Genomic DNA, 57,671 nt, shown 5'->3' with positions numbered 1-57,671 from the left:
GACAAGCTCCTGTGTCCGAAGCCGATCGAGTTTCGCCCGGTCACCGAGTTCGACCCCTACAACCCCAACCCGACCGATCCGGTGAAGTACGTCTGGTTCCGCGCCGACGGCGCCCTGCCGGACATCCCCGCGTTGCACAAATACATGCTCGCGTACGCTTCGGACTTCAACCTGCTGCCCACCTCGCTGCTGCCCCACGGCAAAACCGTCTGGCAGAAAGACATGCAGATCGCCAGCCTCGACCACTCGCTGTGGTTCCACGGCGAACTGCGCGCCGATGACTGGCTGCTTTACGCGATGGACAGCCCATGGGCCGGCAACTCTCGCGGATTTTCCCGCGGCAGCGTCTACAACCGCGCCGGCAAGCTTGTGGCGTCGGTGAGTCAGGAAGGTTTGATCCGCCATCGCAAGGACTGGGAGTGAGCCTGTCGCAACTGCGCCACTGGGTGTTCGACATGGACGGCACCCTGACCATCGCCGTGCATGACTTTCCGGCCATCAAGCGTGCGCTGAGCATTCCTCAGGAAGACGATATTCTCAGCCACCTGGCCGCTCTGCCGACCGAGGTGGCGGCGGCTAAACACGCTTGGTTGCTGGAGCATGAGCGCGAACTGGCGGTGGCGTCGAAGCCTGCCGCGGGTGCGATTGAGCTGGTGCGCGAACTGGCCAGGCGTGGCTGTCGGTTGGGCATCCTCACGCGCAATGCCAGGGAATTGGCCCATGTGACGCTGGAAGCCATCGGCATTGCCGACTGCTTCGATGTGGAAGATGTGCTGGGTCGTGACGAAGCGCCGCCCAAGCCTGATCCGGGCGGTCTGCTGAAGCTGGCCCAGACCTGGGAGATCGAGCCTTCGCAGATGGTAATGGTGGGCGATTACCGATTTGACCTGGCGTGTGGAAAAGCGGCCGGGACGCATACCGTGCTGGTCAACCTGCCGGAAAATCCCTGGCCCGAGCTGACGGATTGGCATGCCGCCGATTGCGTGGCGTTGCGCAAGATGCTGCAGGACAGCGAATCAATCTGACTGGAACACCAAAGCCGTGACAGTGAGCTTGCCCACGAATGGGATGTGTCAGCCAGCACACTCGTGGCTGACACTACGTCTTCGTGAGCAAGCTCACTCCCACAGGCTTGTGCTTTGCGTCGCGGAAGCCGTTCTCAATCTCGCTTGAACAACGCCGCCTGCCCTTCTGGCGAGGTGAACATCGCGTCGCCGTTGTGACCTACGCCCTTGACCTCGACCAGACGCTGATTCAAGCCTTCCGGATGACGTTTGGTCAGGTAGTCGAAGAAATTATGCCCACGCGCCAGGCGATACGGCCCTTGCGCTTCGGCACCACAATCCTTATCCAGCGCCGGATGGTTCGGGTCGGTATCCTGCTCGCCCAGCAGGTAAGTGATGTCACGCTTCACATACCCCGCTTCCAGCTCCGCCGGTGTCTCCTTGCCCGCATACGCCGGCAGCTTGTTCATGCCGTACTTCCAGGTGTTGAAGCCCGGGCACGTTGCGGCGTCCACCGGTATGGGGCGGGTTGCGTCGAAGTATGCATACGACGACGGGTTGGCGATGACATACCGCAGCTTGATACCTTCCTTCTTCAGCAGCGCATCTTCCTTGCCGCCAATCATCGCGTAGCGCTGCACTACCTGCGCGCCGCCGGAGTGACCGGCAATCACGATTTCTTTCAGGTTCGGAAACAGCTTGCTGTCGCTCAGGCGCTTGAGAATATGGTCGATGACGACGAACGAACTGATCGGCTTGGCCCCCATCGATTTGTCCCCGGCCATCCAGTCATTGGCATGCCAGCGCAGAACCGTCTCCGGGAGATGGTGCGCGGCAATGTCCTTTTCATCGAGGAATTGCGGCGCGATCAGCAGGGTCTTGGGCCGTTGCTTGGACTGGTTGGTTGCGCGCTCGACACTGCGCAAATACGTCTGGGCATTGCGCAGGCGGCCATGGAAAACGATGACCACCCGCTGAATCTGCGGACTGGGGCGTACCCAACTCTGACTCAGGCCCAGCGTGGCCTGAGATGTTCCGTTGATCAGCAGCCGGTCGGGGCTGATGGATTTGACCGCCTGATCCGCAGCATGAGCCGTGACGCTCATCAGGGTGCCCAACAACAGGATCGAAAGCGGTTTCATCATGTGATCAGAGGCTCTTGGCGGCGAATGTATCGCATTGGTTGATTTGTCCCTGGGCAAAGCCTGTCTTGAACCAGCGAACCCGCTGGGCAGACGTCCCGTGAGTGAACGAGTCCGGCACTACACGCCCCTGGCCTTGTTGCTGCAAACGGTCGTCGCCAATGGCATTCGCCGCATTCAGCGCCTCTTCAATATCACCGGGCTCAAGCCAGTTCAAACGCTTTTGTGCATTGTTGGCCCAAACACCGGCAAGGCAGTCAGCCTGCAACTCCTGACGCACTAGCAAACCGTTGTCACCCTCCATGCGCATACCGCGCTGGCGGGCGGCGTCAACTTTAGCCGAAACCCCAAGCAAGGTCTGCACATGATGGCCAACTTCATGTGCGATCACATAAGCCTGAGCAAAATCCCCGGCCGCCTTGAAGCGCTGGCTCATCTCGCGGAAGAACTCCATGTCCAGATAAACCCGTTGATCCGCCGGGCAATAGAACGGGCCGCTGGCGGAGGAGGCAAAACCGCACGCCGACTGCACCTGGCCGCGGAACAGGATCAGCGTCGGGTTCTTGTACTGCCGACCGCCTTGCTGAAAAATCTGGCCCCACGTGTCTTCGGTATCCCCCAGAATCGCCCGCACGAAATCCGCCTGCTCGTCATTGGCTGGCGGCGCCTGGCGTGTTTGAGGATTGACTGCACTGGTTTGCTGCGTGTCCATCTGCCCCGCGATCTGCCCGAGGATCTGCATCGGGTCCTGCCCGGTCAGCAGACCGATAGCGACAATGATCACAATCCCGCCAATCCCCAGCCCCTTGCCCCCGATACGCATCCCACCCCCGCCACCGGTGTCGTCGCGCGCGTCGACTACGTTGTCACTGCGACGTCCTTTTTTCCAGAGCATGGAGGAATCCTCTTTTAGTCGTGTAGGAAGTGTAGACGGCGGGGGAGGTCCGTCTTCTGGCTGTTGGAACTAAGAGAGGCCATCACGAGAATGGTTCAGGGCATGCCGTTGCGCCGTACCTTAAAGGCGAGACGTCATGGAGCGGTCTTTATGAAGTAACACAAGACAGCCATGGCGCTCATATTCGTAAAAAGCCAAGCGTAGATCCCCCAGATTCGCCATTTCAAATGCCGAGGAATATGGAGATGAGCGTCTTTCGTGATGTGGCGTTGGCGGTACATGATTCCGGGCATGTAAGTCACCATGAATATCATGTTGAACCGCATGTGCCGACCTACGAACCCTCCTTGCCAAATACCTCTGGTGTCAGAAATACACCGGCACCCAGATAATCGATCTTCCAGGAAGTCGATATTTTTATAGGTGAACCACATCAACACGATGAGGTTGAGCCACGTCGAAATCCCCAGGATCAAGCCCCATTGTCCATAAGACCAAGTCTGCATCATGGGCTCCATTCGTAGATCACTTCGCCAACGGTCTCTCCATATATTTCCCCTCCCAGACCTCCTGCATATCCGCCTATTGCAGCGGCGACGATGCCGCATCCGATGGCCCCCACGCCACCGGTTGGAACCCCAAAAACGATCAGGCACAGGGGGATTAATGCTGCCGAACCGATCGTGCCACCTATCATGCCGCCGCCGCCCCCCAAAACCAGCTTCGTCCCGTCGACATACTTCGCCTTCCTGCACACCTCCTCTCGCCCAATCGAGCAGGCTTCCTTGATCTCCAGATAAGACGACCACGCATTCAACCCAACCCCAATCGGCGTCCCCGCTCTCAGCAACTTCGAAGCCTTGGCAATATGCGCCAGCCGTTGCGTATACCCGCGAATTTCCTGATTGTGCAGATAGCTCTTCGTCGATATCCCCAGCATTTTCCTGATAGAACCGTCGTTGCGCAGGCCGGTGCCCCAGTGGGCGATGCCTTTGAGTTGAGTGTCGAGTTTGGCGAAGAGCACGCGGCGTTGGTTGATGAACTCCTGCCGTGCGATGGGGGGTGCCGCGTTATGGCTATGTCTAATGCTGTTGTTGCGTTTGAATGGAGTTTTGGCTTGACGACCTTGAGGCGCGATTGCCCTGTATCAGCAATCGAGCAGTCTAACTCAGGTTTCTTGATGGGCGCTTGGTTGGCTCGCCAATGAAGCGATATCAATTCCTAAGAAAATAAAAACATGCCATTCCTAGGCAGTTTGCGAAAGTGAGGGAGTATAGAGCACGTATTTGTAGTTTGAGTGAGGTGGGTAATCTCAAATACGCTTCGCGTGAGATTTCGCCGCGCCTCTGCATAACGTTGGGCATCATGACAACCATTGAGATTGCGTTCAGTCTGGCTTGCCTGCCGAACAAACTTCCTCCGAAGAAGCTCTTGAGCCGGGAGACGAATTTTACATCGTGCAGAAGCGCCTCGCTCTTCTCGAGTGGAGCGTATAGACAATAGATTCCGAAGAACATGTTTATAAGCAAGCTCCCCATGTTGATGAATGCCCACCATATTTCAATTCGCATTGTTACCCCTCCATTCATAGAGGGTCGTGCCAATTAATTCCCCGAGCTTTTCACCGCCAAGGCCGCCGCCGTACCCTACAACTGCCGCCCCTACGATCATGCAAGCTAATGCGCCAGGCCCGGTTAAGGCGCCCAATACCAAGAAGCAGGCATACGTACCTGCAAAGCCTCCTGCATACCCCCCGCCAACACCGCCCACCAACATCGAGCCCTCTACAAAATTAGCCCGCGTACACGCGTCCTCCCGTCCCATCGAACAAGCCTCCTGTATCTCCAGATAAGAGGACCACGCATTCAACCCAATCCCAATCGGCGTTCCCGCTCTGAGCAACTTCGAAGCCCTGGCAATATGCGCCAGCCGCTGGGTATACCCGCGAATTTCCTGATTGTGCAGATAGCTCTTCGTCGATATCCCCAGCATTTTCTTGATCGAGCCGTCGTTGCGCAGGCCGGTGCCCCAGTGGGCGATGCCTTTGAGTTGGATGTCGAGTTTGGCGAAGTGCACGCGACGTTGGTTGATGAACTCTTGCCGTGCGATGGGGGTGCCGCGTTTGAGGGCGAGTTGATACAGCTGCTCGATGTCTTTCAGGGTGGCTTCCACGCCTTTGAGGTGTTTTTCCCAACTGCCGGTGGCAGCGCCGATCCCCAGCGAGCCGTAGCCGAGCATGTTCTGGAGGAGGTCGTAGTTCTTGATGATGTCGCCGTCGGCCCGGGCCTGGTTCTGGAACAGCGAGTGGTGAGTCCCGTAAGCGAGCCTCATCATTTCCGCTTCTTCGGGCGACACTCGCGGCACCGATTCGTCGCCAACCACCATGAGCTGGCCCGGCATGACCATGGTGTTGTACACATGGCGATTGAGGTGATCGAACTTCGCGCCGCCGCCTACCTGCGCCTTGATGATCGGATAGTGCCGAAACTGGTCGTTGATGAACACATACGGCTTGCCTGCGACTGCCATTTTCCTGTCCCTGAACATGCGTGAGGGCGCGAGGATAGGAAAAGGGCAGGAGGCTTTCGATGGGTTGGGGGAGGGTTACAGCGAATACAGAATGGCCCTACGTCGTGGGCGTTTGTTTCCTACAAAACTGGCGCATATAAGAAACCGGGAGAACCTGCCGAAAGTGCTGCCGCTGCTGGACTATCTGGCTGCCCGACTCACGTCCTCGGGCAACACAAGATCGGACGGCTCAGGGGATTGGTCATACCCGCACAGTCTGCTTCTCGGTCACTTCGGCAGGCGAGGCGTCAGCAAAGTGATTCACCTGCCGCAGTGGCTTGAAGCCCCACATCCAAGTACCGACCACGCCCAGCGTGCACAATCCGCCGAGAACCGCCGCTGGCACTGCGCCGAACAGTGCGGCGCTGCTGCCGGCGCGGAATTCGCCCAGCTCGTTGGAAGAGCCAATGAATAGCATGTTCACGGCGTTCACCCGACCGCGCATGTCGTCTGGCGTTGAGAATTGCACCAGCGTCGAGCGGATGTAGACGCTGACCATGTCCGCTGCGCCCGCGATCATCAATGCCAGCAGCGACAGCCAGAACAACGTGGACAAGGCGAACACCAAATTGGCCAGACCGAACACGGCAACGGCGATGAACATCACCAAGCCGACGTGACGATCGAACGGGCGCACGCTCAGGTACAACCCGGTGCCGACTTCCCCCAGACTCATCGCACTGCGCAACGCCCCCAGGCCTTGCGGTCCGAGGTGCAGTACTTCATGAGCGTAGATCGGCAGTAGTGCCACCACGCCACCCAGGAGCACCGCGAACAGGTCCAGCGAGATGGTGCCGAGAATGATCGGCCGCGAGCGGATGAAGGCGATGCCTGCGGTGAAGCGCTTCCAGGCAGTGGATTCGAGAATCTGCTTTTTGCCGACGTACAGCACCGGCACGCGGATCAGCAGCAAGACCCCGGCGATGAAGCTCGCCATGCACACCGAATAGGTCAGCCCGCCGCCGCCCGCCGCATAAAGACCGCCGCCGACCAGCGGCCCGGCGATGGTCGCGATGCGCATGATCATGCTGTTGGTGGCGATGGCCGAGGCGAGCTTTTCCCGTGGCACTACTTGGGGCAACAGGCTTTGCAGGGCAGGACCGGTAAAAGCGCGGGCGCAGCCGAACAGGGCCAGGGTCGCGTAGATCAGCCGAGTGTCCTGATGATGAGTGACGGAAAACAGCATCAGCATCAGGCTGCACAGGGCTTGCACGGTCCAGCTGATGGTGAGGATCAGTTTGCGGTCGTAGCGGTCGATCAGGTCGCCGGCAGGCATCAGCAACAGCAGCATCGGAATGAACTGCGCCAGCCCCACATACGCCAGCGAAATCGGGCTGCGGGTCATGTCATAGACTTGCCAGGCGACCACGACGGCCTGGATTTGCATGGCGAAGACGGCAGCGAGACGAGCGCTCAGAAAGGCAAAAAAACCGGGTTGCTTAAGGGCGCTTCCAGAGGCGGATTCGGAAGATGAGGCAGGCGTATCGGAACTCAAGTCAGGACATCCATCGAAGCGAAAGACGGCCGACTGTTATACACCTGTAAGCAGGTATATGCCTCTTGCTGTCAGAAATTTAATGATGGGCGGTGCAGGATATGACGGTTGTGCATGGTTGAAATGCAACGCAGAACTGTAGGAGCCGGCTTGCTGGCGAACGCGGTCAGCCATTCACCACATCGGTGTCTGAGCCAAAGCATTCGCCAGCAGGCTGGCTCCTACAAAGGGTATTGCGGGTGTCGGCTCAGCGCCGAACCAACAACACCCCGGATTCCATATGATGCGTATACGGAAACTGATCGAACAGCGCGCAACGCTCGACCCGATGGGTGTCGTGCAGCTGGGCGATGTTGGCGGCCAGGGTTTCCGGGTTGCAGGAGATATACAGGATGCGCTCGAAACGCCGGGTCAGCTCGCAGGTGTCCGGATCCATCCCGGCGCGGGGCGGATCGACGAACACGCTGCCGAAGTCATAGCTTTTCAGATCGACGCCGGCCAGACGCCGGAATGGACGAACGTCATTCAACGCCTCTGTCAGCTCTTCGGCCGACAGACGCACCAGCGAGACGTTATCCACAGCGTTGTCCGCCAGATTGCTCAGTGCCGCGTTCACCGAAGTCTTGCTGATCTCGGTCGCCAGCACTTTGCGCACGCGGGTCGCCAGCGGCAAGGTGAAGTTGCCGTTGCCGCAATACAATTCCAGCAGGTCATCTTCCCGCTCGCCCAACGCCTCGTAGGCCCAGCTCAACATCTTTTGGTTCACCGTGCCGTTGGGCTGGGTGAACGCGCCTTCCGGCTGGCGATAGCTGAAGATGCGCCCTGCGACTTCCAGCTCTTCAGTCACGTAGTCGCGGCCGATCACCAGACGCTGACCTTTGGAGCGACCGATAACGCTGACGTTGAGGTCGGCAGCCAATTGCTCGGCTTCCAGCTTCCAGGCGTCGTCCAGCGGGCGGTGATAGCACAGGGTAATCATGCCGTCGCCAGCCAGAGTAGTCAGAAAGTCCACCTGAAACAGCTTGTGATTGAGCGTCTTGCTGGCCTCCCAGCGATCACGCAATACCGGCATCAACGCGTTGATCTGCTGGCTGGCGATGGGGAAATCGTTGATCAGGATCGGCGTGTATTTGTCACCCGGTGTGAACATCGCGTAATGACGCTTGCCCTCGTCGCGCCACAGACGGAATTCGGCGCGCAGCCGGTAATGCTCCGGCGGCGAATCGAAAACTTCAGGCTCTGGCGCGTCGAACGGCTTGAGCAGCTCACGCAGACGATCGGCCTTTTCGTCGAGCTGCTGGCTGTAGTTTGCAGGGTCGAACGTAGAACTCATGGGTAAAAGCCCAACTTGATCACGAACAGGATCGACAGCACCACCAGCGCCGAATTCAGCTCACGGCCGCGGCCCGACAACAGCTTGATCACTGTCCAGGAAATGAAGCCAAAAGCGATACCGTTGGCAATGGAATAGGTGAACGGCATGGCCAGCGCGGTGATCACCACGGGGGCAGCTTCGGTGATGTCGTCCCAGTTGATTTCCGCCAGTCCCGAGGTCATCAGCACTGCCACGAACAGCAGTGCAGGCGCCGTGGCGAATGCCGGAACGCTGCCAGCCAGTGGCGCGAAGAACAGCGCCAGCAGGAACAGCACGGCCACCACGATAGCGGTGAGACCGGTGCGGCCGCCGGCGCTCACGCCCGCAGCCGACTCGATGTAGCTGGTGGTGGTCGAGGTGCCCAGCAGCGAACCGGCCATGGCTGCGGTGCTATCGGCGATCAGGGCGCGGCCCATTTTCGGCATGTGGCCGTCCTTGCCCATCAGGCCCGCGCGCTTGGCGACGCCGATCAGGGTGCCCGAATTATCAAACAGATCAACAAACAGAAAGGAGAAGATCACGCTCACCAGACCGATGTTCAGCGCGCCCGCGATGTCCAGCTGCAGAAAGGTCGGCGCCAGCGACGGCGGCATCGAGACCACGCCGCCGAATGGCGAAAAGCCCAGCACGATCGACACGATGGTCACCGCGAGGATGCCAATCAGCACCGCGCCCCGCACTTTCAGCGCTTCCAGCGCGACGATCAGGGCAAAACCCAGCGCGGCGAGGATTGGCGCCGGTTTTGCCAGATCACCCAGGCCAACCATGGTCGCCGGGTTGCTGACGACGATTTCGGCGTTATGCAGGGCAATCAGCGCCAGGAACAGGCCGATACCGGCAGCGATGGCCGAACGCAGCGGCAGCGGGATGCTATTGATGATCCACTCGCGAATGCGAAAGATCGACAGCAGAAAGAACATCACCGCCGAAATGAACACCGCACCCAGCGCCACTTGCCAGGTGTGGCCCATGTGCAAGACCACGGTGTAGGTAAAGAAGGCGTTCAGGCCCATGCCCGGTGCGAGCGCGATCGGGTAATTGGCGATCAGCCCCATGACCGTCGAGCCAATGGCGGCCGCAAGGCAGGTGGCGACAAAGATGGCGCCCTTGTCCATGCCGGTTTCGCCGAGGATGCTCGGGTTGACGAACAGGATGTAGGCCATGGCGAGGAACGTCGTGACCCCGGCCAGGATTTCGGTGCGCACATTGGTGTCATGTGCCTTGAGTTGAAACAGCCGCTCCAGCATGTGTGGCTCCCCGGTGACGCATCGCGCCATTAATGAAATCGACTAGTAACAGCAAAGCACAGTCGCCGAAACGACTCGCACAAATTCACTGCACAATTTCTGCCAGTCGCAAAAAGCCGCGCATCATACCAGCGTCCCGCCGCATTGGCTGCTTGCGCTTAAACCTGTGGGAGTGAGCTGGTCACGAAGACTGATTCTCGAGCGCTTGAACGTTGAGGACGCACCTTCCCGTTCGCAAGCAAGCTCACACCCACAGAGCAGCTATCGGGCGCCGGTATCATCGCCAGTGCACACGATGCTCGCTCATCACAATCCCTGAACGATTGCCAAAAGCCGCAAGTCGTAACCCCATAGACGCAGATCGACTGCGCTGATGAGTATCAACCGTGAGGCTTTCCCATGAGTGCGACGAACCCACAGGCTTTCGCAGAGCATTCCATTGCCCTGACGCTTAACGGCCAGCCCCGACAGCTGGATGTACAACCCTGGACCACGCTACTCGACCTGTTGCGTGAACAGCTGGATCTGGTCGGCACCAAAAAGGGCTGCGACCACGGCCAGTGCGGGGCTTGCACTGTATTGCGCGACGGCAAGCGCATCAACGCATGCCTGACACTGGCGATCATGTGCGACGGCGCCGAGCTGACCACCATCGAAGGGTTGGCAGACGGCGACGCGCTTCACCCGATGCAGCAGGCGTTCATCAAGCACGATGCGTTTCAATGCGGTTACTGCACGCCAGGGCAGATCTGCTCGGCGGTGGGGTTGGCCAACGAGGGACGTGCGAAGACTGACGACGAGATCAAGGAGCTGATGAGCGGAAACCTATGCCGTTGCGGCGCGTACAGCAACATTCGCGCAGCAGTGGAAGAGGTTCTGCCGCAACTGAATGCGGCGCCTGATCAGGGAGGGCGCCAGTCATGAACCCGTTCAGCTACAGCAAGCCAGCCGATGTCAGCCAGGCCGTCAATCTGGTTGGTCCGGCCAGTCGCTTCATTGCCGGCGGCACCAATCTTCTGGACTTGATGAAAGAAAACATCGCCCGGCCAGAACACCTGATCGACATCACCGGCTTGCCTCTCAAGGAAGTGCGGGAAACGGCAGGTGGCGGCCTGATGATCGGTGCGCTGGTGAGTAACGCCGATCTGGCCTGGCACCCGCTGGTGGAAAGTCGCTATCCGTTGTTATCTCAAGCCGTGCTTGCTGGCGCGTCGCCGCAGTTGCGCAACATGGCCAGCACCGGCGGCAATCTCTTGCAGCGTACCCGTTGCTACTACTTCTATGACTCGACGGTGCCTTGCAACAAACGCGAGCCTGGCTCCGGCTGCCCGGCAAAAGACGGGCTGAACCGGATCCATGCGATCCTCGGCGCCAGCAGCGAGTGCGTTGCGACCCATCCTTCAGATATGTGCGTGGCTTTGGCGGCCCTTGAAGCGATTGTCCATGTGGAAGGGCGAGCGGGCAAGCGCACCATCGAGTTCGCTGATTTTCATCGTCTGCCCGCCGATTCGCCGGAGCGTGACAACCAGTTGGCAGACGACGAGCTGATCACTGCCGTCGAGCTGCCGCCTGCGCGATTCCAGCAGCACAGCCATTACCTGAAGATTCGCGATCGCGCCTCTTACGCCTTTGCCCTGGTTTCAGTTGCCGCAGCGCTGGAGCTCGATGGCGATGTCATCAAGGATGTACGCCTGGCGCTGGGCGGCGTTGCGCACAAACCTTGGCGCGACAAGACAGTGGAGCAGTTACTCAAAGGCAAGCCCGTTTCACGGGAGAACTTCGTCGCCGCAGCCGATGCCATGCTCCGCGATGCTCAGCCGCTTGAACATAACGCCTTCAAGATCAAACTGGCGCGTCGCGCGATCGTTCGTGCCCTGAGCGACGCCGCTACGGGAGGGAATGCCTGATGAACGCGAAAATATTTCCGCCCGGCAAAACGTCACCGGTAGGCCAACCGCTGGATCGGGTGGACGGGCTGCTAAAAGTCACCGGGCAGGCCCGTTATGCGGGCGAATATCCGGAGACGGGTCTGCTTCATGGCAGCGTGGTTTCCAGCACCATCGCGTGCGGCCGCATCGTCAACATCGATACTTCGGCAGCGTTGCAGGTGCCGGGCGTGGTGGCGGTCATCGACCACACCAATCGTCCCCATGTCGCCAGCTACGACAAGAATTACGAGGACGCCGACTCAGCCGAAGGCTCGCCGTTCCGCCCTCTTTATAACGACCGCGTGCTGTACAGCGGGCAGCCGCTGGCGCTGGTGGTGGCCGATACCCTTGAACTGGCGCGCTATGCTGGCTCGCTGATACGCATCGAGTATCAGGCCGAGTCCCATGAAACCGATTTGATTGCCGCTCAGGGCAGCGCACACACGGCCCCGGCGGAAACTCCCAAGCCAAGAGGCAATTTTCAAGCAGGATTTGCCGATGCGACATTCAGCGTTGACACGCATTACAGCACGCCGAACGAGCATCACAACCCGATGGAGCCCCATGCATCGACTGTGATTTATCAAGACGATGGCAGTCTGCATATCCACGACAAGACTCAGGGACCGCAGAACTGCCAGGACTACCTGCACAAGGTGTTCGAACTGGACAAGGAAAAGATCCGCATCTTCGCCGCGTTCGTCGGCGGTGCATTCGGCTCCGGGCTGCGTCCGCAATATCAATTGCCACTGGCAGTAATGGCTGCGTTGCAATTGAAGCGCTCAGTGCGCGTTACCCTGACGCGTCAGCAGATGTTCACTTTCGGTTATCGGCCTAACACGTTGCAGCACCTGAGACTGGGTGCGACGGCTGAAGGCAAACTCGTCGCTGTCGGACACGACGTTATCGGCCAGACCTCGCGATTCGAGGATTTCACCGAGCACGTGGTCGAGTGGAGCGGCATGCTCTACCAATGTGACAACGTGCAGCTGACCTACAAGCTGGCGCCACTTGACGTCTACACCCCGCTTGACATGCGCGCACCTGGCGCGACGTCGGGCATGGTCGGGCTGGAATGTGCCATGGACGAACTGGCGTGTGCGGCAGGCATCGATCCGGTGCAGTTGCGGGTGATCAATTTCGCCGAGCGCAATGGCAACGAAGATAAGCCCTATTCCAGCAAGGAGTTGCGCGCGTGTTATGCACAAGGCGCCGAGCGTTTTGGCTGGAGCCAGCGCAACCCTGAGCCTCGTAGCATGCGCAACGGCCGGCAGTTGGTCGGTTGGGGTATGGCGGGCGGCGTGTGGGAGGCCATGCAGATGAAGGCCAGCGCCCGCGCGAGTATCGATGGCAATGGCAAGCTGACGGTGAGCAGCGCGACCACTGACATCGGCACCGGCACCTACACGGTTATGGTGCAGATCGCTGCCGAAGCGGCGGGCGTGAGGCCCGATGATGTGACCTTCGTGCTGGGCGACTCTTCGCTGCCTACCGCGCCGTTACAGGGCGGCTCATTCACTGTTTCGTCGGTCGGCACCGCGGTGCAGCAGGCTTGTCGAGCGTTGCGCGCCAAATTGCTGGATGCGGTGCGCATGGCTCATCCGCAGTTTGCGGTGGTGGATATGGAAGAGGTGGGTTTCGGCGACGGCTACTTGATCGTTCAGGACCAGCGCTTTTCCTATGCCGACATCGTCCGCGAGTCTTCTCATGAGGTGCTCGACGTGCAGATCGACGCCGAACCTGACGAGAAACGCAACGGCTATGCCACGGCAACGCACTCGGCGGTATTCGTCGAGGTATTGGTCGACGAGGATCTGGGCAGCATTCGGGTCAATCGCGTCGTCAGTGCGGTGGCAGCGGGCAGGGTGGTCAATCCCAAGACCGCTCGTAGTCAGATTCTCGGAGGTGTCGTGTGGGGGATCAGCCAGGCCATGCAGGAAGAAACCCAGACCGATCACAACCTGGGCCGCTTCATGAACCACAGCCTGGCGGAATACCACATTCCGGTGAACGCGGACATTGCCGACATCGATGTGGTGTTCGTCGAGGAAAACGATGAAATCGTTAATGAACTGGGCTCCAAGGGCGTTGGTGAGATTGGCATCGTCGGTGTTGCGTCGGCGATCGCCAATGCGATCTACCATGCTACCGGCAAGCGGGTGAGGGAGTTCCCGATTACCTTGGACAAGGTGCTTTGATTCACCGCAGCACCCTGCAGCAGTCTGGCTTGCGGGCGGCGGCGATCTAAAAGCCGCTGCTCAAAGCGTCAGACACGTCTTAAAAGCTGTTGGAGCGAATTGATTCGCGAAAGCTATTTCAGGCGACCAAGAAGTGTTGTTCGCGCCTGCCTCTCGCGGCTAAATTCGCTCCCACAGTAGGTCTCCATCAGTCCCGAGGTCGGGAACACTTTTTCAATGTCGCTCCAGTGCAACCATAGGTCGCGCTGGTGCGCTTCATGCTTTGTGTCGCTGCGTAATTTGCAGCAACGCGGCAGCATTCGAATTGCCGTGGGTCTTGAAGCCTTAGAAAAAACTGCCGAAAAGAGCTGATTAATAACAAGCCGACCCGAGGAGCACGCATGAAGAGATTTATTCGTCAGATCAGTTGCGGTGTATTGATGCTGAGCAGCACCGCCTTGATGGCAGCTGAACCTGCCAAATGTCAGAGCGTGCGGATGGGTGTGGTCAACTGGACTGACGTGATCGCCACCAGCGCAGTGGCCGAGGTCCTGTTGCAGAACATGGGCTATGACGTCAAGCAGACCAGTGCCGCGCAGCAAATCGTCTTCGGCGGTTTGCGCGATGATCGTCTGGACGTTTTCCTGGGCTACTGGAAGCCGGCGATGGACAAGAACATCGCCCCGTTCGTGGCGGCCAATCAGGTCAAGGTCTTCGACACACCGAGCATGAGCGACGCGCAGGCGACCCTGGCCGTGCCGCAGTTCGAGGCTGACGCCGGGCTGAAAACCTTCGCCGACATCGCCAAATTCAAGGACAAACTCGGTGGCAAGATCTATGGGATCGAGCCGGGTACCGGTGCCAACACCAATATCAAAGGCATGATCGAAAAAGATCAGTTCGGCCTCAAAGGCTTCCAGTTGGTGGAGTCGGGTGAGGCCGGGATGCTCGCCGCCGTGAAGCGTGCTGTTGATCGCAAGGAGTGGGTGGTATTCGTTGGCTGGACCCCGCATCCGATGAACATCAACATGAAGATCGCCTACCTGACCGGTAGCGAAGACGTGTTTGGTCCGGGTGAAGGCGCTGCGACCGTCTCCGTGGTCACCGCTCCGGATTACGCGACCCGCTGTCCCAACGTTAACAAGCTGCTGAGCAATCTGAAGTTCACCGCCGCTCAGGAAAGCCAGATGATGGTGCCAATCATGGACCGCAAGGCCCCAACCGACGTCGCCAAACAGTGGCTCAAGGATCATCCGGAAGACACCAAGCGCTGGCTTGAAGGCGTGACTACCTTTGATGGCAAGGATGCGGCGACGGCTGTGCAGGTGGCGGTGAATAAGTAAGGGGTTTAATCGATTTTGAGTATGTAGCTGTACGCTGTGGGAGGGAATTCATTCGCCAGAGGCCAGTACAGTCGACGCATCCGTGGCGACTGGAATACCGATTCGCGAATGAATTCGCTCCCACAGGCGTTTTGTCCGAACGAATAACTTGAACCTCTCGATCCCGGCGTTCAGGCGGGCTGGAGCCGTCGATGCCCACTCGTTATCCTTTGTCGCCAGCAATGGCTCATTTCGTCGAGAAGACCTTGAGTTTCAGTGTCGACTCGACAGAAATGGACGTCCAGCGACGTGCCTATTCGCGCATGTGCGAAGCCTTCACGCCGACCCGTTCGGCTAATCTTGAGATCAAAGACTTCAAGCTGGCAGGCGTGTCTGTGCGCAGCTACCGGCCTCATCTTCTTTCCGCCGAACATCCAGCGGCTTGTTTGGTGTACCTGCACGGTGGCGGTTGGGTGGTGGGTGATCTGGATTCCCATGATTTTCTAACGGCGGCGCTGGCGGTCGATCTGAATGCCGTGGTCATCGCCGTGGACTACCGATTGGCGCCAGAGCATCCGTTCCCAGCCGCCTTCGACGACAGTCTGGCGGTTTGGCACGCCCTGCAAATCCAGTCGCCGTGGCTGGACATCGACCCGCAACGGATTGCGATTGCCGGCGACAGTGCCGGCGGCAATCTGGCAGCCGCGGTATGCCTGGCCTTGCGCGATGCGGGCGAGCGACAGCCTGTGGGGCAGGCGCTGATCTATCCAGGACTGGGTGGCGTCGACGACCTGCCATCGCGCCGTGAGTGCTTCGATGCGCCCCTGCTCAGCACGGCGGAACTGGCTTTTTATCAGCAGCTGTATCTGTCACACAACGAGTGTTCTCCATACGCCATGCCGCTCAATGCCACAGACTTTCGAGGGCTGGCGCCCGCCTTCATCGCCGTTGCCCAATTCGATCCATTGCGCGATGACGGAGTCTGCTACGACCGCGCGTTGCGCGAAGCGGGCGTGGCGACGGAGTTTGATCCGGGCCTTGGGCTGGTGCACGGCAGCATCAGAGGCAAAGGGCAGGTGCCGGAAGTGGATGCGGTGTATTGCCGGTTGGTGAGCGCGTTGTTGGGGTTTTTCCAGACCTGCTGAAAGATCCCGAACAACGCCGCAATCCTGTAGCAGCACGGCTCGCCGGCGATGGCACCCGTGAGATCGCTGCCGCCGGCAGGCCGGACTGCTGCAGGCCAGCATCAAAAAATCGGTATACGCCATAGATATCCGACCACAATCAACGCTCTGATCCGCTTTTTCCCATCTGCACCGCATCCACGGGTGAGGCAACTCGTCACGCGACAAAAGACCACGCAGTTCATGTGCCGAAATGGGACTACTCTTTCAACGTCGGTTGATCTGCGTCAATCAAGCCATGAGCTTCGATTGACCGGGCGGCTTGACGCAACTCCCGCGTCCTGAAACTGAGCGCGAAACTAAAAAGAACAATTGCACACAGTCGTACTCAATACATCGTGGGGGCAGTCGCTGAAGGCCCCAGGTCTGCAGCCGGTATCACCTGATAGAGGAAGACCTATGTTCGGTTTAGAGGCACTCGATCTCGCCCGAATTCAGTTTGCGTTCACTGTTTCATTTCACATTCTTTTCCCTGCCATCACCATTGGTCTGGCCAGCTTTCTGGCTGTGCTCGAAGGCCTGTGGCTCAAGACCCACGACAACACCTACCGGGACCTCTACCACTTCTGGTCGAAGATCTTTGCCGTCAACTTCGGTATGGGTGTGGTTTCGGGGCTGGTCATGGCGTACGAGTTCGGCACCAACTGGAGTCGATTCTCCGACTTCGCCGGTGCAATCACCGGGCCGTTGCTGACGTACGAAGTTCTCACCGCATTCTTCCTTGAAGCAGGTTTCCTGGGCGTCATGCTCTTCGGCTGGAACCGCGTAGGCCGCGGCCTGCACTTCTTCTCGACAGCCATGGTGGCTGTTGGCACGCTGATTTCGACGTTCTGGATTCTCGCGTCCAACAGCTGGATGCATACCCCTCAGGGCTATGAAATCGTCGATGGCCGGGTGATCCCAGTGGACTGGCTGGCTGTCATTTTCAATCCGTCTTTTCCTTATCGCCTGACGCACATGGCGATTGCCGCATTCGTCGCCACTGCCTTCTTCGTGGGTGCTTCGGCGGCCTGGCATCTGCTGCGCGGCCGCGATAACCCGGCGATTCGCAGAATGCTTTCGATGGCAATGTGGATGGCGCTGATCGTCGCCCCCATCCAGGCAGTGGTCGGTGACGCACACGGTCTGAACACTCTTGAACACCAGCCGGCCAAGATCGCCGCGATCGAAGGCCACTGGGAAAACGTCGGTAATGAGCCGACACCCCTGATTCTGTTCGGCATCCCGGACATGAAAGAAGAAAGGACCAAATACGCGGTCGAGATTCCCTATCTGGGCAGCCTTATCCTGACCCACAGCCTGGAAAAACAGATTCCAGCGCTCAAATCGTTCCCGCCTGAGGACCGCCCGAATTCGCTGATCATCTTCTGGTCGTTCAGGATCATGGTGGCACTGGGCATGCTGATGATCGCTGTCGGCCTGTGGAGTGCCTGGCTGCGCTGGCGTGGCGAGCTGTATACCAATCGTCTGTTCCTGAGACTGGTCATGTGCATGGGCCCAGCTGGCCTGATTGCCATGTTGGCGGGGTGGTTCACCACGGAAATAGGGCGTCAGCCGTGGGTCGTCTATGGGCTGATGCGCACCGCCAATGCGTCATCCCGACACAGCGTCGAACAGCTGACACTGACGCTGGTGCTGTTCGTCGTGGTGTATTTCATGCTGTTCGGAACCGGCTTTGCCTACATGATGCGTTTGGTCCGCAAAGGGCCGAAAACCCACGAAGGCGATGATACGCCGCACGGTGGTCCTGGGCAGAAACGCACTCCTGCACGTCCTCTCTCGGCAGCCCGCGAGGGCAGCGAAGATGGCCAAAACGACAGCCTGCGCGAGGGGAACTAGTCATGGGTATCGATCTTCCACTGATCTGGGCCGTGATCATCATCTTCGGCATCATGATGTACGTCATCATGGACGGATTCGACCTGGGTATCGGGATTCTCTTCCCGTTCATGAAGGGCGAGACTGACCGCGACGTAATGATGAATACCGTCGCCCCTGTCTGGGACGGCAATGAAACCTGGCTGGTGCTTGGCGGCGCGGGGCTGTTTGGCGCTTTTCCGCTGGCCTACTCGGTCGTGCTGGAGGCCTTGTATCTGCCGCTGATCTTCATGCTCATCGGCCTGATTTTCCGGGGCGTGGCCTTTGAGTTTCGCTTCAAGGCGACCGATGCCAAGCGCCATCTCTGGGACAAGGCGTTCATCGGCGGATCGCTGGTGGCAACGTTCTTCCAGGGCGTGGCGCTGGGGGCTTTCATCGATGGCATACCGGTGGTCAACCGCCAATATGCCGGTGGCGGGCTGGACTGGCTGACGCCGTTCTCGCTGTTCTGCGGTCTGGCGCTGATCGTGGCCTACGCGTTGCTTGGCTGCACCTGGCTGATCATGAAAACCGAGGGCGGTCTGCAGAAGGCCATGCATGACCTGGCACGTCCGCTTGCGCTCGCCACCTTGGTAGTTATGGGCATCGTCAGCCTGTGGACGCCGCTCGCGCATCAGGATATCGCCGACCGCTGGTTCAGCGTGCCGAACCTGTTCTGGTTCATGCCGGTGCCGGCGTTGGTGCTGCTGACTATGTACGGATTGTTCAAGGCCGTGGCGCGCAACGCGCACTACACGCCGTTTCTGCTGACGCTAGTGCTGATTTTCCTCGGCTACAGCGGCCTGGGCATCAGCTTGTGGCCGAATATCGTGCCGCCGTCGATCTCGATCTGGGACGCCGCATCCCCGCCACAGAGCCAGGGCTTCATTCTGGTGGGCACGCTGTTCATCATTCCGTTCATCCTCGGGTACACCTTCTGGAGCTACTACGTGTTTCGCGGCAAGGTCACCCACGAAGACGGTTACCACTAGTTGGCGGCGGCCCCGGTTCGACATATCAAGGCGCGCCGGGGCCGGTGTTTAAGAAAAGAGGGTTTAGCGATGTCCGGCAAAGAATCTTTCCCCGACCGACCTGCGCGCGAAGAAGACCCGGCGCAGAACAAGCCACTCTGGCAGCGGCTGGGCTGGCTGGTGATCATCTGGACGGGTAGTGTGTTGGCGCTGTTCGTAGTCGCCAGTCTGCTGCGGATGTTCATGACCGCGGCGGGGATGAAAACGCATTGAGTAGCATCCCACGCGACGCACTGTAGGAGTCGGCCTGCTGGCGAAGGCGATGCGGCAGTCACAGTTTCCGTGTCTGAATCACCACGGTTCACCAGCAAGCTGGCTCTAAAAGTGGTTATTTGCGGGCCTTGAGAATGACGAATTTCGGCGTCGCCGCCACTTGTTCAACCCCGCGGAACAGCCGCGCCAGCTTGCTGTGATAACCCAGATGTCGGTTGCCCACAATGTACAACGCGCCCCCGGTCACCAGCGCCGAGCGCGCCTGCTGGAACATGCGCCAGGCCAGAAAATCCCCCACCACTTGCTGCTGATGGAATGGCGGATTGCACAGCACGACATCCAGCGAGTCAGGTTCCTGGCCCGCTAACCCGTCACCGGCACGAATCTCCACTTCCCGGTCACCCAACGCCAACTGCCAGTTCGCTTGCGCAGATTGCACCGCCATAAACGACTCATCCACCAGCGTGTACTGCGCGTCAGGGTTTGCCAAAGCGCTGGCAATCGCCAATACGCCGTTGCCGCAGCCCAGGTCCGCCACCCGCGCTGAACCGAGGTTTTTCGGCAGGTAGGGCAGAAACGCTCGAGTGCCGATGTCCAGGCCGTCACGGCAGAACACGTTGGCGTGGTTGATCAGCTCGATTTTCGGATCGTCCAGGGTGTAGCTGGTCGGAAAGGGTGAGGGTTGAGCATTCTTCGCCTCGGGGGTGCAGAACAGCAGCCGAGCCTTCTTGACCGCTAGCGAAGCCTGCACCGGGCCGATGTATTCTTCCATCAACTCACCTGCCGAACGCGGCAAATGCTTGATCATGGCGGCCGCGACCACCCTGGCTCCTGGCGCCAGCTGACCTTGCAGGCGAATCAGTTGCTCTTCCAGAAGCGCCAGGGTTTTCGGCACGCGGATCAGCACCCAGTCGAACGGCCCGTTGAGCGGCTCACTGGCCGGGATGACCGGCACGGCGTCATAGGTCTGCCCGTTGCGCACCAGATTCTTTTCCAGCGCCTGAACCCCCAGAAACGAATCGGTGCTGCTGAACACCGCAGCATGGGGCGCCAGGCTGGCGGCCAGCGCGCCGAAGTTGTCGTTGAGAATCAGCACGCGCGTCTGCAATGACAGGCCAATCTCGGCGACGTGATTGAGCAGGTACTCGTCGGCGGCATCGAATGCCTGCAACGGTTCATCCGACTGCTCCGGCTGGCGAATCAGGTCGAGCTGGGCGAAAGGCGTGGTGAGCAGGGGCATGAGTTGGGAGGTTCCATTCGTTGGCGACGCGGTCCGCAGCTCGGCGCCTGTGAGCGAGGCAGCCTTGCAACCGGAATCGCGAAACCGGCGATTTTACGTGGTTTCCTCGCTTCTTAGCACCCAGGGTTTGGTTGTCATCCATCACGAGCGGACCTCATGGCCGGAACACACCATGCAATGCCGCCTGCACCACGGCTGAGGTCTTGTTGCTGGCCCCCATCTTGCGAATGGCACTGCCGATATGGAAATTCACCGTGCGTATCTTCAAATCCAGAATGATCGCCACTTCAGCGGCGGTCTTGCCCTCGGCCGACCATTTGAGCACCTCGATTTCCCTGAAGGTCAGACCGCTGTGAACCAGGGGAACGGCTCTGCTCATCTGTAGCAAGTCCAGTCTCAAGTGTTCCATTCCGAGCCTCCATGGCTGATTCAGATTCAATACCGTTTTGACTGAAGTTTAGGAAAGGATTCCCTCGATGTTTTGATGGCAATATGCCGGTTGCTGATGAATGGGTAGGCGCGTCGGTTAGAGGCGAACCGCCAAGCTGCCTGTAATCAATTGGTTACGGATGCGCGGGCGTCATGGCTTTAATCGATCGCGATAGCGTCAATCGCGAAATGCTCTAAAAAAAGGCTCGCTCGCTTGCCGCCGCCCTTGACGGGATATCACTACAAACCCGCGGTGTTTATCGGTCTCGCTTTGCGGGAAACTGTGCGTACTTGAATGTGACAGGAGCCAGGAGCGCCCATGACTGCCAGTGCAGAGAAATTCACCCGGCAAACGCTGCTCGACGTGACCCCGTTGACCCCTAGCCTGTTCACCTTGCGCACGACCCGCGATCCGGGATTTCGTTTTACCGCCGGACAGTTCGCGCGGCTGGGTGTGACCAAGGCCGATGGCAGCACGGTGTGGCGCGCGTATTCGGTGGTGTCGTCGCCATTCGATGAGTTTCTCGAATTTTTCTCCATCGTGGTGCCTGGAGGGGAGTTCACCAGCGAGCTGAGCCGGTTGCGCGTGGGCGACACGTTGATGGTCGAGAAACAGGCGGTCGGCTACCTGACCCTTGACCGTTTCACCGATGGTCGCGATCTATGGATGTTATCGACGGGCACGGGTGTGGCGCCGTTTCTGTCGATCCTGCAGAACTTCGAAGTGTGGGAAAAATTCGAACGCATCATTCTGGTGTACAGCGTTCGTGAGGCGAAGGAACTGGCCTATCAAGATCTGATTGCCGAACTGACACAGCGCGATTATCTGGCCGAGTACGCCCATAAGTTTCAGTTCATTGCCACCGTAACCCGTGAAGTGCACCCAGGAGCGTTGCATGGCCGGATCACTACGCTGATCGAAAACGGCGAACTGGAAAAAGCGGCAGGGGTTGAGCTTACGCCTGAGCATTCACGGGTGATGCTCTGTGGTAACCCCGAGATGATCGACGATACTCGCGCGCTGCTGAAGAGTCGCGACATGCGCCTGGCCCTGACCCGCAAGCCGGGGCAGGTGGCGGTGGAGAACTATTGGTAGTAATGAGTGCACGGGTTCTGATGTAAACGACGAACCCGTGGGAGCGAATTCATTCGCGATGCGGTGTATCAATAGATTTCCATCGTTTGTAGCCGTGTCTCGCGAACGAACTCACTCCCACAGTTATTCAGCAGGCCGTGCTATTGGCGTGAGGAAGCGACGGGTGCTTCACACCAACCGATCTGGATTCACCGGCAGCGGCGCAGCCGGTTTGCTGTTCTGCTCTTTGAGCAGGTCACGAATCTCGCTTAGCAGGGTTTCCTCCGGGCTGGGAGCAGGCGGAGCCGATGGCGCCTTGGCTTCTTCGCGCTTGAGACGGTTGATCGCCTTGACGCCCATGAAGATCGCAAACGCCACGATGACGAAGTCGATAACGGTTTGAATGAACTTGCCGTATGCCAGAACCACGGCTGGCGCGTCTCCAACGGCTCCGCGAAGGGTGATTGCCAGGTCGCTGAAATCCACGCCGCCAATCAACAGCCCCAATGGCGGCATGATTACATCGCCGACGAACGACGAAACGATCTTGCCGAATGCCGCGCCAATGATGATACCGACGGCCATGTCGACGACGTTTCCTTTGACGGCAAAGGCTTTGAACTCGCTTAGTACGCTCATGGTGTATTCCTTTGTTACAGATGAGGGTGGTAGATGCAGTGTATGTCAGCTACATGCATCCCGCGTAATCCATGCAATCGACCGGGTTTACCCCGGTTAGTTTTATTAAATCGTCCAGAAAGGTGTCTGCGCAGGCGGTTGCACGCCTGCTTTTGAGCCATGAGGTATGATTGCCCCTTTTTTGCGGCGGGGGTTTCATGGCCAAGGCCAAACGCATGTATGGCTGCACCCAGTGCGGCGCGACCTTTCCCAAGTGGGCCGGGCAATGCGGCGAATGCGGCGCCTGGAACACCCTGGTCGAGACGGTCATTGAAAGCGGCGGCGCGGCGGCACCCAGCGGACGTGCCGGCTGGACCGGTCAGCAGGCGCAGATCAAAACCCTGGCTGAGGTCAGTGTTGAAGAAATCCCGCGCTTCTCCACCAATTCCGCAGAGTTGGACCGCGTGCTCGGCGGCGGTCTGGTCGATGGCTCCGTGGTGTTGATCGGCGGCGATCCGGGTATCGGTAAATCGACCGTCCTTTTGCAGACACTGTGCGCCATCGCCGAACGCATGCCCGCGCTATACGTCACCGGTGAGGAATCGCAGCAACAGGTCGCCATGCGCGCCCGCCGTCTGGGGCTGCCGCAGGACAAGCTGCGGGTGATGACCGAAACCTGCATTGAAAGCATCATCGCGACGGCTCGGGTCGAGCAGCCTAAAGTCATGGTAATCGACTCGATTCAGACCATCTTCACCGAGCAACTGCAATCGGCTCCCGGCGGCGTGTCGCAGGTGCGTGAGAGTGCCGCGCTGTTGGTGCGCTATGCCAAACAGAGCGGCACCGCGATCTTCCTGGTGGGCCACGTGACCAAGGAAGGTGCGCTGGCCGGTCCCCGCGTACTCGAACACATGGTCGATACCGTGCTGTATTTCGAGGGCGAGTCGGACGGGCGTCTGCGTTTGCTGCGCGCGGTGAAAAACCGTTTCGGTGCCGTTAACGAACTGGGTGTGTTCGGCATGACCGACAAGGGCCTGAAAGAGGTCTCAAACCCATCGGCGATTTTTCTCACCCGCGCGCAGGAAGCTGTCGCAGGAAGCGTGGTCATGGCCACGTGGGAAGGCACTCGGCCCATGTTGGTCGAAGTGCAGGCGCTGGTGGACGACAGCCATTTGTCCAATCCGCGTCGCGTGACCTTGGGCCTGGATCAGAACCGGCTGGCGATGCTGTTGGCGGTCCTGCATCGTCATGGCGGGATTCCTACCCATGATCAGGATGTGTTCCTCAACGTGGTCGGCGGGGTCAAGGTGCTGGAAACCGCATCCGACCTGGCCTTGATGGCGGCTGTCATGTCGAGTCTGCGTAATCGGGCGTTGCCGGGAGATTTGCTGGTGTTCGGGGAAGTGGGCCTGTCCGGTGAGGTGCGCCCGGTGCCGAGCGGCCAGGAGCGTTTGAAGGAGGCGGCCAAGCACGGTTTCAAACGCGCCATCGTGCCCAAGGGCAACGCGCCGAAAGAGTCGCCACCGGGACTGACCGTGATAGCCGTGACCCGGCTGGATCAGGCACTGGATGCGTTGTTTGAGGAGTAGGCGCGACCAACTTTCACGCCGATATGGCAGATGTATGCCATACCTGCGGGCGCGAATTCATTCGTGAAAAATAGATCAGCCGATAGAGATGCATCGACTGAACTGGCCTCTCGCGAATAAATTCGCTCCCACAGGGGGATCGTGTTTGTCTGGTGACAGCGCGGCGCGTTTAGCGGTGGTGTGACTACCACAGGGGGCTGTTTCTTCACGAAATCCAATTAGGTCGCTTCACACCTCAACCAACGCCGCCAACTCGCGCTCCAGCTCGTCGTGGTCAGCCAGATTCAGTTCGACCAGCCTGCGCAGGTGCGTTACCGAATCCAGCCCGATGTGCTCGCAGACAAACCCCAGATGATTGTGATCATCGTGGGTCAACCGCACCTCCATGCGTACATCGATATCGACATTCAAATGAATATCGACGATGAAAGGCTCGTCAGGATTGCCTCGCCACGGATCAGGTCGCTCGATCAGCAGCCCTTTGAGCGACAGATCGATCAGGTGCACCGGCCAGCTTTTCGCACCCTGGGTCAGCTCGGTCTTGGCATCGAATGAAATACGTTTAAAGCGACGACGGTCTTCGTGGGAATCTGTCATGACGCGACTTCTCCTCGGCTTCCGGAGCCAGGGCCTGGTTAACCGGAACCCTGAATTGGCTACGGCTGCTCTGACTATAGGCCAAATCCCGGGCTAGACCATTGTGGGGGTGGCCTTTCGCTCCAGCAGCGCTAAACTCTGTGAGCTGCTCAATACACGTCCACTCTGCTGGAAATAAAAAATGAAAAATAATAATAGTCTGCTGCGCCATGTGCCCTGGCTGATAGTTGCGATTCTTGGGGCCTGGGCCCTGGGAGTGGTTGCATTGCGTCGGGGAGAAGCAATCAACGCACTCTGGATCGTGGTTGCCGCGGTCGCTATCTATCTGGTCGCTTATCGATACTACAGTCTGTTCATCGCCAGTCGCGTCATGCAACTGGACCCCACCCGGGCCACCCCTGCGGTGCTGAACAACGACGGTCTGGATTATGTTCCGACCAACAAACACATCCTTTTCGGTCACCACTTCGCGGCTATCGCAGGCGCCGGCCCGTTGGTCGGCCCAGTCCTGGCTGCGCAGATGGGCTACCTGCCGGGCACCCTCTGGCTGATCGCCGGGGTGGTGCTGGCGGGGGCCGTGCAGGATTTCATGATCCTGTTCCTGTCCACTCGCCGTAACGGCAGGTCGCTGGGTGACATGGTCCGCGAAGAAATGGGCCGCGTCCCTGGCACCATCGCCCTGTTTGGCTGCTTCCTGATCATGATCATCATCCTCGCGGTGCTGGCGCTGATCGTGGTCAAGGCCCTGGCTGAGAGCCCTTGGGGCATGTTCACGGTCATGGCGACGATCCCGATCGCGATGTTCATGGGCATCTACATGCGCTTCGTTCGTCCCGGCCGTATCGGCGAGATCTCGGTGGTGGGCGTTGTGCTGTTGCTGCTGTCGATCTGGATCGGCGGTCAAGTAGCGGCCAGTCCCGAGTGGGCGCCGCTGTTCACCTTCACTGGCGTGCAGATCACCTGGATGCTGGTGGGCTATGGGTTCGTCGCTGCCATGCTGCCGGTGTGGCTGGTGCTGGCACCGCGTGACTATCTGTCGACCTTCCTGAAAATCGGTACCATCATCGCGCTGGCGATCGGCATCCTGATTCTGGCGCCTGAGCTGAAAATGCCGGCCCTGACCCAGTTCACCGATGGCACCGGCCCGGTCTGGAAAGGCACGCTGTTCCCGTTCCTGTTCATCACCATCGCCTGCGGTGCGGTGTCCGGCTTCCATGCGCTGATTTCGTCGGGCACCACGCCCAAGCTGCTGGATAACGAAGTCAACGCCCGTTACATCGGTTACGGCGGCATGCTGATGGAATCCTTCGTGGCGATCATGGCCATGGTCGCCGCTTCGGTGATCGAGCCAGGCGTGTACTTCGCCATGAACAGCCCGGCGGCGATCGTCGGTGCTGACGTTACGTCGGTCGCACAGATGGTCAGCAGCTGGGGCTTCGTGATTACCCCGGATCAACTGACGGCGGTGGCCAAGGACATCGGCGAAAACACCGTACTGGCTCGCGCCGGTGGTGCACCGACTCTGGCAGTGGGCATCGCGCAGATCCTGCATCAGGCGTTCCCCGGTCAGAACACCATGGCGTTCTGGTACCACTTCGCCATTCTGTTCGAAGCGCTGTTCATCCTGACCGCCGTTGATGCCGGTACCCGTGCCGGACGCTTCATGCTGCAGGACTTGCTGGGCAGTTTCGTGCCTTCGCTCAAACGCACCGAATCCTGGACCGCCAACGCCATCGGTACTGGTGGTTGCGTAGCACTCTGGGGCTATCTGCTGTATCAAGGCGTGATCGATCCACTGGGCGGCATCAACACCTTGTGGCCGTTGTTCGGTATCTCCAACCAGATGCTGGCAGGCATCGCGCTGATGCTGGCGACGGTAGTACTGATCAAAATGAAACGCCAACAGTACGCCTGGGTCACCATTCTCCCGGCGTCCTGGCTGTTGATCTGCACCGTGACCGCAGGCTTTATCAAGCTGTTCGACCCGAGCCCGGCGGTAGGCTTCCTGGCGCTGGCCAAGAAATACAGTGCGGCGGCGGATGCAGGTCAGGTGCTGGCGCCGGCCAAGTCCATGGATCAGATGCAGCACGTGATCTTCAACGCGTACACCAACGCCGCGTTGACCGCGCTGTTCCTGTTCGTGGTGCTGAGCATTCTGTTCTATGCGATCAAGGTCGGTCGCGCAGCCTGGGTCAAGAAAGAGCGTACCGACAAGGAAGCGCCATTCCAGGCCTTCCCGAAAACCCACTGAGTGCGCTGTGAGGCGAGGAGCTGCATATGTTCAATGACCTGAGTCGTCTGGGTAAGTATCTGGGGCAGGCTGCGCGTCTGATGGTCGGCATGCCGGACTACGACAACTATGTCGAGCATATGCAGAACACCCACCCGGACAAGCCGGTGATGTCGTATGAGGCGTTCTTTCGCGAGCGCCAGGATGCACGTTACGGCGGCAAGGCTGGGCCCAAGTGCTGTTGATGGCCTAAGCTGTCGACCCGTCTGACTGACGCGCCACGCTTGTCGTGGCGCGTTTTTATTTGGATCTTTCAGTGTTTGTGCCGACGCCTCGTCCGGATGCGGCCCAGAATGAATTCGCTCCTACAGTGGCAAGCGGCGCAAGCACCCGAAAAGCAGGAGTACGCATGACCGTTTCGCAACCCATCCCCGTCACCGTTCTGAGTGGCTTTCTCGGCGCGGGCAAAACCACGTTGCTGCGTCACCTGCTCAAGGCAGAGCACGGCCTGAAAATCGCCGTGATCGAAAATGAATTCAGCGATGCCGGTGTCGACACGCAGTTGCTTGGCGACGAGCCAGTGCAGGTGATGACCCTGTCCAACGGCTGTGTGTGCTGCACCATTCACACCGACCTGACCAAAGCCCTGGTTCTGCTGCTGGAGCGGCTGGATAGCGGCGAGATCGCCTTTGATCGCCTGGTGATTGAGTGCACCGGCCTTGCCGATCCGGCGCCCGTGGCGCAGACCTTCTTCATCGACGAAGAACTGCGCGAGCGCTATATCCTCGACGGCATCATCACCTTGGTCGACGCCGCGCATGCCGATACCCACTTGCAACAGACCATCGCCCAAGCGCAGATTGGCTTTGCCGATCGCCTGCTGGTGAGCAAGACCGATCTGGTGGACGAGGCTACATTCAAGGCCTTGAGCGAGCGTCTGAGCCGGATCAACCGTCGTGCGCCGATTTGTGTGGTCGAGCACGGCAAGATCGATCTGGCCGAACTGCTGGACGTGCGAGGCTTCAACCTCAACGCCGATGTCGGCGGCATGACCCTGCGCCCGGCGGCACCCACGGGCCACTCCATCGATCGCATCAGCAGCCTGGTTCTGCGCAGCGACAAGGCGCTGGATATCGACAGACTCAGCACGTTCATGAACGACCTGCTTGAAGAGCACGGCAAGCAACTGCTGCGCTACAAAGGCGTGCTGAACATCGCCGGCGAAGACCGCAAGCTGGTGTTTCAGGGGGTATTGAAGTTGTACGGCTTCGATTTCGATGTGGAGTGGGGCGCAGATGAACAGCGTGAAAGCGTGATCGTGTTTATTGCTGATGACTTGCCGGAAGAGAAGATTCGGGCGGGATTTGCAGGCGTCGCAGCGGATTGACTAGTCCGGGTTATACCTAATCACTGTTGGAACGAGATCCCCCTGTGGGAGCGAATTCATTCGCGAGAGGCCGCGACAATTGAGACCTTGATGTTGTCTGGAAGCTTTTTCGTGAGTGAATTCGCTCCCGCAGGTTGATCGTCGTCCGTGAGATACAAAAAAGCCCGGCTCAAAGGCCGGGCTTTTTCACATCAGACGATCGCTATCAGGCGCCGTAAACCGGCAGCTTGGCGCAGATGGCTTTGACTTTCTCGCGAACGGCATCGATCACCGCTTCGTTGTTCAGGTCGGCCAGGATGTCGCAGATCCAGCCAGCCAGTTCCTTGCACTCTGCTTCCTTGAAGCCGCGAGTGGTTACGGCCGGCGTACCGAAGCGCAGACCGGAGGTGACGAACGGGGAGCGTGGATCGTTCGGCACCGAATTCTTGTTCACGGTGATGAAAGCCTTGCCCAGCGCGGCATCGGCGTCTTTACCGGAAATGTCCTGTTTGATCAGGGACAGCAGGAACAAGTGGTTCTCCGTACCGCCGGAAACCACATCGAAACCGCGCTCGATGAATACACCGGCCATGGCCTTGGCGTTCTTCACTACTTGTTGCTGGTAGGTCTTGAACTCAGGCTGCAGTGCTTCCTTGAAGCAGATCGCCTTGGCCGCGATGACGTGCTCCAGCGGGCCACCCTGGCCACCCGGAAACACCGCGGAGTTCAGCTTTTTCTCGATGTCGGCGTTGGCGCGAGCCAGGATCAGGCCGCCACGTGGACCGCGCAGGGTCTTGTGGGTGGTGGTGGTCACCACGTCAGCGAATGGAACCGGGTTCGGGTAGACGCCAGCGGCAACCAGACCGGCTACGTGAGCCATGTCGACGAACAGATAAGCGCCGACCTTGTCAGCGATTGCGCGGAAGCGTGGGAAATCGAGGATCTGCGAGTAAGCCGAGAAACCGGCAACGATCATTTTTGGCTTGTGCTCGACAGCCAGGCGCTCGACTTCGTCGTAGTCGATCAGGCCGTTGCCATCGATGCCGTATTGCACTGCGTTGTACAGCTTGCCGGAGGAGGAAACGCTGGCACCGTGGGTCAGGTGACCGCCGTGGGCCAGGCTCATGCCCAGGATGGTATCGCCAGCGTTGAGCAGGGCCAGGTAGACGGCGCTGTTGGCTTGGGAACCGGCGTGTGGCTGGACGTTCGCGTAATCGGCGCCGAACAGCTCTTTGGCGCGGTCGATGGCCAGCTGCTCGACGATGTCGACGTATTCGCAGCCGCCGTAGTAACGCTTGCCTGGGTAGCCTTCAGCGTACTTGTTGGTCAGCACCGAACCCTGAGCTTCCATGACTGCCGGGCTTGTGTAGTTCTCCGAGGCGATCAGCTCGATGTGCTCTTCCTGGCGCTTGGCTTCTTGTTCCATAGCGGCATACAGGTCGGAGTCGTACTTGGCGATAGTCAAATTACGGCTGAACATGGCGGTCCTCGGGGATCGGGCAGTAGAAAAGGGGGGCATTCTACAACATCGGCTTTTATCTGGCATATGAAAGGCGGTCATGTCGTGGACAAGCGGTTTTCATCTGGACGGACGCAATACCTGCAAGAGCCGGCTTGCTGGCGAACCGCGGGGTGTCGGTCGATGTTTTCGTTCTCACCCAGCGCATTCGCCAGAGGCCGGCTCCTACAGGTTTGGCGCTTCAATCGAGCATAAACAGCGCATCATTGCTGAACTGCGCTTCAAACCGCGAAGGCGTCATCGGGCGGCCGAACAGGTAGCCCTGCACCTCGTCGCAGCCGTGTTCACGCAGAAATTCCAACTGTTCGTAGTTTTCCACGCCCTCGGCGATCACTGCCAGATTGAGGCTGTGGGCCATCGCGATAATGGCTCGGGCGATCTGCGCGTCCTGCTCGCCTGAAGGCAGGCCATCGACAAAGGTGCGGTCGATTTTCAACACGTCGATGGGGAACTGCTTGAGGTAGTTCAGCGACGAATAACCGGTCCCGAAGTCGTCTACGGCGATGCTCAGGCCCAGACGCTTGAGACCGTCGAGGATTTGCATCGCTTCGCTGACCTCGCGCATCAGGATACTTTCAGTCAGCTCCAGTTCCAGACAGGCCGGCGGCAGGCCGGTTTCCTGAAGGATGTTGGCGATGCGCATGCCCAGTTGCCCGTCTGAGAACTGCCGCGCCGAAATGTTGACCGAGACTTTCGGCACGCGGACCTTGACCTTGTGCCATTCGCGCAGCTGGTGACATGCTTCCTTGAGCACCCATTCACCGACTTCGACCACCAACCCCAGCTCTTCGAGCACCGGAATGAAATCGCCAGGCGGCACCAGTCCCCGACGCGGATGACGCCAGCGCAGCAGTGCTTCGGTGCCGGTCAGGCGCTTGCCGTCGCCGCTGAACTGCGGCTGGTAATACAGCGTGAATTCTTTCTGCTCCAATGCGTGACGCAGATCGCTCTCCAGTTCCAGACGCTCCAGGGCGCTGGCGTTCATGTCCGTCTGATAGAACTGGAAGTTGTTCTTGCCGCGCTCCTTGGCGTGGTACATCGCGGTGTCGGCGTTCTTCATCAACTGGCTCAGCTCATTGCCATCCTGCGGGCTCAGCGCGATACCGATACTGGCAGTGACGAAGAACTCCCGGCCTTCGAGCACGAAGGGTTTCACAAGACTTGCAAGAATCTGCTCGGCGACATGAATGGCACGCGTCAGCGCGGCCTGTTGCGTAGCCGTAGGCTGCAGCAGCAGGGTGAATTCGTCGCCACCCATGCGCGCCACGGTGTCGTCCTCGGCGACGCATTCCAACAGCCGCCCCGCCATGTCCTTGAGCATGCGGTCGCCTGCGGCATGGCCCAGGGAGTCATTGATCGGCTTGAAACGGTCCAGGTCGAGGAACATCAACACCACCCAGGTCTGCTGGCGCTCGGCATGCTGCAGCGCGGTGTGCAGACGATCCTGGAACAGCGTGCGGTTGGGCAGATGAGTCAGCGCGTCGTAATACGCCAGCCGGTGAATGCGCTGTTCGCTGGCCTTGCGCTCGCTGATGTCACTGAAGAAACACACGTAGCTGGCCAGGTCGCCTTCATCATCGAACACCGCCGTGATGCCGACCCACGCCGGGTAATGTTCGCCATCGCGCCGTTTGAGCCACAGTTCGCCTTCCCAACTGCTGCGCTGATGCAGTTGTTTGAGGATGTAACCCACGTGAGCTTGTTGCTGATCTTCGACGGTGAGCATCATCGGCAACTGATCGAGCACTTGCGAGACGGCATAACCGCTGACGCGACTGAACGCGTCGTTGGCCTGCACAATGTAGCCGGCAGGGTCGGTAATCAGGATCGCCGATGTCGAGTGCTCGAATACCGTCGCTGCCATGCGCAGGTCTTTTTCTGCGCGACGTTGCTGACTGATGTCACGACCAACACCGAGAATGCCTTCGAAGGCGCCAGAATCGTCCCACACCAGCACTAGACGCAACTCGACGGGAATCTTGCGGCCATCGGCGCGCAGGCAGTCGAGAAGGTACAACTGGGTAGTGACTTCAGTGCGCAGCGCCGCCAGCGTTTCAGGCGTGTTCAAGGCTTTGCGGATGCGACCCAACAGTCCCTGCAGATTCGTCAGCTGTTGTGGGTTGGCGATGATCGAATTCCAGCCGTTCTGCAGGATCCACCCGGCGCTGTAACCCAGCGCGGTGGTCACCGACGGGCTGACGTAGTTGGGGCGCAACTTCTGGTTGGTGAAGAAGATCACGTCGCTGATGCTTTCAGCCAGCATGCGATAGCGTTGCTCGCTGTCGCGCAGCGACTGGCTGGCCTCGACCTGCTCGGTGATGTCCTTGGCCACGCCGATGATGCGCGTCACCCGCCCGTTCTTGTCGGGCGCCAGTGCCTGCTCGCGTATATCGAAGCGTCGCCAGCGACCTTGCCAATCCCGAAAACGCAACTGGCATTGCGTGAGGTCGCTGCGGCCTTCTTCGGTGCGAGTGCGGCGCAATTGTTCGTAAGGCTCGGCGTCTTCCGGGTGCAGCAGGATTTCCCAGAAATGATCGCCCATCCGCAGCAGTTCTTGCTTGCCGTAACCCAGCGTCCGGCCCAGATGGTGGTTGCTGTAGATCATGCGTCGGCTGATGACATCCTGCACATACAGATGATCGGGCACGGTACGCACCACGTCCGACCAGAAACTTTCTCGTTCCTGTAGCGCAAGTTCAGCCTGCTTGCGATTGGTAATGTCGTTGATGCTGAGAATCACGGCGTTGAAGTCTTGCGGCTGCTCGGGCAACCGGACCACCAGCCAAAGGTGTTGATCATGCCCATCGGCATTGGGCAGCAGTATTTCCAGCTCCATCTGAGGCTGGCAGTCGAGCACGGCGCTGATCAGTTGCACGCCGATGCCTTGGCGGGAGCGTGGGCAACCTTCGATCAACTGCTGCCATACCTGAGCGGCGGAATCGACGCGAAGCAGATGCGCCGCGACCTGATTGACCTCGGTGATGCGCAGCTGATGGAGCAAGCCCGCGAGCTGGTCCGGGTGGTTGACCAGATACCGGTGCAGCGCCTCGCTGGTGTTCAGCTGCAGCTTCTGCAGATACTCGGGCAAACCGGACAGATCCAGTACGCACAATGCGACACCCGTGCCTTCGAAGATGTCCTTGTAACGGCGACGGCTCTCATGCAATTGCAGCTGCCGGCGACGCAGACTACGCAACGCGAGCAGCGGCACGATGGAGCAGAGCAGGGCGATCAGGCACTTCCCGACCAGCGGTGCGATCAGTGTCTGGCGTACCTTGCCGGCGTCGAACAGGCCGCGCAGCCGCCAGTCGCTGTTGGTCAATGGCTCAAGCAGAACCGTCTGTGCCTTGTCGGCGGCGTCGTCGTTGTCCGCTTCCCCCCGGTGGATCAGGCGTTGCGTGACACCGTTTTCCAGCTGCCATGCCGCCTTGAAGTCCTTATTGCTTTGCCGCGTCAGGGATTTCAACGCCTTCGGTTGCAGACGTACGGCCCAATAACGCTCGCCATCATTGCCGGGCTGGCGGACGAACAGATAGAACAGTGAACCGTCCGGCGCGTCGGTGTAATAGTAAGTGCGACCGTCGATGCGCCCGCGCTGCTGAGTCAAAAAGCCGGCATCCGCGCTGCCTTGGCCGCTGTCGGCGACAATATTGCCGTCATCGTCAAGCCAGGCGACGCTGAGCAGCTCCGGCATTGCCTGGCGCAGGCGCTCGAGGGTTGCGACATGTTGATCGGCGGTCGTCGTCTTGCCCTTGGCGTCGTCCAGAATATTCAGCGCCACTTGCGCGTTGAGCGCCATGTTCAGGCTCATCCGGTCGGCAAGCTGAATGCTGTAATCGATGCTGCGCTGGCGTTGCCGTTCCTGCGTCTGCTGAAACTGTTCGAACAGCTGCCACAACAAAAGCACCAGCATCAGAAGGACCAGCACTGCCAACGCGCCTTTCAGCGAGCCTCGCAAAGGCACGGCGGTCCCGCTTTTCGGAGCGCGCGAGGGAGACATGGGGGTTGGTGTGGACAAACTGTGATCCTGACTGCTGGACTGAATCAGCGTGTGCGGAATGCACTATATGCTTGGCGCCCAAATGGCGGCTAGCATGCCTTTACTTGTGGCTAACTGCCAGCCTAAAGGGCTGGACGGTTTGCCCTGTCGACTGCATTCGGGTAGCTTTGCGCCACGCGCGATGTGCCCGATTTCTGCACGATTACCGCGATGCTTGCAAACATTGCTCCAGCTGCATGACCGACACTCTGAAGCTTGTCGCGGCTACTCTGGTTCTCGCCTTAACCCATTCAAGGCCCGGATGCGCCACGCGGCAAGTTGCGACGATAAATAAAAAGCAATTTTTGCGACGCGGTACTAAGCTCGCGCCCTTATTCACAGCGCCAAAACAGGTTTTCAATTCATGGCTCAATACGTCTTCACCATGCATCGGCTGAGCAAGGTTGTTCCGCCGAAGCGGGAAATCCTGAAAAACATCTCCCTTTCCTTCTTTCCGGGCGCCAAAATTGGTGTCCTCGGCCTCAACGGCTCGGGTAAATCCACGCTGCTGAAGATCATGGCCGGCGTCGATACCGAGTTCGACGGCGAAGCGCGCCCGATGCCGGAGCTGAACATCGGCTACCTGCCTCAGGAGCCGCAGCTGGACCCGAGCAAGACCGTGCGTGAAGTGGTCGAGGAAGCGGTCAGCGTGATCAAGGACGCCCAGGCGCGTCTGGACGAGGTTTATGCGGCCTACGCCGAGCCGGATGCCGATTTCGACAAGCTCGCTGCCGAGCAGGCCAAGCTCGAAGCCATCTTGCAGGCCAGCGATGGCCATAACCTTGAGCGCCAGCTTGAGGTTGCGGCCGATGCGCTGCGCCTGCCGGCCTGGGACGCCAAGGTCGAACATCTCTCAGGTGGTGAAAAGCGTCGTGTGGCCCTGTGCCGCCTGCTGCTGTCCGCGCCGGACATGCTGCTGCTCGACGAACCAACCAACCACCTGGATGCCGATTCGGTCGCCTGGCTCGAACACTTCCTGCACGACTTCCCGGGCACCGTGGTTGCGATCACGCACGACCGTTACTTCCTGGATAACGTCGCGGGCTGGATTCTGGAACTCGACCGCGGCGCCGGTATTCCTTACGAGGGCAACTATTCTGGCTGGCTCGAAGCCAAGTCCGATCGTCTGGCTCAGGAATCCAAGCAGCAGTCGGCTCACGAAAAAGCCATGAAGGAAGAGCTGGAGTGGGTGCGTAAAGGCGCCAAGGCTCGTCAGTCGAAATCCAAGGCCCGTCTGCAACGCTTCGAAGAAATGCAATCGCAGGAATTCCAGAAGCGCAGTGAAACCAACGAGATCTACATTCCGGCCGGCCCGCGCCTGGGTGACAAGGTCATCGAATTCAAGAATGTCTCCAAGGGTTACGGCGACCGCGTGCTGATCGACAACCTGTCGTTCGCCATGCCCAAGGGCGCCATTGTCGGCGTGATCGGTGGTAACGGTGCCGGTAAGTCGACCCTGTTCCGCATGCTGATGGGCAAGGAGCAACCGGATTCAGGCTCCATCGAGATCGGTGAAACCGTGCAACTGGCCTGCGTCGATCAGAGCCGTGACGACCTGGACGGCAGCAAGACCGTGTTCGCGCAGATTTCCGACGGCTCCGATCAGATCAAGATCGGCAACTACGAGATCCCTTCGCGTACCTACGTCGGCCGTTTCAACTTCAAGGGCGGCGATCAGCAGAAGTTCGTGAAGGATTTGTCCGGTGGTGAGCGCGGCCGTCTTCATCTGGCGCTGACGTTGAAGGAGGGCGGTAACGTCCTGCTGCTCGACGAACCGTCAAACGACCTCGACGTCGAAACCCTGCGTTCCCTGGAAGAAGCCCTGCTGGACTTCCCTGGCGCCGCCATTGTGATCTCTCACGATCGGTGGTTCCTGGACCGTGTGGCGACTCATATCCTGGCGTACGAAGACGATTCGCAGGCCGTGTTCTTCGAAGGCAATTACACCGAGTACGAAGCCGATCGCAAGAAGCGCCTTGGCGATGCCGCTGCCCAGCCGCACCGCGTGCGTCATAAGAAACTGGCCTGATTCAGGTCGGCGTCACGAGAAACGGAGCCTTCGGGCTCCGTTTCTATGAGCGTTGAAAGATGAGGGTTGTCAGAAGCCTGCCTCGGTTCTATGGGAGCGAATTCATTCGCGATACGGTTAGCCAGGCGGCGAGTCTTCATCGTCTGTACGGGCTTTTCGCGAATGAATGCGCTCCCACTGGGACGTCATCCGCCTTTAAACATGCGGTGTACTTTATCCAGCGTGCCGCGCCGTTCAAACATCCGCCTCAATCTGCACAACCTCGATCATCTGATCCCCCGCCGGGCGTTTCCAGATCACTTCATCGCCCACTTGCGTGCCCAACAGCGCCTTGCCCAATGGCGATGCCCAGTTGATCAACTGGCTCGCCGCATCTGCCTGATCTTCTCCCACCAACTGCACGCGCTGCTGGTGATCCTCTTCATCGGCGAAGGTCACCCAACTGCCGATCTGCACTTTTTCGGTGGAAATGGCTGGCGTCACCACCTGCGCGCTTTGCAGGCGCTGATTGAAGTAACGCAGGTCGCGCTCGATATCGGCCAGCCGTTGTTTATCCTGGCCTTCGCCGAGTGCGGACTGTTCACTGTGCTGCGCCTGCAACGCGGCGACGTGCGCTTGCAATTGAGCAAGGCCACTGGCAGTGACGTAATTGGGTTGTGCGCTGACCTGCCGCTCCACCGGCTGGCTGGCCTGCGCGGCGGCGCTGTCTTCGTTGACGAAGGCCCGACTCATGGCGTGCTCCTGTTCATGACGTATAAAAGTTGGGCCATGTGGGCATTCCATAAGTTTCCGCGAATGCTGACAGCGACTCAGGTCTCAGTGTGAGCGATAGGCTTTCGCTGCATCCTGGGTCTTGCGTTGTTCCCACGCCCGGTCACGATCATTCCAGATGCTGTCTCTGCCCTGATCCTGAACATTGCGGTTTGCCAGTTGACCCTGGCATTGCCGGAACCCGTCGCTCCAGCCCTGCGCATAAATCGTGTCGCGCAGGTAACGCTGCACATCTTTCTTGTATTGCCCCTTCATGACATCGATGGACTGTCGGCCGCTGCCGCAACCATCCTGAAATCCATCCGCGAATGCCGGTGGGTAACCTTCGGCCAACAACTGGTCGTGGGTAGACTGACATCCGGCGACGACTAAACAACACCACAGCACCGCCCAACGTGCGTTCATTTCCGTTTCCCTCGACTTATGTAAAAAGTCTAGAAGCGGATACGTGAGTTATTTGTAAAAGCGGCGTAAGAAATCCATTAACCGATGCCCGGTCGCGTGTAATTAGTTCCCGATTTCCGCTTGCCGGCGGCCTTCCCTGAAAAATCTTTTAGTAATTTTTATCTAGACGGCCTGAGAAGATTCAAGGTTGGTAAACTGCCCGGGTGCGCAAATAGCCGCGCTGCGCGAAACAGCATAGGAAGATTAATGAACCTTAGAACGATCCTGATTCTTGGCGCCCTCAGCGCATTCGGCCCCATGGCCATCGACTTTTATCTACCCGGCTTTCCTGCAATGGCGCTGGCATTCGGCACCGACGAGAAACACGTGCAGATGACCCTGGCTTCCTATTTTCTCGGGCTGAGCATCGGACAGCTTGTGTACGGCCCGATTGCAGACAGGTTTGGCCGGCGCGGCCCACTGTTGTTCGGTGTAGGACTATTCACTCTCGCATCCCTGGCCTGCGCATTTGTGCCAAGTCTGGAATGGCTGATCGTGGCGCGCTTCGTTCAGGCATTGGGTGGTTGTGCAGGGATGGTCCTGTCCCGGGCGATCGTCAGCGACAAGTGCTCGCCTGTGGATTCGGCAAAAGTGTTCTCGCAATTGATGCTGGTCATGGGCCTGGCGCCCATCCTTGCACCGATGCTTGGCGGGCTGCTGGTGAATGTGTACGGCTGGCAGGCGATTTTCATGACACTGACCCTGTTCAGCGCGCTCACGGCAATGGCTGTCGCTCTAGGGTTGCCCGAAAGCATGCCAGCCGGACATCCGCGGCTGCCGCTCTCCGGCGCCCTGGGTTCGTACTGGGCATTGCTCCGCGACAGGATTTTCCTCGGCCATGCGTTAACGGGCGGCATCGCCATTGCCGGGATGTTCGCCTACATCGCCGGTTCGCCGTTCGTATTCATCAAGCTCTACGGTGTGCCTGCCGAACACTACGGTTGGCTGTTCGGTACCAACGCGGCGGGCTTCATCCTGGCGGCGCAGATCAATGCTCGGCTGGTCGGCCGCTTTGGTCCGGCGTGGATATTGTCCCGCACCGTGTGGTTGTATCTGAGTGCCGCGGTCGTGCTCCTCGCGATTGCCTCCCTGCACACTGAAAAGTTATGGCCGCTGCTGATTCCGCTGTTCATCTACATCGCGAGTCTGGGCTGCATCATTCCCAACGCTTCGGCCTGTGCGATGGCCGGGCAGGGCAAACGGGCCGGCAGTGCGTCGGCGTTGCTGGGCTGCCTGCAATTTAGCGTGGCTGCGGGCGCTGCCGCTCTGGTCGGCGTACTCCACGACGGCACGGCGGTGCCCATGGCCACTGTCATCACCCTCTGCGGCGTGCTGACGGCGGCATTGGCGACGGTTACCCGACGTGCGCAGAACAAACGTGATGCTTTGATTCCGCATACAGACGTGCGTATCTGATTGGTTCGGCGGCGCACTTTGCGTCGCCGTATTTTCCCGTCGAGAAGTTGATCGCTGTCATTGTCTTGTATTCAAACCTGTCTGGGCTTGTTCAATATGCGGAAGAATCAAACATAGGTGTTGTTGTTTACTACCTAAAATAGAGAAATTTCTTACATCTGTTTTTTGAGCGCTGAAACCGACAGTTTTTTTCTTGCTATAAGCCTCTCGTCAAGGAGAGTGCGGGGGATGTTTTTCTTGAGAGTTTTTGGAGTATTTGCTGTAGGCATTTACTCTGTTGATTTCGCGCGAAGCGCAGGTTTAACCGCGTCCGGGCCTTGTTGTTGGCGTGGTTCGGATCATATTCAGTTATTACTCGACAAAAAAAGCAGGAGAACCTTTGCTCGAAGTTTTGTCGGCGAGGCTGACAAACTTCCTCATCAGCTACTGTCAGGTCAATTCTCGATAGTGATGCAGCGCTTATACTATGCCACCACTATGGATCCGATTTAATGACAAGACGTTGAAACTGTCTTGCCGCGCAAGCGAGTCTGTATTGCCTCGCGACTTCAGTTACCTGGAGTAACCAGGAAGTGATGTAGATCAAGACCAGCATTTGCTCATGGCAACAATGTTGGCTGCACCGTATGTGGCGACCTGCTCATCGTTAGACGAATGTTTCAACAGGGAGTGAAAACATGGAACACGCACCTTGCATCAGTCAGATTGCCGCACTGCTGGCGGATCCTAAACGCAGCGCGATGATGTGGGCCTTGATGGATGGGGCCTCTCGGGCGGCGGATGAACTGGCCCTGCTGGTGGGGTTGTCCACCTCTTCGGCGGGCTCGCATCTGGCGCGGCTGGCTTCCGGGGGATTGCTCAGACTGGGAACCCGCGGCAAGAAGCGTTTTTTCAGACTGGCGGCGCCGGAGGTCGGCACGGCGGTGCAGGCACTGGCCAGTGCTTCGATGATCAGCGCGGAAGTCATCAGCCGCAGCCTCGCACAGCCTTTGCCGCCGCTGCCATTACGCCGCGCAAGCGTCTGTTCCGATCACCTGGGCGGGGAGTTGGCGACGGAGCTGTATCAGCGGATGTTGGGCGCTGGCTGGATCGAACAATGCGATCAGCGCCTGGAAGTCACCAGCGTCGGTATTTCCCGGTTTGCCGAGCGCGGCATTTTCGTCCCGGCGCTGGCCCACCGGCAGCGTGAAACCGTTTGCGCCTGTGTCGACTGTAGCGACGTCAATCCACATCTGGGCGGGGCACTGGGGGCAGGACTGCTGCAATTGTTCATGCAACTGGGATGGCTGCGGGCCACGGAAGAGGCTAGCACCCTGCAGGTGTCTTCCAATGGGCAGCGGGAGATCAACAAGATCGCGTCGGCGGCGTGAGGCTGATTGGAGAGTGACGCGCGGCGGGATTATCTGATGATCCAGGGGCATGAGCCTGACCTGTGGAAGCGGGCTTGCTCGCTCCCACAGGGATCAACACGAAAACCGGAATCCTGGACTTATGGCTTCACCAATCGCGCATCCAGGCTGTTCTGGGCCAGACGTTTTGCCTGATCCTGAGTCATCCCCAGATGCTCATGCAACGCATGGAAATTCTCGGTCACATAGCCGCCGAAATACGCCGGGTCGTCGGAATTGACAGTGACCTTCACCCCACGTTCGAGCATGTCGAGGATGTTGTGTTGGCCCATGTGATCGAACACGCAGAGTTTGGTGTTGGACAGCGGGCAAACGGTCAACGGGATCTGTTCGTCGATGATGCGCTGCATCAGCCGCTCGTCTTCGATGGCACGAACCCCGTGGTCGATGCGTTGAATCTTCAGCAGGTCCAGCGCTTCCCAGATGTACTCGGGTGGGCCTTCTTCGCCTGCATGGGCCACCGTCAGGAAGCCTTCGGCCCGGGCTCGATCAAACACGCGCTGGAACTTGCTCGGCGGGTGCCCCATCTCCGAACTGTCCAGACCGACTGCGACGAAGGTGTCACGGTATGGCAGGGCCATGTCCAGTGTCTTTTGCGCTTCCTCTTCGCTCAGATGACGCAGGAAACTGAGGATCAGGCCGCTACCGATACCCAACTGTTCCTTGCCATCCTTCAAGGCTTTGGAGATGCCATTGAGGACGACTTCGAACGCAATGCCGCGATCGGTATGGGTCTGGGGATCGAAGAACGGCTCGGTGTGAATCACGTTTTGCGCCTTGCAGCGCTGCAGGTAGGCCCAGGTCAGGTCGTAGAAGTCCTGCTCGGTGCGCAACACGTCGGCACCTTGGTAATAGAGGTCGAGAAATTCCTGCAGATTGTTGAAGGCGTAGGCCTTGCGCAAGCTTTCGACGTCCGTCCATGGCAGGGCGATCTTGTTGCGTTCGGCCAGGGCGAACAGCAATTCAGGCTCCAGCGAGCCCTCCAGATGCAGGTGCAGTTCGGCCTTGGGCAGGGCGTTCAACCAGTCGTACATGTGCTTTTCTCATCAGATGCAATGGCGGGCATTCTACAGAGTCATGCGCGTCGGCTGTTTAAAAACCTGACCGAAAGGTTCAGACCCCGGTTTCCTGTTCTGTATGCACACTGTCTGTGCAGGGACGCGCTTTCCCACAATAGCGTTGTGTCAGGTCTGATGCTTTTTCGGCATCACAACCGGGGCAAGCGCGCTCCTGCAATATTCCGAGACCGTGAAAATGCTTACTTCGGCAAATCCGCTTTCACACCCTCGACGTAATAATTCATCGAAGCCAGTTCTGCGTTGCTCGCCACGCTGCCAGCCGGAATCTTCAACGCGCCGGTCTGATCCTTGATCGGGCCCGTGAACGGGTGCAACGTGCCGCTTTCGATATCCGCGATGATCTTCTGCGCTTCACCCTTCACGTCCGCAGGCACCAGATCGCTGATTGGCAACTGAACCGTGCCTTCCTTCAGGCCGCCCCAGTAATCCTGGGATTTCCAGGTGCCGTCGATGACCGACTGAGTCGCCTCGATGTAATGCGGCCCCCAGTTGTTGACGATGGAAGTCAGCACCGCTTTGGGACCGAAATGCGCCATGTCCGAGGCGTAGCCGACGGCATAGACGCCACGGCGCTCAGCCGCTTGAATCGGCGCGGGGCTGTCAGTGTGCTGGAAGATGACGTCGACACCCTGGTCGATCAGCGCATTGGCAGCGTCCGATTCCTTGCCCGGGTCAAACCAGGAATTGACCCAGACCACCTTGATCTCGGTGCCTGGGTTGTATTTGTTCAGGGCCAGCTGGATCGCGTTGATGTCGCGCAATACTTCTGGAATGGGAAACGAGGCGACATAGCCGATCTTCTTGGTTTTGGTCATCTTCGCCGCGAGGAATCCGCCCACGTAGCGGCCTTCATAGGTGCGGGCCATGTAGGTGCCCATGTTCTTGTCCTGCTTGTAGCCGGTCGCGTGTTCGAAGGTCACTTTCGGGAATTGCTTGGCGACCTTCAGCGTCGGGTTCATATAGCCAAACGAGGTGGTGAACACCAGATCGTAGCCGCTCTTGGCCATATTGCGGACGACCCGCTCGGCATCAGCGCCTTCCGGTACGTTTTCGACAAAACTGGTGGTGACCTTGTCGCCTAGGGCCTTGGCCATGGCTTGACGGCCTAACTCGTGTTGATAGGTCCATCCGTGATCGCCAATCGGGCCGATGTAGACAAAGCCGACTTTCAATGGATCAGCGGCAACAGCCATCAGACTTGAACTCAGGCCAACGACAGCGGCCATGGCGCACAGCAGTTTTTTCAGCGGACGACGTGAGTGAAGGGTGGAAAGCATGCAGGTCGAGCTCCTTTGGTCTTGTGGGCCGGGCCGTCTGGGCGGGGCGTTCGACTCAATGCAAAAAGCTGACCAATAAGACAGGTCTTGGGTCGAGGCCGGATTTAGCGCTCGAACGGATGCAGGAAGCGTTTTGCATGATCACAGAAGGTGCTCAGTCCGTAGCGAACGCCGTGTACTGGTGCAGGGTGTCGCCATCTTCAGTCGACTCATGACCCTGTGGCAGCGAATTCATTCGCGATGCGGTAATACAGCCGATGGATACGTGTCGGATGTACCGCTGCATTGCGAATGAACTCGCTCCATTTGGGGCGCGTGGCAATACATCGCAGGCTTGTCTTGAAACCTTTATTTACAACAAGCACTCTCAACGCCTTGAGTAGTTATCACTTCATGGACGTGCGGCATCGGTCGCAAGGATAAAAGGCAGCGATGGGCACGATTCTCAAGCAAGAAAAATTTCTCCTGTTGGCGGTGATCGCGACTTGCTTCGCCTACCCGTTCGAGCATCAGTTGCTCAGCCACGGCCATACCGTCGCGTTGATCGCCGGAGTCGTCCTGGTGGCGTTCATCGTTTGCGCCTCGATGCGCGTTGCGCACCACGCCGAACTGCTCGCCGAAAAGGTCGGCGATCCCTACGGCACCATGATCTTGACCCTGTCGGCGGTGCTGGTCGAAGTCGTGATCCTGGCAATCATGATGAGTAACGAGCCGTCACCCACCCTGGTGCGCGACACCATTTATTCGGCGGTCATGCTGGATATCAACGGCATTCTCGGACTGGCCGCGTTAATGGGCGGCCTCAAGCATGGCGAGCAGTCCTATAACGATGATTCTGCGCGCTCCTATAGCGTGATGATTCTGACAGCGATGGCCGTGTCGATGGTCGTGCCCGAGTTCATTCCCGAATCGAACTGGAAGCTTTACTCGGCGTTCACCATTGGCGCGATGATCTTGCTGTATGGGCTGTTTTTGCGCATGCAGGTGGGGCCGCACAGTTACTTTTTCAGCTACAGCTACCCCGACAAGAAACGGCGCAAGGACCAGCCCGAGCACGCAGCGAAAGAGGTGAGACTGTCGCTGTCCATCGGCATCCTGGTATTCGGCGTAGTGATCATCGGCGCGCTGGCCGAAGTCATGTCCAAGACCGTGGACCTCGGGCTGGAAGGCAGCGGCGCTCCGCCGGTGATGACTGCGATTCTGGTCGCCGCGATTTCCGCTGCGCCTGAAATTCTCACGGCATTGCGCGCTGCGCTTGCCAACCGTATGCAGTCGGTGGTGAACATCGCGTTGGGCGCCTCGTTGTCCACCGTGATTCTGACCGTCCCGGTGATGGAAGCAATGGCGTTGTACACCGGCCAGCCCTTCCAGATGGCAATGACGCCGGTGCAAACGGTGATGATCTTCGTCACCCTGCTGGTCAGCGCCATCAATCTCAACGACGGCGAGACCAATGCCATTGAAGGCATGACCCACTTCGTACTGTTCGCGACATTCGTGATGTTGTCGTTGATGGGGCTGTGACCTGTAGCCTTGCTGTTACCGCGAGCAGGGCTTTCAACCTCTGATCAACTCCGCCGCCGCGTGCCGGTGATCAGCAATCAGGCCCTTCAGATCCAGCCCCTCCACTTGACCATCAACCACCCGCCATTTGCCGCCAATCATCACGCGATCGGCCCGATCGGCCCCGCACAGCAGCAGCGCCGACAAAGGATCGTGACTGCCTGAAAAGCGCAGCTCGTCGAGTTTGAACAGCGCCAGATCCGCCTGTTTACCCACGGCCAACTCACCGATGTCGCTTCTGCCCAACAACCTCGCCGAGCCGCGTGTCGCCCAGCCCAGCACCAATTCCGGAGTGATTTTCTCGGCGCCATAACGCAGCCGCTGTAGATACAGCGCCTGTTTGGCCTCCAGGATCATGTTCGACGCATCGTTGGATGCCGAACCGTCCACGCCCAGTCCAATCGGCGCACCGACTGCGGTCAGATCCAGTGTCGGGCAGATGCCCGATGCCAGACGCATGTTCGAACTCGGGCAATGACAGATCCCCGTTGCCGCTTCGCCCAATCGCGCGATTTCCTGTTCATTGAAATGAATGCCATGGGCCAGCCAGGTGCGCGGTCCGAGCCAGCCAACACTGTCCAGATAATCCACTGTGCGCAGACCGAATCGTTGCAAGCAGAAGTCTTCTTCATCCAGTGTTTCAGCCAGATGCGTATGCAGCCGAACATCGAGCTTTTCTGCCAGCGCCGCGCTTTCGGCCATGATCTCGGTGGTCACCGAAAATGGCGAGCAGGGCGCCAGCGCAATCTGAATCTGCGCGCCATCGCCACGTTCGTGATAACGCTCGATCAAACGCTGACTGTCTTCCAGAATCACCTGCCCCTGCTGAACCGTCTGCTGCGGCGGAAGCCCGCCATCGGCCTCACCCAGACTCATCGAACCGCGCGTCAACATCGCGCGCATGCCCAGTGCGCGAACACTCTCGACTTGAACATCGATGGCGTTTTCCAGCCCATCTGGAAATAGATAATGATGATCCGCCGCGGTTGTGCAACCGGACAACAGCAGCTCGGTCAGCGCGACCTTGGTCGCCAGCGCCAGCTTTGCCGGAGTCAGACGCGCCCATACCGGATAGAGCGTCTTCAGCCACGGAAACAGCGGTTGATTGACCACCGGCGCCCAAGCTCGGGTCAGGGTTTGATAGAAGTGGTGATGGGTGTTGATCAGGCCCGGCAGCAGCACGTGCTCGCGGGCATCGAAGACCTGGTCGCAGGGTTGCGCGGGCGACTGACCTGCAGCGAGCAGTTCGACGATCACGCCATTTTCGACCACCAGTCCGCCTCGGGCATCAAGATCGTTGGCAGTGAACACAGCAAGGGGGTTTTTCAACCAGATACGGATCGCAGGCATTGGCCGGCTCCTCTGAAAGTGGGTTCAGGTAGCCAGCTCAGTTTTGCCCTGTCTGCTGATCCAGGGTCGCCGCGAGCATGAAGGTGTCGCGAGGCGAGGGAGGGGAGTTTAGGGGCGGGGCGGCACTCGGATCAAGTGTCGCCTCGAAACCTGTGGGAGTGAGCTTGCTCACCAAGGGGCCGTACTCGCACATCAGATGTGCTGCTGAAGGTCATTCTTCGTGAGCCAGCTCATCCCGCAGTAACAGGGTTCTTACCAAGGGATCGTTTCGCCCTTGTAGTTCACAAAATGATGCCCACCCTCACCGGCGAATCGCTCGAGCTGTTCGACGATACCGCGCACGCTGGTCTCGACATCGATGTCGGCGCCTTCCCCGCCCATTGCCGTGCGAACCCAGCCCGGGTGCATCGACAGCACGGTGGGTTTGTTGTCGGTCAATTGGCTGACGAAGGTATTGGTCATCGAATTGAGGGCTGCCTTGCTGGCCTTGTACAACGCCATTTCCGGCGCGTCGGGCATGGTGACGCTGCCGAGAACCGAACTCATGAAGGCAATGATGCCGGTGCTGGGCCGAATCTGGCCGACGAAACGTTTAGCCAGGCGAACGGGTGCAACGGCGTTGGTCAGGAATAATTGGCCAAGCTCGCCAGCCGTGGCGTCGGTTGGGTTGTCGTGCAGGGGGCCCATGATCCCCGCGTTGACGAACAGCAGGTCATACACCTGACCCTTGAGGTTGAGCGCCAGGACTTCCAGGGAGGATTGCTCGTCCATGTCCAGCGTTTGAACATGCACACCGGGAATGGCTTTCAATTCATCGGCCTTGTGCGCATCGCGAACGGTGGCGGTGACTTCCCAGCCTTGTTCGGTCAGGCGTTTTACCAGCCCGAGACCCAGGCCGCGGGAGGCGCCGATGATCAGCGCGGTTTTGTTGGCAGGCATGAATGTCACTCCTCGAAGAACGAAATGAAGCAGCGTTAGCAGGGTTGACCGCGCTTGATCCCAGGAATTTGTTTTTCCGGCGCAACGGTCATCCGCTGCCGACCATCAGTGCCCCGACTGCCAGGGTTGCCCGAGCGAAACCGGTGCATACAGTCGAGTGCGCAATGCATTGCGCGACAGTAACACCAGCACCACGATTGTCGCGACGTAAGGCAGCATTGCCAACAAGCTCGAAGGGACCGCAAGACCGACGCCCTGTGCGACCAGATACAAAATGCTGGCGAAGCCGAAAAGATAAGCGCCCAGCAGCAGTCGCCATACCCGCCAGCTGGCGAAAACCACAAGGGCCAAAGCGATCCAGCCTCTGCCCGCGCTCATGTTCTCCGCCCACATCGGCGTATACGCCAGCGATAGATAAGCGCCGGCGAGTCCGGCCATCGCCCCTCCGAACAGCACGGCCAAAGTGCGCACGAACAACACTGGAAGCCCCATCGCACTCGCTGCGTTGGGGTTTTCTCCTACAGCCTGAACGACCAATCCCACACGGGTTTTCAGAAGAGTCCATGCCACCACGGCGAACAGGACGAATGAGAGATAGACCAGGATGTCTTGTGCGAAGAGCATCCGGCCTATCAGTGGAATCTCGCTCAGCCAGGGGATCGCGATCGCTTCAAACCCGGTCAGCGGTTTACCTACCCAGGCAGCGCCGACGAAGCTCGACAGACCGACCCCGAAAATCGTCAGCGCCAGTCCGGTCGCCACCTGATTGGCATTGAATACCAGTGCCACCAAAGCGAACAACGACGACAGCAGCATGCCCGCCAGTATCGCCAGCAACACGCCCAGCCAGAGACTGCCGGTGCTGAGGGCGACGATGAAACCGATTACCGCGCCGAATAGCATCATGCCTTCCTGCCCGAGATTCAGAACGCCGCTTTTCTCACAGACCAATTCACCCAGCGCCACCAGCAACAGCGGTGTGCCGCAACGTACGGTGGCGAAAAGAATGTTGCTCAACAGATCGATATCCATCACACGGCTCCTGGCACAGCGGGCATCTGGCGGCGAGCCCAGCGCATTTTCAGGCGCGGGCGGTAAAGAATCAGTACATCGCAGGCCAACAGGAAGAACAGCATCATCCCCTGAAACAATTGCGTGATGGCTTGAGGCAAATTGAGGGTCATCTGCGCGCTTTCGCCGCCGAGATACAGCAAGGCCATCAGCAGGCTCGAGAACAGAATGCCCAATGGATTCAGCCGTCCCAGAAACGCCACGGTAATTGCCGCATAGCCATAACCGGGCGAAACCTGCGGCACCAGTTGGCCAAGCGGGCCGGTCACCTCACAGACGCCAGCCAACCCCGCCAGCCCACCGCTGATCAACAGCGCCAACCAAATCAGACCTTTCTCACGAAAGCCAACGAATCCGGCTGCACGTTTGTCCAAGCCGAGGACCTTGATCTGAAAGCCGACGAAGCTGCGTTGCAACAAGACCCAAACCGCTACCAAGGCCAGCAACGCGAAATACACCCCGGCATGCACGCGGCCGTCTTCGGTCAGCAATGGCAGTCGGCTGGCATCGCCGAACATAGCGGACTCAGGAAAGTTCATGCCTGCGGGATCTTTCAGCGGACCGTGTACGAAATACAGCAACAGATTCAGGGCGATGTAATTGAGCATGATGCTGGTGAGGATTTCATTGGCATTGAAATGCGTGCGCAGCCAGGCGGTCAGACCTGCCCACCCGGCCCCGGCCACCACCCCGACCAACAGGATCAGCGCCAGTACCCAGCGGCTCTCGATGTCGATGACATTGACCGCGACCGCACCGCCTGCCAACGCGCCAATCAGCAATTGGCCTTCGGCTCCGATGTTCCAGATCCGTGCCTGAAAGGCCACGGCCAGACCCAGCGCGCATAGCAGAATTGGCAGCGTCTTGATCATCAATTCCGACACGCCGTACATATCGCTCACCGGCGCGATTAGCAGCGTATGCAAGGTCAGCAACGGATCGAGCCCCAGCCCGATAAACAGCAGCGAGCCCGACACCAGAGTCAGCACGGCTGCGAGCAGCGGGGAAAACCACAACATGGCGCGCGATTCCTGCCCGCGCGGTTCCAGTGAAAGCAACATCGCCATCTCCGTTATTTGAGTCGTTGAGTCCGGCCGTCAGATCAGCGTGGCGTCGGATTGAGAGGAAGTGGTATCGAACTGACCGGCCATCCAGCCACCGACCTGCACCTGGCTGGTCTGCGCGGTTGGTACCAGCGCTGAAAGGCGACCACCAGACAAGGCCGCCACGCGATCACTGATCTGAAACAGCTCGTCAAGGTCTTCGGAAATCACCAGAATCCCCGCGCCTGCGTCACGCAGGGCAATCAGCGCGCGATGAATGGCAGCCGCAGCACCGACGTCCACGCCCCAGGTTGGGTGGGCGGCGACCAGCAGCTTGGGGTTTTGCAGGATTTCGCGACCAAGTATGAATTTCTGCAGATTACCGCCCGACAGGCTGCGGGCTGCGGTCTGGGCGTTCGGGGTTTTCACGGCGAACCGCTGGATGATGGTTTCGGCCAGCGCTTGAACCTTGCTGCGCTGGATCAGCCCCTTGCTCACCAGCCCATGCTGAAATGCCGTCAACAGCGCGTTATCCGCCAGGCTCATTTCCGGCACCGCGCCATGACCCAGGCGCTCGGCTGGCACAAAGGCCAAACCTAGCCGGCGTCTGGCGTCCGGGCGCAGATGGGCGACGGCCTGATCGGCAAAACGGATACGTTGGGCGTCGGATCTGCGCAGGGTTTGTTCGCCGCTGAGCAGGGCCAGCAATTCGTCCTGGCCATTGCCCGCGACCCCGGCGATACCGACGATCTCGCCGCTGCGCACCTCAAGCTCCAGATCGATCAGCGAGCAACCGAATGGATCGGGGTTGCGCCATGACAGCTTGTCAACCTGCAGAAAAGGCGCCGCGCCGGTCGCCTTGGGGTATTGCGCGACCAGCCCTTCAGCATCCCCGACCATCAGGCGTGCCAGTTGCAGATCGCTGCATTGGGCCGGAATGCAATGTCCCGAAACCTTGCCACCGCGAAGCACCGTGGCGCTGTGACAAAGCGCGCGTACCTCGCCCAATTTGTGGCTGATGAATAGAATGCTGCAGCCTTCATCCGCCAGGCGGCGCAGGGTGACGAACAGATCATCGGCCTCTTGTGGCGTCAGCACTGACGTTGGCTCGTCGAGAATCAGCAGGCGAATGTCCTGCATCAGGCAGCGAATGATCTCGACCTTCTGCCGCTCGCCGATGGACAGGCTGTGCACCAACCGCTGGGGTTCAAGCGCCATCCCATAGCGTTGCGATACTTCGCGAATCTTCGGTTCCAGCCGTTTCGGGGTACCCGCGGCTGCTCCCATGGCCAATGCGATGTTTTGCGCGACGGTCAGGGTTTCAAACAGCGAAAAGTGCTGAAACACCATGCCGATACCCAGTTCCCGCGCCTGGGCCGGGTTGCGCATGGCCAGTGGCTTGCCCTGCCAGATGATCTGACCTGCATCGGGCTGCACCACGCCATAAATGATCTTCATCAGTGTGCTCTTGCCCGCGCCGTTCTCGCCGAGCAAGGCATGAATTTCGCCCGGCTCGATGCTCAGATCGATGGCATCGTTGGCAAGACACCCTGGGTATCGCTTGGTGATGTGGCGTAGTTGCAGGCGGGCTTGCTTCGTTGAATGGTGCATGACGGGCTCGGTGAAAAATGGATCGCCCTTGCACATAGCAATTTCTTGGCCAGCTGGTCAGGTTTTTCGTTGCATCCGAGGTTAGCTGTCACAGCGGCCGTGTCAGCGCGGCTTGCCGACGATGGCGCTGTTGAGATCGTCCGTCACAAAACCGCGTTGATGCTTCGAAAACGCTCAACACCGGTGAAGGCCAAGCCTCAACGGCACTGATTAAGTGCGGTTATTTTTTGCGCGTTTCAATTTGGTTCAATTTTTTTGGATGAAAAATGACCAAAAGCCGGCGGGCGCGATATCCCCGGCGCTTTGGACAGCCTTGCACGTGTTATCCACAGGTTGCTCCACAGTTAATGTGCGCAAGCCCGAATTCACGACATAAGCACCTTCGGGCTAGGAGCAACTTGCGATAAGCCGGCCTAAGCCGCTGTTTTTCGTCGCCTTTATGCAGTGGATAAGTAAATTGATCAAAAAACGATCAGACGGCTCAAGCCCATACGGTTCAAGGCCTGCAGGCGAATATGCTCAGCTTGTCCACAGGCAGGTGCACAGTAGGTGTGGGCAACCTGTCCTAGCAGGTGGGGCCACACGGCCGCTCATCAAATGGTCTTTCGGGATTGCAGCACGATACGACCGCGACTGATATCGGAGAGCTGGCGCTGGAAGGTTTCGATCTGGTCCGGCGCCAGAGCGACTAACAGCTCTACGCCAACGGCAGTGAACGTCTCGTCTTGAACCAGACCGTTCAACTCGCCTAGACGCAGCTTCACCAGTGCCAACTCGTTGAAGCTGCACTCGAAATTCAGCGAAACGCGGTTAACCAGCAGCAAGCGTTCAGCCTGTTGCAGGCATTTGTTCGCACCACCGCCATAGGCTCGGGCCAAGCCACCCGTGCCCAGCTGGATGCCGCCATACCAACGAATCACCAGCACCACGACCTGATCGCAATCCTGTGCCTCGATGGCGGCGAGAATCGGGCGGCCCGCGGTGCCACCCGGTTCGCCATCGTCGGTGCTGCGGTATTGCGCGCCCAGCTTCCAGGCCCAGCAGTTGTGCGTGGCGTTGAGATCGCTGTTCCGCTCGATGAACGCCTGGGCGTCGGCGGGGTTGCTGATGGGGGCGGCGAGGGTGATGAAGCGACTCTTGCGAATCTCTTCACGAAATTCACAAGGGCCGACGAGAGTAAAAGGCATGACGATTCCAGCTGAAAATCAGATTTTTCGTACGTTCAGATCGGAGGCGTCAGCCCGCAACCCTTGAGAATAATGCGAATCAGATTATCGCCCGCTTCCTCCATGTCCTGCTTGGTGAGGCGTGTGCGGCCGGTTACTTGGCAGATTTGCGTGGCGAAGTCGGCGTAATGCTGAGTGCTGCCCCACAGCAGGAAGATCAGGTGCACAGGGTCGACCGGGTCCATCTTTCCTGCATTGATCCAGCCCTGGAATACCGAGGCACGTCCCTGAAACCACGTCCGGTAATCCTGGCTGAAATACTCGTTCAGGCATTCGCCGCCGCTGATGATTTCCATCGCGAAAATACGCGAGGCCTGCGGCTGGCGCCGGGAGAATTCCATTTTTGCGCGGATATACTGGGTCAGCGCCTGGGCCGGATCATCTTCGACCTTCAGGTTATTGAACGTGCTGTCCCACAGCTGAATGATGTTGCTCAAGACTGCAATGTACAGCCCGAGTTTATTGGTGAAGTAATAGTGCAGGTTGGCTTTGGGCAGTCCGGCATTCTGCGCGATGGTGTTCATGCTGGTGCCTTTGAACCCGTGACGAGCGAATTCGTCCTCGGCAGCCTTCATGATCGTTTCTTCATTCTTCTGGCGAATACGGCTTGGCGGTTTGGTAGCGCTGACGCTGTGAGCAGGGACTTCAAGGGTCATGTGCGGTTCCGGACGGATCATTGGCTGCGACGGGGTGAACAGATAACGCACCCGCGACGATCCGACAAGCGTTGGCAGCGCAATTAGTGCTCAAGGGCCTGTCTTTCATGCTTCTTTCCAGCAATGGCCTCGTTGCCTTCCGGCAGGAGCAGGCTCATCAAGATCGCCGTCAAGCCACCGCTGGTAATTGCCGAGTCGAACAGGTTCTGCACCAGTTGCGGCAAATGGTGCAACAAGGTGGGTTGCGCGGCGATGCCCAGTCCCACCCCGAAGGACGTGGCGATGATCAACATGCTGCGGCGATCCAGCGGCGACTGAGCCAGGATGCGAACCCCCGCTGCGGCGACGCTGCCGAACATCACCAGAGTCGCGCCACCGAGAACCGGTTTGGGAATCTGCTGAAGAATCGCACCGATCACCGGGAAAAGTCCGAGCAAAAACAGGATCGCTCCGATGTAGAGCCCAACGTATCGACTGGCCACTCCGGTCAGTTGAATCACGCCATTGTTTTGCGCGAACGTGGTGTTGGGGAAGGCGCTGAACGTGGCGGCAATCATGCAGCTGACACCATCGCCCAGCACGCCGCCCTTGAGGCGCGCGATGTAGCTGGGGCCTTTGATCGGCTCACGGGACAACATGCAATTGGCGGTCAGATCGCCAACAGTTTCGATGCTGCTGATCAGATAAATCAGCGCGACCGGCAGGAAAGCCGCCCAATCGAAGTTGAAACCAAAGCGGAAGGGCACAGGAACGCTGATCAATGCGACATCGCTGATTGAGTGCGGAACAAGCTTGCCGCTGAACCATGCTGCAATACTGCCGACGGCCAGGCCGATGATGATGGCTGAAAGGCGCACCGAGGGAGTGTTCGAGCGGTTCAGCAGGATGATCACGAGCAGCACGAATATGCCGAGCGCCAGATTGATCGGCTCGCCGAAGTCAGGGGCATTGAAGCCGCCACCCAGGTCGGTGACGCCCACCTTAATCAGACTGACGCCGATCAGGATGATGACGATACCCGTCACCAGCGGCGTAATCACGCGGCGCAATTGACCGATGAAACGACTGAGGACGATCTGCACGATGGCGCCAAAAAAGCACACGCCAAAGACCATCGCCATGATGTCCTCGGGGCTGCCGCCACGCTGCTTGACCATGAAACCGGCCGAGAGCACTGCGCCCAGAAACGCGAAGCTGGTGCCTTGCAGGCAGATCATTCCCGCACCTATGCCAAATGGACGACGAGCCTGGATGAAAGTACCTACACCAGAAACCATCAATGCCATGCTGATCAGGTACGGCAGATAGGCACCCAGCCCCAACGCCGAACCGATGATCAGCGGCGGGGTGATAATCCCCACGAATGCCGCGAGTACATGCTGAACGGCTGCCAGAATGGCTGGCGCGGGTTTGGGTCGGTCGTTGAGGCCGTAGATCAGGTCGTTGGTGTCTGGCGCTTCAGGCTGCATGCTGGACTCTCGGTTTTGTGTTTGGCCAAGTCGGTGAGCCTGCAACCCTTCGAAAACCCCATTGATTATGTAGGAGTAGCTTGCTCGCGAGGGACTTTCAGACGCTGGAAATAAACGGGGCTGGACGCCGCCCTGAAATATCTCACCGACATTAGTCATTACTGCAAAAACCTGTCCAACTGATCAGCTAGCCGTATTGATTTCAGATTTATTTTCTTAAATATCAGATGGTTAAAATATTTATCCGGTCGCTCGACGTAGTGCAATTCCATCTTCATTGATGCCTGAAAGCCTCACCGTGTAGCAGCCAGACTCTCGAGAAAGCTCTCCAGCACCAAATGGGGGCGACGGCCCTTGCGGGTGACGGTAACCAAGCTCAGATCATAAAAACGTGCTTGAGGCTTCAAGGCGCGCAATCGGCCCTGCTGCACCCAGAACGTCGCGTAATGGTCCGGTAGATAACCTATATAGCGTCCTGTCAGAATCAGGAATGCCATGCCTTCTCGGTCCGATGCACTGGCCGTGCACTTGAGCGCCTGATAGTGAGCCTGAATCTCGGCAGGCAGCCGGAAGGTGGGGGCAATCGCCTCTTGGTCCGCCAGCCGCTCATCGCCCAATTGAGCATCGTCGACGTAAAACAGCGGATGGCCGACCGCGCAATACAACAGAGACCGTTCACTGTAGAGCGCTTGATATTCCAGACCCGACAAGGCGCTCGCCTGCGGAACGACGCCTACGTGCAAACTGCCGTCGAGCACGCCTTGTTCGACTTCATTGGGCGCGACCATGCGGATATTGATGTGTACATCGGGGCCGCGCTCTTTCAAATGCGAGAGCGCGTGAGTGATGCGCATGTGGGGGAGCGTAACCAGGTTGTCGGTCAGGCCGATATTCAATTCACCGCGTAAATGTCGATGAAGGCCGTTCACTTCTGTGCGAAAACTTTCCAGAGCGCTCAGCAGCTGTAGCGATGACTGATAAACCTCGCGGCCTTCTTCTGTAAGAGAGAAGCCCGCTCGGCCACGCTGGCAGAGGCGTAATCCCAAGCGCTGCTCCAGATCACTCATCTGCTGGCTGATCGCCGAGCGACCGATGCCCAGCGCACTTTCCGCTGCAGAGAACCCTCCCGATTCGACTACGCTTCGAAAGATACGCAAAAGCCTGATATCAAAGTCGCTGACTTGCGCCAAGGGATCGGAACGGCGTGTACTCATTGTTTAGTAGCCCACCAACTAAAGATCTTAAAAGCAGGATTTTAGCGACTTTATGCCCGTGGCAACGTAGCTGCAACACGGCCCTGCTTCATGACCCTCTTCCCGGCGAATAGAAGACAGGCCACCCACGTACTTGTGAGGTTAATTCCAATGAACATGCCCGAACCGTCCGATATGTCTCTGGCCAGTCAGCTAAAGCTTGATGCGCACTGGATGCCCTACACCGCGAACCGCAATTTCCAGCGCGATCCGCGACTGATCGTGGCGGCAGAGGGTAGTTATCTGACAGACGACAAGGGCCGCAAGATCTACGATGGCCTTTCCGGTCTGTGGACCTGTGGTGCCGGGCATACCCGCAAGGAGATTCAGGAAGCTGTCGCCAAACAGCTGGGCACTTTGGACTATTCGCCAGCGTTCCAGTTTGGCCATCCGCTGTCCTTTCAATTGGCCGAGAAAATTACCGACCTGACACCGGGCAACCTGAATCATGTGTTCTATACCGACTCCGGGTCCGAGTGCGCCGATACCGCGGTGAAAATGGTGCGTGCCTACTGGCGCCTGAAAGGCCAGGCGACCAAGACCAAGATGATCGGTCGTGCGCGGGGATATCACGGGGTGAATATCGCGGGCACCAGCCTGGGTGGCGTCAACGGCAACCGCAAAATGTTCGGTCAGTTGATGGATGTCGATCATCTGCCTCACACCTTGCTGGCCAGCAATGCCTATTCCCGTGGCATGCCGGAGCAGGGCGGCATTACGCTGGCCGATGAGATGCTCAAGCTGATCGAGTTGCATGATGCGTCGAACATCGCAGCAGTGATTGTCGAGCCGATGGCGGGCTCTGCAGGTGTGATCGTTCCGCCGCAGGGTTACCTCAAGCGTCTGCGCGAAATCTGCGATCAGCACAACATCCTGCTGATTTTCGACGAAGTGATCACAGGATTTGGTCGTACTGGCTCGATGTTCGGTGCTGACAGTTTCGGTGTGACGCCTGACCTGATGTGCGTCGCCAAGCAAGTCACCAATGGCGCGATTCCGATGGGAGCGGTGATTGCCAGCAGCGAGATCTATCAGACGTTCATGAATCAGCCGACCCCTGAATACGCGGTGGAGTTTCCCCACGGCTACACCTATTCGGCGCACCCGGTTGCGTGCGCGGCCGGTCTAGCGGCATTGGACATCCTCAAACGCGAGAATCTGGTGCAGCAAGTGGCGGAAACCGCGCCGCATTTCGAGAACTCGCTCCATGGGTTAAAAGGCAGTAAGAACGTCATCGACATCCGTAACTTCGGTCTCGCCGGCGCCATTCAGATCGCCGCCCGCGACGGCGACGCCATCGTTCGCCCATTCGAAGCAGCGATGAAATTGTGGAAAGCCGGTTTCTACGTCCGCTTCGGCGGCGACACTCTGCAGTTTGGGCCGACCTTCAACAGCAGGCCGCAGGATCTGGATCGCATGTTCGATGCGGTGGGCGAAGCGCTCAATCAGATCGACTGATTCGTTACTTATGTATCAGCAGGCGTACTGGAGTGCGCCTGCGGGCAATCTTTTTTCGGAGTTACGCATGAGCACCATTCAACACCTGATCCACGGCGAACTGGTCAACGATAGCGGCCGTACGGCTGACGTATTCAACCCGTCCACGGGGCAGGCCATTCACAAGGTTCCTCTGGCCAGCCGCGAAACCGTACAGCAGGCCATCGATTCGGCCAAAGCTGCGTTCCCGGCCTGGCGTAACACGCCGCCAGCCAAGCGCGCGCAAGTGATGTTCCGCTTTAAGCAACTACTGGAGCAAAACGAGGCGCGCATTGCGCAGTTGATCAGTGAAGAACACGGCAAGACGCTGGAGGACGCCGCCGGTGAATTGAAACGCGGTATCGAGAACGTCGAATACGCCAGCGCCGCTCCGGAAATCCTCAAGGGTGAATACAGCCGTAATGTCGGTCCGAACATCGACGCCTGGTCTGACTTCCAACCGTTGGGCGTGGTGGCGGGTATTACCCCGTTCAATTTTCCAGCGATGGTGCCGCTGTGGATGTACCCGTTGGCGATCGCTTGCGGTAACTGCTTCATCCTCAAGCCGTCCGAGCGTGATCCGAGTTCAACGCTGCTGATCGCACAACTGCTGCACGAGGCTGGTCTGCCGAAGGGCGTGCTGAACGTAGTGCACGGCGACAAGGCGGCGGTTGATGCGCTGATCGAAGCGCCGGAAGTGAAGGCGTTGAGTTTCGTCGGCTCAACGCCGATCGCCGAGTACATCTATAAAGAGGCTACCGCGCGCGGTAAGCGTGTGCAGGCGCTGGGCGGTGCGAAGAATCACGCGGTGTTGATGCCGGATGCGGATCTGGATAACGCGGTCAGTGCACTAATGGGCGCCGCGTACGGTTCGTGCGGCGAGCGTTGCATGGCCATTTCGGTGGCGGTGTGTGTTGGCGATCAGGTTGCCGATGCGTTGATCGCCAAGCTGGTTCCGCAAATCAAGGAGCTGAAAATTGGCGCGGGTACATCCTGCGGTTTGGATATGGGGCCTTTGGTCACCGGTCAGCATCGGGACAAAGTCAGTGGCTATATAGAAGATGGTGTGGCGTCAGGTGCGAAGCTGGTTGTCGACGGACGTGGCCTGACTGTCGCGGGGCATGAAGACGGATTCTTCCTGGGCGGGTGTCTGTTCGATCAGGTCACCCCCGAGATGCGTATCTATAAAGAAGAGATCTTCGGACCGGTGCTGTGCATCGTGCGTGTGAACAGCCTTGAGCAAGCCATGCAGCTGATCAACGATCACGAATATGGTAATGGCACCTGCATCTTCACCCGTGACGGTGAAGCTGCGCGGCTGTTCTGTGATGAGATCGAAGTCGGTATGGTTGGTGTTAACGTCCCGCTGCCGGTGCCGGTTGCCTATCACAGCTTCGGCGGTTGGAAGCGTTCGCTGTTTGGCGACCTGCATGCTTATGGTCCCGATGG

47 protein-coding genes (1 of these 47 running past the window's edge) are annotated in these 57,671 nt (G+C 58.9%); 21 read left to right on the top strand and 26 right to left on the bottom strand.

Annotated features, from left to right (window positions below; translation table 11 throughout):
• A protein-coding gene (gene tesB, locus ACRER8_RS09890; RefSeq protein ID WP_431746148.1) for an acyl-CoA thioesterase II crosses the window boundary here: on the top strand, positions 1–423 show its end. 447 nt of this gene lie to the left of the window's left edge; 423 of the gene's 870 nt are visible here — the last part of the coding sequence; the start codon falls outside the window, past its left edge; its stop codon occupies positions 421–423.
• Positions 420–1,025, top strand: a complete 606-nt coding sequence (locus ACRER8_RS09885; protein WP_431746147.1) for an HAD family hydrolase — start codon at positions 420–422, stop codon at positions 1,023–1,025. The genes tesB and ACRER8_RS09885 overlap by 4 nt, the downstream gene beginning before the upstream one ends.
• Before the next feature lie 134 nt (positions 1,026–1,159).
• On the opposite strand, the gene ACRER8_RS09880 is transcribed toward ACRER8_RS09885, so the two are convergent.
• From ACRER8_RS09880 to ACRER8_RS09850, 7 genes are all read right to left on the bottom strand, one after another.
• Complete coding sequence (locus ACRER8_RS09880) at positions 1,160–2,149, bottom strand: alpha/beta hydrolase (protein WP_431746146.1); 990 nt, start codon at positions 2,147–2,149, stop codon at positions 1,160–1,162.
• Between the two features lie 4 nt (positions 2,150–2,153).
• Positions 2,154–3,041 (bottom strand): KPN_02809 family neutral zinc metallopeptidase, encoded by an 888-nt coding sequence (gene ypfJ, locus ACRER8_RS09875; protein WP_431746145.1) that lies wholly within the window; start codon positions 3,039–3,041, stop codon positions 2,154–2,156.
• A 505-nt stretch (positions 3,042–3,546) separates the two neighbouring features.
• Positions 3,547–4,065, bottom strand: a complete 519-nt coding sequence (locus ACRER8_RS09870) for a hypothetical protein (protein WP_431746144.1) — start codon at positions 4,063–4,065, stop codon at positions 3,547–3,549.
• Positions 4,066–4,601: 536 nt separating this feature from the next.
• Entirely contained in the window at positions 4,602–5,570 is a 969-nt protein-coding gene (locus ACRER8_RS09865; protein ID WP_431746143.1) for a hypothetical protein, read from the bottom strand.
• A gap of 241 nt (positions 5,571–5,811) precedes the next feature.
• Positions 5,812–7,104 carry an MFS transporter gene (locus ACRER8_RS09860; RefSeq protein WP_431746142.1) on the bottom strand — a complete coding sequence of 431 codons (1,293 nt, stop codon included), beginning with the start codon at positions 7,102–7,104 and terminating at the stop codon, positions 5,812–5,814.
• 247 nt (positions 7,105–7,351) lie between these two features.
• Entirely contained in the window at positions 7,352–8,437 is a 1,086-nt protein-coding gene (gene trmA / locus ACRER8_RS09855) for a tRNA (uridine(54)-C5)-methyltransferase TrmA (RefSeq protein ID WP_431746141.1), read from the bottom strand.
• Positions 8,434–9,726 (bottom strand): NCS2 family permease, encoded by a 1,293-nt coding sequence (locus tag ACRER8_RS09850; protein WP_431746140.1) that lies wholly within the window; start codon positions 9,724–9,726, stop codon positions 8,434–8,436. The genes trmA and ACRER8_RS09850 overlap by 4 nt, the downstream gene beginning before the upstream one ends.
• A 399-nt stretch (positions 9,727–10,125) precedes the next feature.
• Between ACRER8_RS09850 and ACRER8_RS09845 the strand changes: the two genes are divergently transcribed.
• The 8 genes from ACRER8_RS09845 (at position 10,126) to ACRER8_RS09810 (ending at position 19,438) form a co-directional block, all read left to right on the top strand.
• A complete protein-coding gene (locus tag ACRER8_RS09845) occupies positions 10,126–10,650 on the top strand; it encodes a (2Fe-2S)-binding protein (RefSeq protein WP_431746139.1) in 525 nt (174 codons plus the stop codon).
• Entirely contained in the window at positions 10,647–11,633 is a 987-nt protein-coding gene (locus ACRER8_RS09840; protein ID WP_431746138.1) for an FAD binding domain-containing protein, read from the top strand. Before ACRER8_RS09845 ends, ACRER8_RS09840 begins: the two co-directional genes overlap by 4 nt.
• Positions 11,633–13,852: a xanthine dehydrogenase family protein molybdopterin-binding subunit gene (locus ACRER8_RS09835; protein WP_431746137.1), complete on the top strand. Its 2,220-nt coding sequence runs from the start codon at positions 11,633–11,635 to the stop codon at positions 13,850–13,852. Before ACRER8_RS09840 ends, ACRER8_RS09835 begins: the two co-directional genes overlap by 1 nt.
• 380 nt (positions 13,853–14,232) lie before the next feature.
• The gene (gene choX / locus ACRER8_RS09830; RefSeq protein WP_431746136.1) at positions 14,233–15,174 is read left to right on the top strand and encodes a choline ABC transporter substrate-binding protein; all 942 of its coding nucleotides are present in this window, start codon (positions 14,233–14,235) and stop codon (positions 15,172–15,174) included.
• Positions 15,175–15,365: 191 nt separating this feature from the next.
• Complete coding sequence (locus tag ACRER8_RS09825; protein ID WP_431746135.1) at positions 15,366–16,298, top strand: alpha/beta hydrolase; 933 nt, start codon at positions 15,366–15,368, stop codon at positions 16,296–16,298.
• 438 nt (positions 16,299–16,736) lie between these two features.
• Positions 16,737–18,176, top strand: a complete 1,440-nt coding sequence (locus ACRER8_RS09820) for a cytochrome ubiquinol oxidase subunit I (RefSeq protein ID WP_431746134.1) — start codon at positions 16,737–16,739, stop codon at positions 18,174–18,176.
• Between the two features lie 2 nt (positions 18,177–18,178).
• Positions 18,179–19,186 (top strand): cytochrome d ubiquinol oxidase subunit II, encoded by a 1,008-nt coding sequence (gene cydB, locus ACRER8_RS09815; RefSeq protein ID WP_431746133.1) that lies wholly within the window; start codon positions 18,179–18,181, stop codon positions 19,184–19,186.
• Between the two features lie 69 nt (positions 19,187–19,255).
• Positions 19,256–19,438, top strand: a complete 183-nt coding sequence (locus ACRER8_RS09810) for a DUF2474 domain-containing protein (RefSeq protein WP_431746132.1) — start codon at positions 19,256–19,258, stop codon at positions 19,436–19,438.
• A gap of 115 nt (positions 19,439–19,553) precedes the next feature.
• On the opposite strand, the gene ACRER8_RS09805 is transcribed toward ACRER8_RS09810, so the two are convergent.
• Positions 19,554–20,678 (bottom strand): methyltransferase, encoded by a 1,125-nt coding sequence (locus ACRER8_RS09805; RefSeq protein ID WP_431746131.1) that lies wholly within the window; start codon positions 20,676–20,678, stop codon positions 19,554–19,556.
• A 154-nt stretch (positions 20,679–20,832) separates the two neighbouring features.
• Positions 20,833–21,057, bottom strand: a complete 225-nt coding sequence (locus ACRER8_RS09800) for a helix-turn-helix domain-containing protein (protein WP_431746154.1) — start codon at positions 21,055–21,057, stop codon at positions 20,833–20,835.
• 369 nt (positions 21,058–21,426) lie between these two features.
• Between ACRER8_RS09800 and ACRER8_RS09795 the strand changes: the two genes are divergently transcribed.
• On the top strand, positions 21,427–22,203 hold the full coding sequence (locus ACRER8_RS09795) for a ferredoxin--NADP reductase (RefSeq protein WP_431746130.1): 777 nt from the start codon (positions 21,427–21,429) through the stop codon (positions 22,201–22,203).
• Between the two features lie 168 nt (positions 22,204–22,371).
• On the opposite strand, the gene mscL is transcribed toward ACRER8_RS09795, so the two are convergent.
• Complete coding sequence (mscL, locus tag ACRER8_RS09790) at positions 22,372–22,821, bottom strand: large-conductance mechanosensitive channel protein MscL (RefSeq protein ID WP_431746129.1); 450 nt, start codon at positions 22,819–22,821, stop codon at positions 22,372–22,374.
• A 197-nt stretch (positions 22,822–23,018) separates the two neighbouring features.
• Here mscL and radA point away from each other — a divergent pair, with 197 nt between their 5' ends.
• The gene (gene radA, locus ACRER8_RS09785; RefSeq protein WP_431746128.1) at positions 23,019–24,389 is read left to right on the top strand and encodes a DNA repair protein RadA; all 1,371 of its coding nucleotides are present in this window, start codon (positions 23,019–23,021) and stop codon (positions 24,387–24,389) included.
• A gap of 228 nt (positions 24,390–24,617) precedes the next feature.
• On the opposite strand, the gene ACRER8_RS09780 is transcribed toward radA, so the two are convergent.
• A complete protein-coding gene (locus ACRER8_RS09780) occupies positions 24,618–24,986 on the bottom strand; it encodes a PilZ domain-containing protein (protein WP_431746127.1) in 369 nt (122 codons plus the stop codon).
• Between the two features lie 181 nt (positions 24,987–25,167).
• Here ACRER8_RS09780 and ACRER8_RS09775 point away from each other — a divergent pair, with 181 nt between their 5' ends.
• The 3 genes from ACRER8_RS09775 (at position 25,168) to yjiA (ending at position 28,603) form a co-directional block, all read left to right on the top strand.
• Entirely contained in the window at positions 25,168–27,237 is a 2,070-nt protein-coding gene (locus tag ACRER8_RS09775; protein WP_431746126.1) for a carbon starvation CstA family protein, read from the top strand.
• Between the two features lie 26 nt (positions 27,238–27,263).
• On the top strand, positions 27,264–27,461 hold the full coding sequence (locus ACRER8_RS09770; protein ID WP_431746125.1) for a YbdD/YjiX family protein: 198 nt from the start codon (positions 27,264–27,266) through the stop codon (positions 27,459–27,461).
• A 164-nt stretch (positions 27,462–27,625) separates the two neighbouring features.
• The gene (gene yjiA / locus ACRER8_RS09765) at positions 27,626–28,603 is read left to right on the top strand and encodes a GTPase (protein ID WP_431746124.1); all 978 of its coding nucleotides are present in this window, start codon (positions 27,626–27,628) and stop codon (positions 28,601–28,603) included.
• A gap of 205 nt (positions 28,604–28,808) precedes the next feature.
• On the opposite strand, the gene glyA is transcribed toward yjiA, so the two are convergent.
• Positions 28,809–30,062 carry a serine hydroxymethyltransferase gene (gene glyA, locus ACRER8_RS09760; RefSeq protein ID WP_431746123.1) on the bottom strand — a complete coding sequence of 418 codons (1,254 nt, stop codon included), beginning with the start codon at positions 30,060–30,062 and terminating at the stop codon, positions 28,809–28,811.
• 220 nt (positions 30,063–30,282) lie between these two features.
• Positions 30,283–34,119, bottom strand: coding sequence for an EAL domain-containing protein (locus ACRER8_RS09755; RefSeq protein WP_431746122.1), 3,837 nt, complete (start codon positions 34,117–34,119; stop codon positions 30,283–30,285).
• A gap of 385 nt (positions 34,120–34,504) precedes the next feature.
• Between ACRER8_RS09755 and ettA the strand changes: the two genes are divergently transcribed.
• On the top strand, positions 34,505–36,169 hold the full coding sequence (gene ettA / locus ACRER8_RS09750) for an energy-dependent translational throttle protein EttA (RefSeq protein WP_431746121.1): 1,665 nt from the start codon (positions 34,505–34,507) through the stop codon (positions 36,167–36,169).
• 234 nt (positions 36,170–36,403) lie between these two features.
• Here ettA and ACRER8_RS09745 read toward each other — a convergent pair whose 3' ends face one another.
• Entirely contained in the window at positions 36,404–36,901 is a 498-nt protein-coding gene (locus ACRER8_RS09745; RefSeq protein ID WP_431746120.1) for a GreA/GreB family elongation factor, read from the bottom strand.
• 84 nt (positions 36,902–36,985) lie between these two features.
• Positions 36,986–37,345 carry a hypothetical protein gene (locus ACRER8_RS09740; protein WP_431746119.1) on the bottom strand — a complete coding sequence of 120 codons (360 nt, stop codon included), beginning with the start codon at positions 37,343–37,345 and terminating at the stop codon, positions 36,986–36,988.
• 246 nt (positions 37,346–37,591) lie between these two features.
• Here ACRER8_RS09740 and ACRER8_RS09735 point away from each other — a divergent pair, with 246 nt between their 5' ends.
• Entirely contained in the window at positions 37,592–38,800 is a 1,209-nt protein-coding gene (locus ACRER8_RS09735) for a multidrug effflux MFS transporter (protein WP_431746118.1), read from the top strand.
• A gap of 677 nt (positions 38,801–39,477) precedes the next feature.
• Complete coding sequence (locus ACRER8_RS09730; protein ID WP_431746117.1) at positions 39,478–40,170, top strand: ArsR/SmtB family transcription factor; 693 nt, start codon at positions 39,478–39,480, stop codon at positions 40,168–40,170.
• A gap of 119 nt (positions 40,171–40,289) precedes the next feature.
• Here the strand turns inward: ACRER8_RS09730 and ACRER8_RS09725 are convergent, their stop codons facing one another.
• Complete coding sequence (locus ACRER8_RS09725; RefSeq protein ID WP_431746116.1) at positions 40,290–41,243, bottom strand: adenosine deaminase; 954 nt, start codon at positions 41,241–41,243, stop codon at positions 40,290–40,292.
• A 224-nt stretch (positions 41,244–41,467) separates the two neighbouring features.
• Positions 41,468–42,565 (bottom strand): BMP family ABC transporter substrate-binding protein, encoded by a 1,098-nt coding sequence (locus ACRER8_RS09720; RefSeq protein WP_431746115.1) that lies wholly within the window; start codon positions 42,563–42,565, stop codon positions 41,468–41,470.
• Between the two features lie 432 nt (positions 42,566–42,997).
• On the opposite strand from ACRER8_RS09720, the gene ACRER8_RS09715 reads away from it, so the two are divergent.
• Positions 42,998–44,089, top strand: coding sequence for a calcium:proton antiporter (locus ACRER8_RS09715; protein ID WP_431746114.1), 1,092 nt, complete (start codon positions 42,998–43,000; stop codon positions 44,087–44,089).
• A gap of 33 nt (positions 44,090–44,122) precedes the next feature.
• Here ACRER8_RS09715 and ACRER8_RS09710 read toward each other — a convergent pair whose 3' ends face one another.
• From ACRER8_RS09710 to ACRER8_RS09670, 9 genes are all read right to left on the bottom strand, one after another.
• A complete protein-coding gene (locus tag ACRER8_RS09710) occupies positions 44,123–45,478 on the bottom strand; it encodes an 8-oxoguanine deaminase (protein WP_431746113.1) in 1,356 nt (451 codons plus the stop codon).
• Positions 45,479–45,730: 252 nt separating this feature from the next.
• On the bottom strand, positions 45,731–46,417 hold the full coding sequence (locus ACRER8_RS09705; RefSeq protein ID WP_431746112.1) for an SDR family oxidoreductase: 687 nt from the start codon (positions 46,415–46,417) through the stop codon (positions 45,731–45,733).
• 105 nt (positions 46,418–46,522) lie between these two features.
• Positions 46,523–47,449, bottom strand: coding sequence for an ABC transporter permease (locus ACRER8_RS09700; RefSeq protein ID WP_431746111.1), 927 nt, complete (start codon positions 47,447–47,449; stop codon positions 46,523–46,525).
• Positions 47,449–48,549, bottom strand: a complete 1,101-nt coding sequence (locus tag ACRER8_RS09695) for an ABC transporter permease (protein ID WP_431746110.1) — start codon at positions 48,547–48,549, stop codon at positions 47,449–47,451. The genes ACRER8_RS09700 and ACRER8_RS09695 overlap by 1 nt, the downstream gene beginning before the upstream one ends.
• A gap of 36 nt (positions 48,550–48,585) precedes the next feature.
• Complete coding sequence (locus ACRER8_RS09690) at positions 48,586–50,142, bottom strand: ABC transporter ATP-binding protein (protein WP_431746109.1); 1,557 nt, start codon at positions 50,140–50,142, stop codon at positions 48,586–48,588.
• 593 nt (positions 50,143–50,735) lie between these two features.
• A complete protein-coding gene (locus ACRER8_RS09685; protein WP_431746108.1) occupies positions 50,736–51,329 on the bottom strand; it encodes an IMPACT family protein in 594 nt (197 codons plus the stop codon).
• A gap of 35 nt (positions 51,330–51,364) precedes the next feature.
• Positions 51,365–52,024, bottom strand: coding sequence for a TetR/AcrR family transcriptional regulator (locus ACRER8_RS09680; RefSeq protein WP_431746107.1), 660 nt, complete (start codon positions 52,022–52,024; stop codon positions 51,365–51,367).
• An 83-nt stretch (positions 52,025–52,107) separates the two neighbouring features.
• On the bottom strand, positions 52,108–53,493 hold the full coding sequence (locus ACRER8_RS09675) for a uracil-xanthine permease family protein (protein ID WP_431746106.1): 1,386 nt from the start codon (positions 53,491–53,493) through the stop codon (positions 52,108–52,110).
• Between the two features lie 293 nt (positions 53,494–53,786).
• Positions 53,787–54,707, bottom strand: coding sequence for a LysR family transcriptional regulator (locus ACRER8_RS09670; protein WP_431746105.1), 921 nt, complete (start codon positions 54,705–54,707; stop codon positions 53,787–53,789).
• Between the two features lie 150 nt (positions 54,708–54,857).
• Here ACRER8_RS09670 and ACRER8_RS09665 point away from each other — a divergent pair, with 150 nt between their 5' ends.
• Positions 54,858–56,204, top strand: a complete 1,347-nt coding sequence (locus ACRER8_RS09665) for an aspartate aminotransferase family protein (RefSeq protein ID WP_431746104.1) — start codon at positions 54,858–54,860, stop codon at positions 56,202–56,204.
• Positions 56,205–56,271: 67 nt separating this feature from the next.
• A partial coding sequence (locus tag ACRER8_RS09660) for a CoA-acylating methylmalonate-semialdehyde dehydrogenase (RefSeq protein WP_431746103.1) occupies positions 56,272–57,671 on the top strand: 1,400 nt, incomplete at its 3' end.

The sequence above is a fragment of the Pseudomonas sp. genome, assembly GCF_050739935.1.
Classification (GTDB): domain Bacteria; phylum Pseudomonadota; class Gammaproteobacteria; order Pseudomonadales; family Pseudomonadaceae; genus Aquipseudomonas.
This window is presented reverse-complemented; position numbering and strand designations above follow the sequence as displayed.

Excerpts from the sequence above, each read along its gene's own strand:
- ACRER8_RS09880 (WP_431746146.1), bottom strand. The coding sequence starts at position 2,149 with ATGATGAAACCGCTTTCGATCCTGTTGTTGGGCACCCTGATGAGCGTC.
- ypfJ (WP_431746145.1), bottom strand. The coding sequence starts at position 3,041 with ATGCTCTGGAAAAAAGGACGTCGCAGTGACAACGTAGTCGACGCGCGC.
- ACRER8_RS09865 (WP_431746143.1), bottom strand. The coding sequence starts at position 5,570 with ATGGCAGTCGCAGGCAAGCCGTATGTGTTCATCAACGACCAGTTTCGG.
- trmA (WP_431746141.1), bottom strand. The coding sequence starts at position 8,437 with ATGAGTTCTACGTTCGACCCTGCAAACTACAGCCAGCAGCTCGACGAA.
- ACRER8_RS09850 (WP_431746140.1), bottom strand. The coding sequence starts at position 9,726 with ATGCTGGAGCGGCTGTTTCAACTCAAGGCACATGACACCAATGTGCGC.
- ACRER8_RS09845 (WP_431746139.1), top strand. The coding sequence starts at position 10,126 with ATGAGTGCGACGAACCCACAGGCTTTCGCAGAGCATTCCATTGCCCTG.
- ACRER8_RS09840 (WP_431746138.1), top strand. The coding sequence starts at position 10,647 with ATGAACCCGTTCAGCTACAGCAAGCCAGCCGATGTCAGCCAGGCCGTC.
- ACRER8_RS09835 (WP_431746137.1), top strand. The coding sequence starts at position 11,633 with ATGAACGCGAAAATATTTCCGCCCGGCAAAACGTCACCGGTAGGCCAA.
- choX (WP_431746136.1), top strand. The coding sequence starts at position 14,233 with ATGAAGAGATTTATTCGTCAGATCAGTTGCGGTGTATTGATGCTGAGC.
- ACRER8_RS09825 (WP_431746135.1), top strand. The coding sequence starts at position 15,366 with ATGCCCACTCGTTATCCTTTGTCGCCAGCAATGGCTCATTTCGTCGAG.
- ACRER8_RS09820 (WP_431746134.1), top strand. The coding sequence starts at position 16,737 with ATGTTCGGTTTAGAGGCACTCGATCTCGCCCGAATTCAGTTTGCGTTC.
- cydB (WP_431746133.1), top strand. The coding sequence starts at position 18,179 with ATGGGTATCGATCTTCCACTGATCTGGGCCGTGATCATCATCTTCGGC.
- ACRER8_RS09810 (WP_431746132.1), top strand. The coding sequence starts at position 19,256 with ATGTCCGGCAAAGAATCTTTCCCCGACCGACCTGCGCGCGAAGAAGAC.
- ACRER8_RS09805 (WP_431746131.1), bottom strand. The coding sequence starts at position 20,678 with ATGCCCCTGCTCACCACGCCTTTCGCCCAGCTCGACCTGATTCGCCAG.
- ACRER8_RS09800 (WP_431746154.1), bottom strand. The coding sequence starts at position 21,057 with ATGAGCAGAGCCGTTCCCCTGGTTCACAGCGGTCTGACCTTCAGGGAA.
- ACRER8_RS09795 (WP_431746130.1), top strand. The coding sequence starts at position 21,427 with ATGACTGCCAGTGCAGAGAAATTCACCCGGCAAACGCTGCTCGACGTG.
- mscL (WP_431746129.1), bottom strand. The coding sequence starts at position 22,821 with ATGAGCGTACTAAGCGAGTTCAAAGCCTTTGCCGTCAAAGGAAACGTC.
- radA (WP_431746128.1), top strand. The coding sequence starts at position 23,019 with ATGGCCAAGGCCAAACGCATGTATGGCTGCACCCAGTGCGGCGCGACC.
- ACRER8_RS09780 (WP_431746127.1), bottom strand. The coding sequence starts at position 24,986 with ATGACAGATTCCCACGAAGACCGTCGTCGCTTTAAACGTATTTCATTC.
- ACRER8_RS09775 (WP_431746126.1), top strand. The coding sequence starts at position 25,168 with ATGAAAAATAATAATAGTCTGCTGCGCCATGTGCCCTGGCTGATAGTT.
- ACRER8_RS09770 (WP_431746125.1), top strand. The coding sequence starts at position 27,264 with ATGTTCAATGACCTGAGTCGTCTGGGTAAGTATCTGGGGCAGGCTGCG.
- yjiA (WP_431746124.1), top strand. The coding sequence starts at position 27,626 with ATGACCGTTTCGCAACCCATCCCCGTCACCGTTCTGAGTGGCTTTCTC.
- glyA (WP_431746123.1), bottom strand. The coding sequence starts at position 30,062 with ATGTTCAGCCGTAATTTGACTATCGCCAAGTACGACTCCGACCTGTAT.
- ettA (WP_431746121.1), top strand. The coding sequence starts at position 34,505 with ATGGCTCAATACGTCTTCACCATGCATCGGCTGAGCAAGGTTGTTCCG.
- ACRER8_RS09745 (WP_431746120.1), bottom strand. The coding sequence starts at position 36,901 with ATGAGTCGGGCCTTCGTCAACGAAGACAGCGCCGCCGCGCAGGCCAGC.
- ACRER8_RS09740 (WP_431746119.1), bottom strand. The coding sequence starts at position 37,345 with ATGAACGCACGTTGGGCGGTGCTGTGGTGTTGTTTAGTCGTCGCCGGA.
- ACRER8_RS09735 (WP_431746118.1), top strand. The coding sequence starts at position 37,592 with ATGAACCTTAGAACGATCCTGATTCTTGGCGCCCTCAGCGCATTCGGC.
- ACRER8_RS09730 (WP_431746117.1), top strand. The coding sequence starts at position 39,478 with ATGGAACACGCACCTTGCATCAGTCAGATTGCCGCACTGCTGGCGGAT.
- ACRER8_RS09725 (WP_431746116.1), bottom strand. The coding sequence starts at position 41,243 with ATGTACGACTGGTTGAACGCCCTGCCCAAGGCCGAACTGCACCTGCAT.
- ACRER8_RS09720 (WP_431746115.1), bottom strand. The coding sequence starts at position 42,565 with ATGCTTTCCACCCTTCACTCACGTCGTCCGCTGAAAAAACTGCTGTGC.
- ACRER8_RS09715 (WP_431746114.1), top strand. The coding sequence starts at position 42,998 with ATGGGCACGATTCTCAAGCAAGAAAAATTTCTCCTGTTGGCGGTGATC.
- ACRER8_RS09710 (WP_431746113.1), bottom strand. The coding sequence starts at position 45,478 with ATGCCTGCGATCCGTATCTGGTTGAAAAACCCCCTTGCTGTGTTCACT.
- ACRER8_RS09705 (WP_431746112.1), bottom strand. The coding sequence starts at position 46,417 with ATGCCTGCCAACAAAACCGCGCTGATCATCGGCGCCTCCCGCGGCCTG.
- ACRER8_RS09700 (WP_431746111.1), bottom strand. The coding sequence starts at position 47,449 with ATGGATATCGATCTGTTGAGCAACATTCTTTTCGCCACCGTACGTTGC.
- ACRER8_RS09695 (WP_431746110.1), bottom strand. The coding sequence starts at position 48,549 with ATGTTGCTTTCACTGGAACCGCGCGGGCAGGAATCGCGCGCCATGTTG.
- ACRER8_RS09690 (WP_431746109.1), bottom strand. The coding sequence starts at position 50,142 with ATGCACCATTCAACGAAGCAAGCCCGCCTGCAACTACGCCACATCACC.
- ACRER8_RS09685 (WP_431746108.1), bottom strand. The coding sequence starts at position 51,329 with ATGCCTTTTACTCTCGTCGGCCCTTGTGAATTTCGTGAAGAGATTCGC.
- ACRER8_RS09680 (WP_431746107.1), bottom strand. The coding sequence starts at position 52,024 with ATGACCCTTGAAGTCCCTGCTCACAGCGTCAGCGCTACCAAACCGCCA.
- ACRER8_RS09675 (WP_431746106.1), bottom strand. The coding sequence starts at position 53,493 with ATGCAGCCTGAAGCGCCAGACACCAACGACCTGATCTACGGCCTCAAC.
- ACRER8_RS09670 (WP_431746105.1), bottom strand. The coding sequence starts at position 54,707 with ATGAGTACACGCCGTTCCGATCCCTTGGCGCAAGTCAGCGACTTTGAT.
- ACRER8_RS09665 (WP_431746104.1), top strand. The coding sequence starts at position 54,858 with ATGAACATGCCCGAACCGTCCGATATGTCTCTGGCCAGTCAGCTAAAG.